Origin of the sequence: Paenibacillus turicensis, from assembly GCF_017873435.1 — a bacterium.
GTDB lineage: Bacteria > Bacillota > Bacilli > Paenibacillales > Paenibacillaceae > Fontibacillus > Fontibacillus turicensis.
The window spans coordinates 57,672-115,342 of record NZ_JAGGKG010000014.1; the positions used below are offsets into that span (position 1 = coordinate 57,672).

55 protein-coding genes (2 of these 55 cut by a window edge) are annotated in these 57,671 nt (G+C 37.7%); 41 read left to right on the top strand and 14 right to left on the bottom strand.

Features of this window, described 5'->3' with window-relative positions; genetic code table 11:
* The 6 genes from J2Z32_RS14460 to J2Z32_RS14485 form a co-directional block, all read left to right on the top strand.
* Positions 1-212, top strand: the final stretch of a protein-coding gene (locus J2Z32_RS14460) for a M23 family metallopeptidase (RefSeq protein WP_210089889.1). Its footprint begins 1,240 nt before the window's first position; the window shows 212 of its 1,452 coding nt (coding positions 1,241-1,452); its start codon lies beyond the left edge, outside the window; its stop codon occupies positions 210-212.
* 136 nt (positions 213-348) lie between these two features.
* Positions 349-1,059 carry a response regulator YycF gene (yycF, locus tag J2Z32_RS14465; protein ID WP_210089890.1) on the top strand — a complete coding sequence of 237 codons (711 nt, stop codon included), beginning with the start codon at positions 349-351 and terminating at the stop codon, positions 1,057-1,059.
* 2 nt (positions 1,060-1,061) lie between these two features.
* Positions 1,062-2,891 (top strand): cell wall metabolism sensor histidine kinase WalK, encoded by a 1,830-nt coding sequence (gene walK, locus J2Z32_RS14470; protein WP_210089891.1) that lies wholly within the window; start codon positions 1,062-1,064, stop codon positions 2,889-2,891.
* Positions 2,888-4,186 carry a YycH family regulatory protein gene (locus tag J2Z32_RS14475; RefSeq protein WP_342453966.1) on the top strand — a complete coding sequence of 433 codons (1,299 nt, stop codon included), beginning with the start codon at positions 2,888-2,890 and terminating at the stop codon, positions 4,184-4,186. The genes walK and J2Z32_RS14475 overlap by 4 nt, the downstream gene beginning before the upstream one ends.
* Before the next feature lie 26 nt (positions 4,187-4,212).
* Positions 4,213-4,962, top strand: a complete 750-nt coding sequence (gene yycI, locus J2Z32_RS14480; RefSeq protein ID WP_210089892.1) for a two-component system regulatory protein YycI — start codon at positions 4,213-4,215, stop codon at positions 4,960-4,962.
* A gap of 8 nt (positions 4,963-4,970) precedes the next feature.
* Positions 4,971-5,777 carry an MBL fold metallo-hydrolase gene (locus J2Z32_RS14485; protein ID WP_210089893.1) on the top strand — a complete coding sequence of 269 codons (807 nt, stop codon included), beginning with the start codon at positions 4,971-4,973 and terminating at the stop codon, positions 5,775-5,777.
* Here the strand turns inward: J2Z32_RS14485 and J2Z32_RS14490 are convergent.
* A complete protein-coding gene (locus tag J2Z32_RS14490) occupies positions 5,746-5,955 on the bottom strand; it encodes a hypothetical protein (protein WP_210089894.1) in 210 nt (69 codons plus the stop codon). The two genes, J2Z32_RS14485 and J2Z32_RS14490, sit on opposite strands and share 32 nt — an antisense overlap.
* A 346-nt stretch (positions 5,956-6,301) precedes the next feature.
* Between J2Z32_RS14490 and J2Z32_RS14495 the strand changes: the two genes are divergently transcribed.
* The 10 genes from J2Z32_RS14495 to J2Z32_RS14540 all read left to right on the top strand — a co-directional run bounded on the left by J2Z32_RS14495 (position 6,302) and on the right by J2Z32_RS14540 (position 20,515).
* Complete coding sequence (locus J2Z32_RS14495) at positions 6,302-7,552, top strand: S1C family serine protease (RefSeq protein ID WP_210089895.1); 1,251 nt, start codon at positions 6,302-6,304, stop codon at positions 7,550-7,552.
* Positions 7,553-7,691: 139 nt separating this feature from the next.
* The gene (locus J2Z32_RS14500) at positions 7,692-7,859 is read left to right on the top strand and encodes a CxxH/CxxC protein (RefSeq protein WP_210089896.1); all 168 of its coding nucleotides are present in this window, start codon (positions 7,692-7,694) and stop codon (positions 7,857-7,859) included.
* 617 nt (positions 7,860-8,476) lie between these two features.
* Positions 8,477-9,418, top strand: a complete 942-nt coding sequence (locus tag J2Z32_RS14505; protein WP_210089897.1) for an SMI1/KNR4 family protein — start codon at positions 8,477-8,479, stop codon at positions 9,416-9,418.
* Between the two features lie 201 nt (positions 9,419-9,619).
* Entirely contained in the window at positions 9,620-10,099 is a 480-nt protein-coding gene (gene rlmH / locus J2Z32_RS14510) for a 23S rRNA (pseudouridine(1915)-N(3))-methyltransferase RlmH (RefSeq protein WP_210089898.1), read from the top strand.
* 180 nt (positions 10,100-10,279) lie between these two features.
* Complete coding sequence (locus tag J2Z32_RS14515) at positions 10,280-12,292, top strand: ATP-binding protein (RefSeq protein ID WP_210089899.1); 2,013 nt, start codon at positions 10,280-10,282, stop codon at positions 12,290-12,292.
* A 1,138-nt stretch (positions 12,293-13,430) separates the two neighbouring features.
* Positions 13,431-14,078, top strand: coding sequence for a hypothetical protein (locus J2Z32_RS14520; RefSeq protein ID WP_210089900.1), 648 nt, complete (start codon positions 13,431-13,433; stop codon positions 14,076-14,078).
* 29 nt (positions 14,079-14,107) lie between these two features.
* A complete protein-coding gene (locus tag J2Z32_RS14525; RefSeq protein WP_210089901.1) occupies positions 14,108-15,025 on the top strand; it encodes a hypothetical protein in 918 nt (305 codons plus the stop codon).
* Between the two features lie 73 nt (positions 15,026-15,098).
* Positions 15,099-17,129: a hypothetical protein gene (locus J2Z32_RS14530; protein WP_210089902.1), complete on the top strand. Its 2,031-nt coding sequence runs from the start codon at positions 15,099-15,101 to the stop codon at positions 17,127-17,129.
* A 150-nt stretch (positions 17,130-17,279) separates the two neighbouring features.
* A complete protein-coding gene (locus tag J2Z32_RS14535; protein ID WP_210089903.1) occupies positions 17,280-19,232 on the top strand; it encodes an McrB family protein in 1,953 nt (650 codons plus the stop codon).
* Positions 19,232-20,515, top strand: coding sequence for a 5-methylcytosine restriction system specificity protein McrC (locus J2Z32_RS14540; RefSeq protein WP_210089904.1), 1,284 nt, complete (start codon positions 19,232-19,234; stop codon positions 20,513-20,515). The genes J2Z32_RS14535 and J2Z32_RS14540 overlap by 1 nt, the downstream gene beginning before the upstream one ends.
* 5 nt (positions 20,516-20,520) lie before the next feature.
* Here the strand turns inward: J2Z32_RS14540 and J2Z32_RS14545 are convergent, their stop codons facing one another.
* Both J2Z32_RS14545 and J2Z32_RS14550 read right to left on the bottom strand, forming a co-directional pair.
* On the bottom strand, positions 20,521-21,474 hold the full coding sequence (locus J2Z32_RS14545) for a DNA cytosine methyltransferase (protein WP_210089905.1): 954 nt from the start codon (positions 21,472-21,474) through the stop codon (positions 20,521-20,523).
* Positions 21,471-22,424: a DNA cytosine methyltransferase gene (locus J2Z32_RS14550; protein ID WP_210089906.1), complete on the bottom strand. Its 954-nt coding sequence runs from the start codon at positions 22,422-22,424 to the stop codon at positions 21,471-21,473. The genes J2Z32_RS14545 and J2Z32_RS14550 overlap by 4 nt, the downstream gene beginning before the upstream one ends.
* 320 nt (positions 22,425-22,744) lie before the next feature.
* Here J2Z32_RS14550 and J2Z32_RS14555 point away from each other — a divergent pair, with 320 nt between their 5' ends.
* Positions 22,745-23,635: a tyrosine-type recombinase/integrase gene (locus tag J2Z32_RS14555; protein WP_245251484.1), complete on the top strand. Its 891-nt coding sequence runs from the start codon at positions 22,745-22,747 to the stop codon at positions 23,633-23,635.
* A gap of 560 nt (positions 23,636-24,195) precedes the next feature.
* On the opposite strand, the gene J2Z32_RS14560 is transcribed toward J2Z32_RS14555, so the two are convergent.
* The 3 genes from J2Z32_RS14560 to J2Z32_RS14570 all read right to left on the bottom strand — a co-directional run bounded on the left by J2Z32_RS14560 (position 24,196) and on the right by J2Z32_RS14570 (position 25,227).
* Positions 24,196-24,495: a hypothetical protein gene (locus J2Z32_RS14560; RefSeq protein WP_245251485.1), complete on the bottom strand. Its 300-nt coding sequence runs from the start codon at positions 24,493-24,495 to the stop codon at positions 24,196-24,198.
* A 107-nt stretch (positions 24,496-24,602) separates the two neighbouring features.
* On the bottom strand, positions 24,603-24,938 hold the full coding sequence (locus tag J2Z32_RS14565; protein WP_210089908.1) for a hypothetical protein: 336 nt from the start codon (positions 24,936-24,938) through the stop codon (positions 24,603-24,605).
* Positions 24,939-24,945: 7 nt separating this feature from the next.
* Positions 24,946-25,227 (bottom strand): hypothetical protein, encoded by a 282-nt coding sequence (locus J2Z32_RS14570; RefSeq protein WP_210089909.1) that lies wholly within the window; start codon positions 25,225-25,227, stop codon positions 24,946-24,948.
* 337 nt (positions 25,228-25,564) lie between these two features.
* On the opposite strand from J2Z32_RS14570, the gene J2Z32_RS14575 reads away from it, so the two are divergent.
* The gene (locus J2Z32_RS14575) at positions 25,565-26,995 is read left to right on the top strand and encodes a TOTE conflict system archaeo-eukaryotic primase domain-containing protein (protein WP_210089910.1); all 1,431 of its coding nucleotides are present in this window, start codon (positions 25,565-25,567) and stop codon (positions 26,993-26,995) included.
* Positions 26,992-27,534 (top strand): crossover junction endodeoxyribonuclease RuvC, encoded by a 543-nt coding sequence (locus J2Z32_RS14580; protein WP_210089911.1) that lies wholly within the window; start codon positions 26,992-26,994, stop codon positions 27,532-27,534. The genes J2Z32_RS14575 and J2Z32_RS14580 overlap by 4 nt, the downstream gene beginning before the upstream one ends.
* Here J2Z32_RS14580 and J2Z32_RS14585 read toward each other — a convergent pair.
* Together J2Z32_RS14585 and J2Z32_RS14590 are read right to left on the bottom strand one after the other, a co-directional pair.
* Positions 27,531-28,268, bottom strand: coding sequence for a LytR/AlgR family response regulator transcription factor (locus J2Z32_RS14585; RefSeq protein ID WP_245251486.1), 738 nt, complete (start codon positions 28,266-28,268; stop codon positions 27,531-27,533). The genes J2Z32_RS14580 and J2Z32_RS14585 overlap by 4 nt on opposite strands.
* A gap of 27 nt (positions 28,269-28,295) precedes the next feature.
* Entirely contained in the window at positions 28,296-28,691 is a 396-nt protein-coding gene (locus J2Z32_RS14590; protein ID WP_210089912.1) for a type II toxin-antitoxin system PemK/MazF family toxin, read from the bottom strand.
* A 247-nt stretch (positions 28,692-28,938) separates the two neighbouring features.
* On the opposite strand from J2Z32_RS14590, the gene J2Z32_RS14595 reads away from it, so the two are divergent.
* Complete coding sequence (locus J2Z32_RS14595; RefSeq protein WP_210089913.1) at positions 28,939-29,229, top strand: hypothetical protein; 291 nt, start codon at positions 28,939-28,941, stop codon at positions 29,227-29,229.
* Between the two features lie 64 nt (positions 29,230-29,293).
* On the opposite strand, the gene J2Z32_RS14600 is transcribed toward J2Z32_RS14595, so the two are convergent.
* The gene (locus J2Z32_RS14600; RefSeq protein WP_210089914.1) at positions 29,294-30,664 is read right to left on the bottom strand and encodes a PIN domain-containing protein; all 1,371 of its coding nucleotides are present in this window, start codon (positions 30,662-30,664) and stop codon (positions 29,294-29,296) included.
* Between the two features lie 517 nt (positions 30,665-31,181).
* Between J2Z32_RS14600 and J2Z32_RS14605 the strand changes: the two genes are divergently transcribed.
* The 11 genes from J2Z32_RS14605 to J2Z32_RS14650 all read left to right on the top strand — a co-directional run bounded on the left by J2Z32_RS14605 (position 31,182) and on the right by J2Z32_RS14650 (position 41,629).
* A complete protein-coding gene (locus J2Z32_RS14605; protein WP_245251492.1) occupies positions 31,182-31,385 on the top strand; it encodes a DUF5348 domain-containing protein in 204 nt (67 codons plus the stop codon).
* 20 nt (positions 31,386-31,405) lie between these two features.
* On the top strand, positions 31,406-32,185 hold the full coding sequence (locus tag J2Z32_RS14610; RefSeq protein WP_210089916.1) for a DNA-methyltransferase: 780 nt from the start codon (positions 31,406-31,408) through the stop codon (positions 32,183-32,185).
* Positions 32,186-32,297: 112 nt separating this feature from the next.
* Positions 32,298-32,750: a hypothetical protein gene (locus J2Z32_RS14615; RefSeq protein WP_210089917.1), complete on the top strand. Its 453-nt coding sequence runs from the start codon at positions 32,298-32,300 to the stop codon at positions 32,748-32,750.
* 162 nt (positions 32,751-32,912) lie between these two features.
* Positions 32,913-33,038, top strand: a complete 126-nt coding sequence (locus J2Z32_RS22580) for a hypothetical protein (RefSeq protein ID WP_280921148.1) — start codon at positions 32,913-32,915, stop codon at positions 33,036-33,038.
* Between the two features lie 78 nt (positions 33,039-33,116).
* Positions 33,117-34,670, top strand: coding sequence for a recombinase family protein (locus J2Z32_RS14620; protein ID WP_210089918.1), 1,554 nt, complete (start codon positions 33,117-33,119; stop codon positions 34,668-34,670).
* A gap of 85 nt (positions 34,671-34,755) precedes the next feature.
* Positions 34,756-34,983, top strand: a complete 228-nt coding sequence (locus J2Z32_RS14625; RefSeq protein ID WP_210089919.1) for a DUF2834 domain-containing protein — start codon at positions 34,756-34,758, stop codon at positions 34,981-34,983.
* 156 nt (positions 34,984-35,139) lie between these two features.
* Positions 35,140-35,994 carry an AraC family transcriptional regulator gene (locus tag J2Z32_RS14630; RefSeq protein WP_210089920.1) on the top strand — a complete coding sequence of 285 codons (855 nt, stop codon included), beginning with the start codon at positions 35,140-35,142 and terminating at the stop codon, positions 35,992-35,994.
* A gap of 605 nt (positions 35,995-36,599) precedes the next feature.
* Positions 36,600-37,427: a helix-turn-helix transcriptional regulator gene (locus J2Z32_RS14635; RefSeq protein WP_210089921.1), complete on the top strand. Its 828-nt coding sequence runs from the start codon at positions 36,600-36,602 to the stop codon at positions 37,425-37,427.
* Between the two features lie 86 nt (positions 37,428-37,513).
* Complete coding sequence (locus J2Z32_RS14640; protein ID WP_210089922.1) at positions 37,514-38,494, top strand: ABC transporter substrate-binding protein; 981 nt, start codon at positions 37,514-37,516, stop codon at positions 38,492-38,494.
* A gap of 67 nt (positions 38,495-38,561) precedes the next feature.
* Entirely contained in the window at positions 38,562-38,897 is a 336-nt protein-coding gene (locus tag J2Z32_RS14645; protein ID WP_210089965.1) for a cupin domain-containing protein, read from the top strand.
* A 482-nt stretch (positions 38,898-39,379) separates the two neighbouring features.
* Complete coding sequence (locus J2Z32_RS14650; RefSeq protein WP_210089923.1) at positions 39,380-41,629, top strand: U32 family peptidase; 2,250 nt, start codon at positions 39,380-39,382, stop codon at positions 41,627-41,629.
* A 208-nt stretch (positions 41,630-41,837) separates the two neighbouring features.
* Here J2Z32_RS14650 and J2Z32_RS14655 read toward each other — a convergent pair whose 3' ends face one another.
* On the bottom strand, positions 41,838-42,800 hold the full coding sequence (locus tag J2Z32_RS14655; RefSeq protein WP_210089924.1) for an aldo/keto reductase: 963 nt from the start codon (positions 42,798-42,800) through the stop codon (positions 41,838-41,840).
* Positions 42,801-43,240: 440 nt separating this feature from the next.
* On the opposite strand from J2Z32_RS14655, the gene pyrH reads away from it, so the two are divergent.
* The gene (gene pyrH / locus J2Z32_RS14660) at positions 43,241-43,978 is read left to right on the top strand and encodes a UMP kinase (protein WP_210089925.1); all 738 of its coding nucleotides are present in this window, start codon (positions 43,241-43,243) and stop codon (positions 43,976-43,978) included.
* A 210-nt stretch (positions 43,979-44,188) separates the two neighbouring features.
* Here pyrH and J2Z32_RS14665 read toward each other — a convergent pair whose 3' ends face one another.
* Positions 44,189-44,812, bottom strand: coding sequence for an FMN-binding negative transcriptional regulator (locus J2Z32_RS14665; protein ID WP_210089926.1), 624 nt, complete (start codon positions 44,810-44,812; stop codon positions 44,189-44,191).
* Between the two features lie 321 nt (positions 44,813-45,133).
* Between J2Z32_RS14665 and J2Z32_RS14670 the strand changes: the two genes are divergently transcribed.
* On the top strand, positions 45,134-45,472 hold the full coding sequence (locus J2Z32_RS14670; RefSeq protein WP_210089927.1) for a hypothetical protein: 339 nt from the start codon (positions 45,134-45,136) through the stop codon (positions 45,470-45,472).
* A 139-nt stretch (positions 45,473-45,611) separates the two neighbouring features.
* The gene (locus tag J2Z32_RS14675; protein WP_210089928.1) at positions 45,612-46,271 is read left to right on the top strand and encodes a hypothetical protein; all 660 of its coding nucleotides are present in this window, start codon (positions 45,612-45,614) and stop codon (positions 46,269-46,271) included.
* Positions 46,272-46,332: 61 nt separating this feature from the next.
* Here J2Z32_RS14675 and J2Z32_RS14680 read toward each other — a convergent pair whose 3' ends face one another.
* From J2Z32_RS14680 to J2Z32_RS14690, 3 genes are all read right to left on the bottom strand, one after another.
* Positions 46,333-48,381: a right-handed parallel beta-helix repeat-containing protein gene (locus tag J2Z32_RS14680; RefSeq protein ID WP_210089929.1), complete on the bottom strand. Its 2,049-nt coding sequence runs from the start codon at positions 48,379-48,381 to the stop codon at positions 46,333-46,335.
* Between the two features lie 174 nt (positions 48,382-48,555).
* Positions 48,556-49,575 (bottom strand): serine hydrolase domain-containing protein, encoded by a 1,020-nt coding sequence (locus tag J2Z32_RS14685; RefSeq protein WP_210089930.1) that lies wholly within the window; start codon positions 49,573-49,575, stop codon positions 48,556-48,558.
* 99 nt (positions 49,576-49,674) lie between these two features.
* Complete coding sequence (locus tag J2Z32_RS14690; protein WP_342453967.1) at positions 49,675-50,430, bottom strand: class I SAM-dependent methyltransferase; 756 nt, start codon at positions 50,428-50,430, stop codon at positions 49,675-49,677.
* Between the two features lie 370 nt (positions 50,431-50,800).
* On the opposite strand from J2Z32_RS14690, the gene J2Z32_RS14695 reads away from it, so the two are divergent.
* The 7 genes from J2Z32_RS14695 to greA form a co-directional block, all read left to right on the top strand.
* Positions 50,801-51,115: a DUF2834 domain-containing protein gene (locus J2Z32_RS14695; RefSeq protein ID WP_210089931.1), complete on the top strand. Its 315-nt coding sequence runs from the start codon at positions 50,801-50,803 to the stop codon at positions 51,113-51,115.
* Between the two features lie 57 nt (positions 51,116-51,172).
* A complete protein-coding gene (locus J2Z32_RS14700) occupies positions 51,173-52,729 on the top strand; it encodes an SAM-dependent methyltransferase (protein ID WP_210089932.1) in 1,557 nt (518 codons plus the stop codon).
* A gap of 50 nt (positions 52,730-52,779) precedes the next feature.
* Complete coding sequence (locus tag J2Z32_RS14705; protein ID WP_210089933.1) at positions 52,780-53,523, top strand: aminoglycoside phosphotransferase family protein; 744 nt, start codon at positions 52,780-52,782, stop codon at positions 53,521-53,523.
* A 197-nt stretch (positions 53,524-53,720) separates the two neighbouring features.
* Entirely contained in the window at positions 53,721-54,806 is a 1,086-nt protein-coding gene (locus J2Z32_RS14710; protein WP_210089934.1) for a 5-methyltetrahydropteroyltriglutamate--homocysteine S-methyltransferase, read from the top strand.
* Positions 54,807-55,071: 265 nt separating this feature from the next.
* Complete coding sequence (locus J2Z32_RS14715) at positions 55,072-56,562, top strand: aldehyde dehydrogenase family protein (protein ID WP_210089935.1); 1,491 nt, start codon at positions 55,072-55,074, stop codon at positions 56,560-56,562.
* 369 nt (positions 56,563-56,931) lie between these two features.
* Complete coding sequence (locus tag J2Z32_RS14720) at positions 56,932-57,471, top strand: phosphotransferase-like protein (protein ID WP_210089936.1); 540 nt, start codon at positions 56,932-56,934, stop codon at positions 57,469-57,471.
* A gap of 90 nt (positions 57,472-57,561) precedes the next feature.
* Positions 57,562-57,671, top strand: the 5' portion of a protein-coding gene (gene greA, locus J2Z32_RS14725) for a transcription elongation factor GreA (protein ID WP_210089937.1). Its footprint extends 367 nt past the window's final position; 110 of the gene's 477 nt are visible here — the first part of the coding sequence; the start codon lies at positions 57,562-57,564; its stop codon lies beyond the right edge, outside the window.

Below are 57,671 nucleotides of genomic sequence, written 5' to 3' on the forward strand. Positions count from 1 at the left end.
CAGGTTACGGCAATGTAATTATTATTAACCATCAGAATGGGTACGAAACACTTTATGGCCATTTAAGTAAAATTGATGTAAAGGAAGGTCAGGTTGTAGAGAAGGGTGGCGCAATTGGCGTCATGGGAAATACCGGTCGCTCTACAGGCACGCATCTTCACTTTGAAATTCATAACAATGGTACCGTAGAAAACCCAATGAAATATTTGTAGACTTAAGAGGACATTTTTGTTGTCAGCGATGACAGCTAAAATGTTCTTTTTTTAGGAGAGAAGGAGTTAGTATGTTAAGATAAGAGATAGAGAATATAGAATAACAAAAGCCTGAAGGCTGGGGTGAAGATTGAATATGCAGGGTAAAATTTTAGTTGTGGACGATGAACGTCCAATTGCAGATATTTTGAAATTTAATCTTGAAAAGGAAGGCTACGAGGTTATTGTTGCCTTTGATGGTATAGAGGCGGTAGAGCTGGCCTTTTCACAGCAGCCTGATTTGATTTTGCTAGATTTAATGTTGCCTGGCAAGGATGGCATGGATGTATGTCGTGAGGTTCGAACCAGATTACAGACACCCATTATTATGCTCACTGCAAAGGATAGTGAAATTGATAAGGTGTTAGGGCTGGAATTCGGAGCAGATGACTATGTTACGAAGCCGTTTAGTACCCGCGAGCTACTTGCACGTGTGAAGGCACAAATGCGCCGTCAGCAAAAGCCGCCACAGGAAGAAGGCGAAAAGCACCAGGGGCTAAGCTTATTTGATTTGTTTATTGATACAGATATGTATACAGCATATAAAAATGGTGAGCCACTTGATTTGACGCATCGTGAATTTGAGCTTGTGCATTATTTGGTGAAAAACTCTGGTAAGGTCATGACGCGTGAGCATTTGCTGCAAGCCGTATGGGGTTTTGAATACTTCGGAGATGTTCGTACCGTGGATGTGACGATTCGCCGTTTACGTGAAAAAATTGAAGATGATCCAAGCAAGCCGGAGTATATTTTAACGCGTCGGGGATTGGGGTATGTGATGCGAAGCGCCAAGGCAGGTGGCATTTGAGAATGAGGTTGCCATCCTTCTTTCGTACAATTCAAGCGAAGTTGATTCTTGTATATGTATTGTTAATTTTGATCGCGATGCAACTGATCGGGGTTTATTTTGTCAGCGCGATGAAAACTTCGTTAACGAGCAATTTTACGAAAGAGCTACAGGAACGTGCAGAGCTATTATCTGTATTGGCAGGCCAAAATTTGAATGCTTCAGGGGAATCTGGTGAGGAATCGCTTGAGAACCTACGGGTGCTTGTAAACAATCTATTTAATATTAATGGTGCAGAAATACAAGTGCTGGACGCCAGCGGGAAAGTATTAACGACCTCCAAGCCCTCCCATTCCGATTATGTAGGTACAAAAAATACACAAACGGTTGTGAGTCGCGCGTTACAAGGGATTCGAGATAATGAAGAGTATATTATCGACGAGGATAATGTGCGTAAAAAGGTCGTTGCGAAACCGGTTGTATCCGGAGGTAAAATTACAGGAGCAATCTATATCGCTGCTTCAATGTCACAGCTATACGATACGATGGACCAAATTAATAATATCTTTATTTCTGGTATTTTGCTAGCATTAGGCTTAACTGCAGTCTTGGGGGTTATTTTGGCACATACAATTACCTCACCGATCAAAGAGCTAACCAGACGTGCAACCGCTGTGGCAGAAGGACAATTCCATCAGAATATGCCTGTATTGGGGAACGATGAAATTGGACAACTTAGCAAAGCTTTTAACTACATGACAAGTCGCCTCCGTAATGCTTTAGCACAAAACGAGGAAGAGAAGGAAAAGCTGGCGTCGATTTTAACGAATATGAGTGATGGTGTCATTGCAACGGATGAGATGCATCATGTCATTTTAATGAATCTTCGTGCTAGAGAAATTTTGCAGGTGAATGAATCTACTGTGGAAGGGTTGGAAATTACGGAATTGCTTCAATTGTCCCAAGAGGACAAGCAAGCGCTCAACCAAGGCATCATGTATTCTACGTTACTGCAGAACGATGGCTTAGGAGAGGATCACTTTGTCATTCGTGTTACCTTTACACCGATCCATCGGCGTGAATTTGGCATCGTGGGCTTAATTGCTGTATTACAGGATGTTACAGAACAAGAGAAGCTAGAAGCATCAAGACGTGAATTTGTAGCAAACGTATCACATGAGCTTCGTACACCACTAACGACGATCAAGAGTTATACTGAGGCACTGGAGGATGGTGCATTAAATGATCCTGAGTTAGGCCCAAGATTTACTTCTGTCATTCAAAATCAGACGGAACGGATGATTCGGATGGTTACGGATTTATTACATCTATCTAGACTAGATTCCAAGGAAGCATTATTGCGCAAAAAACCTACTCTTGTGGCGGATATGATGGAGGAGGTCGTCGATCGGTTTTCCTTCCAGATGCAGGAGAAGGGCATTTATCCAGAAATTATTATTGGTGAAGGTGCGGAAATTGCTCAGCTCGATCGAGATGGTATTGACCAAGTGCTAGACAATCTAATCTCCAATGCGATGAAATATACGGGGGAAAATGGACGCATTGTGCTGGAGGCGTATCATACAGAGGATGGGAGCCTTGCAATTTCTGTTCAAGATAATGGGATCGGTATTCCCAAAAAGGATTTGGATAAAATATTTGAGCGTTTTTACCGCGTGGATAAAGCTCGCTCTCGAAATATGGGGGGCACAGGGCTTGGCCTGTCGATTGCCCGGGAAATCGTCAAAGCACATGGAGGTCAAATTGCATTGCAATCTGAGCTTGAGGTAGGAACAAAGGTGACGGTTCTTTTACCCCAAGAGCCCCAGCAGCAAGAGGGGGGGAATAAATGATGAAGGAAAGTATGAAGTCATGGTTCCTAACCTTTCTTATTTTGTGTAGCTTACTGCAAAGCTATTTCTTAATTTATCGTTTACCTGGAGTGGACTCGATCGTTCGCTCTGAAAATAATTATATTCCAACAGTAAACATCGGAAGTCAGTTGAACGTTGAAAGTATGCTGTATCCAAGTGAGCTAGTTATTCATCTAGGACAAAACAAGCATAGCGTGCTTTACCCTGAATCTACCTTTTACAATTTAATTTATTCGCGCTTACAGGGTAGACAGTTTGATGGTTTTCAACGATATAGCTTAGCCAATACGAAGTGGGATGAGATTCGTCAGCAAAATCAAGGGATAGAATTAGAATTTGAGAATGGCATCCCTGTGACCCTATTAAGTAGAGTGATGCAAGTATACCCTGATACATTGTTTGAGGGGGAAAGCGTGGATCGAGTATTAATTTATAATACCGAAAGTGACGACCGAGTGAAGGCGTTCTTTTTTAGCTCCCAAGGGAATGTGGTGTATGAGGCAACAAAGGTAGATTTCACTGTCCAAGACATTGCGCAAATGATTGATTTTGGCCGGGAGTGGGTTCCCTACAAGATGAAGGATAACTATTATATTCCCCAGAAATCGATTGATATGGTGCAAACAGGATTAAATATCGGCTTGTATTCAACAGATCAGATGCAGCGGAGCTTATTTTTTGACCCTAGTTTAACAAGGTATGTCCGGGAGAAGGATGGCTCTGAGATTTATACAGATAGTAAACGAAGCTTACAAGTAAAGCAGGATCGTAATTGGATCAATTATACGGACCCTGCGGCGCCAGCAGCAAGTCAAAATACACCAAGCCGCAATGTGCTGTCTGCGATCGATTTTGTCAACCAGCATGGGGGTTGGAGTGGGAAATATCGCTTAGCGCAAATTGCTGGTTCTTTAGAGGATAAGCATCGGATTGTGTTTGAGCAGTATCACGGTTCGGGGCAATATGGCGCTTTCCCTGTCCTAGATCTCGCCTCATTCCATTATGGAGTGATTACACTTGAAATGAGACAAGGCACAATTACAGGTTATGAGCGTTCCCTTATTTACTTGGAGGAAGAAGTATGGGAGAAAAAAATCGTAGCTTTACCTGGTGGCGAAAATTTAGAGAAGAAGCTTGCTGTCTTAGCTAATGAAGCTGACATTAAGGCGTTATATCCAGCATATTTGCCTTCGTTAACGAAGCAAGGACTACTGCTGCAGCCTGTATGGGTAGCTAAATTAAGTAATGGTGCAGTGCGCACGATCAATGAGTAGGATTCAATTTAGTGAGGGGGTTAGTTATGGATTGGGGTCGAGCTAAAAATGTGTTAATTTACGCCTTTTTGTTATTAAATCTTGTGTTAGGATACCAGTTATGGAATGATATTCGTGAACAAGCGGACTCTAATCTGGACTATACCTCACTTGAGCCTGGAACCCAAAAGGTCATGGAGAATAAAGGGATCCGTGTTCCCGTAAAGATTCCTTCTGATACCCCTTTGCTAGGTAAAATTGCATATCGATTCGTAAAAGGCGATCAGTCAGGCAAAGTGATTGAATTACCCCAGCCGATTGATAGTAAGCTTATTTTTTCTGCTCGTGATCTTACAAATGCACTTAAAAATGTGTTACCTGAAATTCAAAATTTCAGATATGATGAAGCAGACAGTCGAGAAGGTGTGTTTGTATTACATCCACTTGTGGATGGAGACTTTCCACTATTTAATGTTGAGCTTGTGTTATATTATAGTAATCAGAAAATTATATCTTATCGTATGGAGGAAATTGAGATTAGCAGTTTAGCTGAGGAGAAGGAGCAACGAGTTTTATCCGCCTCTAAGGCTTTAGGCAACCTCATTGAAAATTTCCTTCCAGATGGCTCGGTCATTACACAAATTGAGCTTGGTTATTATGGACAAGTATTTGATTCAGATGCACATCTTCCTGCCACACCTGCTTGGCGGTTTAAGCTAGAAAATGGGAAAGAGTATTATGTTCAAGGGATTACAGGAGATGTAATTAGCCCTAATTCAAAGGATTTAAAGGAGTAATGAAGCACATGGGACTTAAATTTACAGTATTGTCTAGTGGATCTACGGGGAATGCGACCATTGTCAGTGATGGACAGGTTACATTGATGATTGATGCAGGACTTAGTGCTCGTCGCATCGATGAGCTTCTGGGGGAACGAGAAGTTGACGGTCATCAGCTTGCAGGTATCCTTGTCACGCATGAGCATTCAGACCACATTAAAGGTTTAGGGGCAGTGGCACGTAAATTTAATTTGCCTATTTATGCGAATCAAGGCACGTGGGGGGCGATGGAAAAATCGCTAGGTAAAATTCCTGAAGAAAATAAGCACATATTTGCTTCTGGGGATGCAAAGGATTTTGGTTCATTACGTGTACAATCCTTTGAAATTTCTCATGATGCAGCAGAGCCTGTAGGGTATTGCTTTGATGATGGAACGCATAAACTAAGTGTATGCACTGATTTGGGTTATGCTAGTGATAAGGTAAAAGCAGCGATTACAGATTCTGACGTGCTGGTGCTTGAAGCTAACCATGACATTGAGATGTTGCGTATGGGACGATATCCATGGAACATTAAACGCCGTATATTAGGCGACATGGGTCATTTGTCTAATGAAGCTACGGGGGAGCTGATGAGTGAACTTTTAAATGGGCGCTTGAAAAGGACCTATTTAGCTCATTTGAGTCGTGAACATAATATACCTGATTTAGCGAAGCTATCTGTACGCGGCTCGATGGAGGATCGCGGTTGTTTTTATCGAGATAGTGAATTTAAGCTGTGTGATACTTATTTTGATCGACCTACACCTTGGGATATTGTGGGGGCAATATAAATTGATCTAGTTCGCGTTGCTTTTCTCCAATTTCTTCACGAGTCAGTATTCCTTTATCCACTAATAATTGTGTAAGTGTACTTAGTAATAGTAGCTGGTGGTACGTATCTTCCTTTAGATCCGCCAGCTGAGCTAATACATTAACCTCATTCATCGCAGAAGACGAGTGAACATCCATCTAATATCTCTCCTTTTATAAACCATAATTTCCCTTGTAAAAAACAGTTCGAAAATGACCTTTTTATGGTAAAATGAATCTACTATTCTATTCTTTACTTGTCTAGTATAGTCTGATTATGCTTGAAACATTCCTATTTTTTCATATTGACTAGAAATTTATGTGTATCTTTATGTTTTAGATTGATTTCACAGAAAAAAAGTTAATTTTGGTGAGCAACTAATGCTTGGGATGTAACGTTAAAGTAATAAAGACGATATATAGATTAGAGAACAAAATTAGAGAGTGATACTGGTGTGGAGATGGTCACAGGTGAAAAGGACTTGTGATGGAGGGAGAGATAAAAATGGGACTGTTTGATGATGATTTTTATTCTACAAAGGTAACAAAGCAACATAAGGATGATCCCAATAAGGGAAAAAAGTGGTCACGAGGAAATCGAGGAAGAAAAAGTTCTAAGTTTCAGGTATCTTTAATTACGGCTATTCTTAGCGTAATGGCTACTGTTTTGATTTTTAGCGTTTTTCCACGTCTCCAGCCCTCTCCATCGGCTTCAGGATGGTCCCTTTTTGGTGGAAAAAGCACAGACCCATTTGAACGAATTAGTCAGACTGCGGCACAGGTAAGCCCAGCAGTTGTAAGTATATTAAATCATAATGGTCTAACAGATGATGGTGAAAAGGTTGCGCTTGGTTCAGGTGTTATTTTCAAAAAGGAAAATGGCAAGGCGTATATTATGACTAATAATCATGTTATTTCTTCTGCTGACCAATTAGAGGTTGTATTAAGCAATGGTAAGTCTAAACAAGCGAAAGTTGTAGGTCAAGACCAGATCAGCGATATTGCTGTTCTTTCTATTGAGGATAGTGGTGTTAAATCTGTAATTAAGATAGGTGACTCTAAGAAGGTAAAGTTAGGGGAAACGGTAATTGCGATTGGTAATCCGCTTGGGTTAGGTGGTACGTTAACCTCTGGGCTTGTGAGCTATACAGACCGGATGATTCCCGTATCGCTAAATCAGGATGGTATCTATGATTGGGAGCAAGAGATGATCCAGACGAATGCAGCGATTAATGAGGGGAATAGTGGTGGCGCACTTGTTGATTTAAATGGAACGTTAATTGGCATTAATACAATGAAAATCTCAGATACAGGGGTTGAAGGATTAGGTTTTGCGATTCCTGTTAATGAGGCGATGGAAGTTGTTAATGATCTAATGACACACGGTAAAGTGGTACGTCCATACCTTGGTGTGTATACACTTGATCTTGATAATCCTTACTCCGATCTTACCAGCGATCAGCGTAAGGAGCTTAAGTTACCTAACGATGTAAAAGATGGAGCGCTAGTGCTAGAAGCGCATGGACCTGCCAAAAAAGCCGGACTACAGCTTAATGATGTTATTGTTGCTCTTGACGACACTCCAATCCATTCGACACGAGAACTACGTAAATATTTGTTTGATCATAAGCAAGTTGGTGATATTATGGAGGTAAGCTACTATCGTAATGGTGAGAAGCTTAAAACGAAAGTAGACTTAACAGATAAGCCTTCAGATACTGAAATTGAAGAGGGCTTAGAGGATGGGCAGCAGTAAGGAAATGTTGGAGCCGTATAAGTGTGATTAATAGTGATTACACTTTATGCAACTACGAGGACTAAGCTAGCTGCGATATCAACGACCTTTTATTAGATCATGTGAAACTGCTGAAGATGGAAAGGAATGCTGGTAGGTTATGATTATCGTATGTAAGGATCATGTAGAATTAGCACTGGATATGTTCGTGGATGAATATGAGGAAGCACCTGATGTAGTGGACCTAAAGGAAACGAAGTTCGCTAGCTGGGATCCTCCAGTTACTTGTCAGGAATGCGATAAGAAAGCGGAGTTTCTAGTCGTTTAAAAATAGGATGGGGCTTAACAGCTTAATGATTTAAAAAGCAAAGGCTTAGTTAAATTAAGGATGAGAAAACGGATTAATGCTGTGGGGGATGACCTCGCTGTAGTTAGTCCGTTTTTTGTACTTAATTTTGTGTGACATGATAAGGATTAGAGACTTGGGGTACATTTAATTCAGGTATTCGATTTGATACAATAGAAAATAGAAAAAATACAGAATAGAAGAAGTGCAATTGAATAGAAAACTAGTTTGGGAAATAATCAAATATTAAATTAACAGATACAAAGTTAAGTAATTCGGTGAAAAGATAAGTGATTAGATGAAAAAACAACTCGTTTGATAAAAAATTGATTTAAAATTTCGGCCCAATTTAGAAATTAGTGGTTGACGGGAAGCAAAATAGCGAAGGGGTAGAGGGATGGTGGAGAAGTGAACACGTCCGCCTTTACAGACTGATTTTCCACCGATAACTATTTAATTCAAGAAAATCAGGACGTAACAGGGGTCGAAGCCACCCTCTGCACCGTAGCTGCTTTCCCCCTGAAGTTAGCATCCACTAATTTTTGTTTTGATCCAAAATTTCTAAAAGGTCACATCTTTATTTAGGGGGCGCTGAAAATATGGATAAAGCATTAAAAGACCGCATTACGCAGTGGCATCAAGCTGATGAACATGAACAAATTATTGCTGAGCTTGAAGGTATTGAGGAGTCGCAATGGGATTATGAACTGATTGGTATTTTAGGGCGAGCTTACAATAATGTTGATCGTTATGAAGATGCAATCGCTTTGTTTATGTCAATCGCGGCAGAGGGTGAGAATGACCCATTGTGGCACTTTCGTATAGGGTATGCCTACTTTTATTCCTCTCAGTTCGAGAAGGCGATTACTGCCTTTACTAGAGTGCTAGAAAGCGATCCAGAGGATGAGGATGCAAAAGAGCTACTTAAATGGAGTAAAATTGCCGTCGATCGGGATAAGCATAACGAGGACGTTCGCAAATTAGCCATTGAGCGAAGAGCTGCTGAGGACAAACAGCCTCCATTTACAGGAATGGATTTATCTCAGTTCTGGGATGATAGTAAGTACGCGTTAGATGCCTATGTGTTAGCGCCTCCTACAGATGAATTAATTAGAAGTGTAGAGGAAGAACTGGGGTATAAGCTACCAGCCTCGTATGTGGAATTAATGAAGCAGCATAATGGTGGTGTTCCGTTTAATACTTGCTTTCCAACAGAGATGTCAACGTCTTGGGCCGAGGACCATATTGCAATTACAGGGATTATGGGAATTGGACGCGACAAAATGTATTCACTTTGTGGAGAACTAGGCAGTCAATTTATGATTGATCACTGGGGTTATCCTGATATTGGTGTTGTGATTGGTGATTGCCCATCAGCTGGACATGATGTGGTGATGTTAGATTACCGTCATTGTGGAAAAGATGGAGAGCCAGAGGTCATTCATGTGGATCAGGAATCAAATTATCAGATTACTTTTCTAGCGCCTGATTTTGAGTCGTTTATTCGGGGGTTAGTGAGTGAGGATGAGTTTGAGTATTAAGGGGAATTAGGAGTAATACTTTAATAAATTTATTATAACGAAGGACAAGTAAAGATAAAAATAAGCACAGATAAGGACAAGCTTAAGGGCTTGTCCTTCGATGAGTATGGCGATGGGGGATCATTTGCGTACAGGTTCAGGCTTGGTTCAGGCATACTTAAAAAGATTATTTGGTGTTACATATAGAATTGGAGGAGCAATATGTTTATTCAAATTATTGGTGTTGGCAAACTGAAGGAGAAATATCTCGTGCAAGGGATTGCGGAGTATGCCAAGCGGTTAACGCCGTACCTTAAATTTCAAATGATTGAGGTTGCGGATGAGAAGGCGCCTGACACGCTAAGTGAAGCAGAGGTCGAGCAGGTGAAGGAGCGCGAGGGCGAACGCATCCTCGCGCATATTAAGGGCGAAGCGCATGTGATTGCGCTCGCGATTGACGGCAAGCTGTATAGCTCGGAAGAGCTTGCCGAAGAGATCGACAGGCTTGGCACCTATGGGACAAGCCATGTCGTGTTTGTGATCGGCGGCAGCCATGGGCTCGCCGATCAGGTGCTTGCACGCGCCCAAAAGCGGATGAGCTTTGGGCGCATGACCTTGCCGCATCAGCTCATGCGGCTGGTGCTGGTTGAGCAGATTTATCGTGCGATGAAGATAAATCGGGGGGAACCGTATCACAAATAGTGGTAAAGCAGCGGCAAGAAATATCTATTGATATAGAGATGTTTAAGGGTACATTTTCTGTTTTTCCAAATGGATAAGTACTTTCAATGAAGGATTATTGCCGTAATGCCAAGAATTATCAATAATGAGGCAAGCGAGTAAACATATGAAGAGAAACTAATTAGCATAGAGGTGATATGTTTGAAAATTGATTTACAAGGACGTATAAAAAATATTAATCTACCTGCATATACACCGTTAATTCCTCTTTTCGAAGCTATTGTAAATTCCATTCAAGCAGTTGAGGCGACTGGGGAAGATTTAAGTAATAATTTCATTCGTATTCAAGTCCTAAGAGATACTAGGCAAGCAGCTATGGACCTCCAAGAGAATTCCAATATACATCCGATCTCGGGCTTTGTAGTTACCGATACCGGAATAGGATTTAATGAAGATAATTTTAATTCATTTAGAACTTCAGATTCTACTTATAAAAGCATTATTGGTGGGAAAGGGGTCGGGAGATTAACTTGGCTAAAAGCATTCGATACAGTTGAAATCCAAAGTTCATTTTCTGATATTGTTGAACTTAAAGGGCGAGCTTTTTCTTTTACTATTGAAGATGGTGTTACGCAAGTTGAAGATATACACTTAACAAATGAAACAAAACGATCTACGACGGTAAAACTTTTAGATTATAAAACTCCATATTCCAATAAGGCACCTAAATCCCTAAGTATTATAGCAAATAGAATCGTAGAACATTGTCTCTCTTTCTTTATTCTAAATAAGTGTCCCAACATTACGTTGTTTGATGATACAGATTCAATTAATCTTAATGAACATTTTAAAGATCATGTGGATCACAATGTTACCTCAGATACATTTGAAATTAATGGATTTCACTTTAATATTAAGCATATAAAGCTGTTGTTTGCAAAAGATCATAAAGTATATCTCTGTGCTAATAATCGTGTTGTTCGTGACGAAAAAATCACTAACCAAATATCTGGTTTACCAAAAAAAATAATTACTGAAGATGGGGAGGTTGTTCTATATACAGCGTATGTTACAAGTGATTTTTTTGATAGAAATGTAAATGCCGAAAGAACAGATTTTATTGATTACAAAAATGACGATCAAAGTCTGCTCGCTGAAGATATTTCTTGGAGTAGTATTTTTCAAAATATTTATATAAAGGCTTCGGAATATTTATCCGAATACTTAGTGTCAATTCAGCAGGAAAAGATTGAAAAAATTAATGAATATGTAATGAATGAGGCTCCTCATTATCGTCGGTTGTTAAGAAATTATCCGGAAAAAATCGCACAGATTAATCCTGATTCAACGAATAGCAAAAATTCTCTTGACCTTGAGCTATATAAGATACAGCAAGTTGATGAGATGAAGAATTTAATTGAAGTAAAGTCCATATTGAATATGAAGGAAGATGAAATTACAGATTTAGAAATATACAAGAAAAAATATGATGAGGTTCTTCAAAAAGTAAATGATGAAAGTAAAATGGATTTGGCAAAGTATATTGTAAAAAGAAGGACATTATTAAATCTACTTGAAAAAAGTTTAGAGATTCAAGATAACGGGAAGTATTTATTTGAAAAGAACCTGCATGAACTAATTATTCCTTTAAAAACTACGACAGATGAAATTGATTTCGAAAACCATAACCTGTGGATAATTGATGAGAAGCTTGCGTATCACAGGTATTTGGCTTCGGATATTTCGCTAAATAATATGACTGAAATACTAAGTGGTGATGATTCAAGACCAGACATAATTGCGTTCAACGCACCTCATGCCTTCGGGCTTGAAAAACCATACAATTCAATTGTAATTGTTGAGTTTAAAAGACCAAATCGTGATGACTACAATTCTGACAGTGAGGGTAAAAACCCGATTGATCAAGTTTATAATTATATGTCCGTTATTAAAGAAGCAAAAGTGAGAGATAAAGATGGGAGACCATTTAATCTGTCGCCGAACACTCCATTTTATTGTTATATCATTGCTGATATGACACCAAAATTAGAAGAAACGGCAAAGAAAAATAATTATAAGCCTACACCAGATGGAATGGGCTACTTTTACCTTCACGATTACTATAATGCATATATTGAGATAATAACATATGACAAATTGCTTTCAGATGCTTCGAAACGAAATCGCATTCTGTTTGATAAATTGAAAATATAAATTACTTATATTGAACGTTATTTAATAAATAGCAGGTTTCCATGCTGAGATGGATCGAACGAAAATTAAAGACGACATGTCTACAGCCCAAAGAGACATACAAAAATAAAAACGTTTAATGCACAATAACATCATGTATTGAGACGCTCGGTAAGCGCTTCTAAGTCTTGTATTTTACTAAGTATGAAGCCCCTCAAAATAACAAGCCGTTATCTATTTGATCTCTTTATGTCTCATGGAGTGCAAATGAATATGTCAGCACAGCCAAGAATCCTGCTTCTATACAAAGCAGGATTCTTTTTTATAATCGTCAAGTTGGTCTGAGATTGGAAATGATACATCTCACATTCCGCACCCTAGAATAAAAATTCAAAGCCATTTTATTTTTATGCAATTTTAAAGCAATAAAAGTTAAATAATGAAATTTATAACAGGGAATTTTAAGTAATAATGGTATTTTAAGTTATTTTTTTGCATAAAACCATAACTCCTCTGAATATTTAAACGAAGGGTGCGGAATGTGAGATACATCCTTGGACCGACTGATTTTATTTTTTACGAAACGATAAGGAGTCAAAGAAATAGCTTGAAATTGATAATGAGCATGTGGGAGATAGTATAGGCAATCGTGAGTATACACGAGTATAGGTAATATTTGTTCATTAGTTTGCGATAGACGTTGGTTTACTGTTCATATTCTTTGACACGACCATGGCAAGTATTAGGCTTCATATCAATTCTTCTCATGGCTTCTGTGGCTGTAACTTGTCCTCTTTGTGCGCATTAGTGAAATAGGCTGTTATTTCTTGTTTTGGTCTGCCAAACTTCACGCCATTGTTCAGGGTGATTTCTATACTTGTTGACACGGATGATTCGTATCGTCTTTCTTTTATTCTTCTTAACAGTAGCGGTAGGGTGGGTAGTGGGGGGGAGTTTACAACATCTATGTAAATGTCGTGTTCGTAAATGCCGTTAGCTCTTCCACAGCCCGATTATAAGTCAATTGCGAAGCAATATGATTACATTAAATACCAGCATATGGTACAATTAGACCAATGGTTGTAAGGGAAGTCATAAGAGGGTGCATACAATTTTCAATCTGGATAAATATATATTAAACAGAAAGAAGGATGAAACTATGGATATTGAGAAACTGTTTATTAAGGGAATTAAAATAGATGATAGGTTCAGTTATAAATCGCTATATAATGACGATAGAGGGGCAGTCCATAAAGACAGCTATAAGTTTTTGCTTAGCGAAGCTATATCTAAAGGCATTATTACCGTTGAGAAATACTTGATTGCCGAAGATGTTCGAGAAGAGTTATTTCATATCAATGAAAGCTCTAAGGGTTTACAATACACTCTAGTACAGTGTCTAAAAGCATACCATAACGAGTCGGATTATATTATTGCTCCATTAATATATTTATTGAAGAGACTTGACCCCGATTTTACGGTGGTAACTAATGAGAAGTTGGAAATAAGATCCGATGTAATCGATGCTGAAATTAGTCCGAGAATTGACGGTAAAAATGCTACGCCTAGACTGTTTTTCCCAAAAGAAAACATCGCAATTGCTGTTACAAATGATGATATTGAGAATTTGGGAGATATACTAGCTGTTAAAGATGCAAAGGTGTACATATTAGGAACAGATGACCGATCAAATATTATTTATGCATATAAAGTGAATAGGGCTAGTGAATTTTTTGAAGTTGCGGAAGGATATAAGGAAAGAGCAATAATGAAATTGTTAAATAAGGTAAGAGAGAACGAAATATAACAAATATGTATCAACAAAGGAGTGGTTCTGTGAGCAATGATGATGTTACAGCCAAACTGATAATAATAGGAGGTTACTCCTTAACAAGGGATATTATTCATCAAATATCAACTTTAATAGACACTTTGAAGAAAGGAGAATCTACTGAACTAGATTCAGCACATTATAGAAGTGTCCTTACGGCTATCACACTATTATCTTTTAATACTATTGAAGCATATGCTAATTTCCTTGCGATCCTTGCCGAAAAGTCGAATGAAGGATTAAGCGACGCTCCAAAAGTGAAAGAGGAGTTACATTATACAGAAGTTGATGCATTACTGGAAAGAAAAACATATTTTGAACCACGTAAGATGAGCATTGAAACACAAGAAAATAGTTTTCTACCTACCCTTGATAAGTTTTTTGTAGTACCTAATTTATTGGCTAAGTTATACGGTATCGAATTTAAAGTTGATAAAGGCGGGAAAGAGTGGGGAAGTATAAGGAAGCTTAAAAATGAAAGAGATAAGATTACTCATTTAAAATTTGATTTAAATTTACTTCCAAGAGCAGGAGACTTTGAACGACCTGATGATATGAAAAAAATTAATCCCACATATAATATTAACCCAAAAGATGTGTTCGATGGAATTGAAGGAGTCCGTTGGTATATATTATTATGTGGAAAATTGATACAAACAATTTATAGAGAAAAAGTTAGCTGGATTAGTCTAAGCGGTACAGATACAGTCATCTATAAGATGCTAAGCGATTATAATAAGGTATTTAAAATATGTAGCGACAAATCATTCCAAAAGAATGTTCTTGAGATAGAAAAATTTGAAGTGGAATATGAAGATGATCTTGTTAGAAGTCTATCTAACTTAACTGGACGAGCCAATAATTCAAATGTGGAACTCAAAGATCTCTCTAGAACAGGTTTTTTTTCAAATAATGATAAGTAAAAATGAATTCGAAATTTCACACTATTGTATGCACTAGATTTGCGCTATTACTCTTAAAGGGAGGCAACATTTAATGAAAGAAGTAGCAGCTTTGGTTGTTGGAAAGTCTGGAGCAGGGAAATCTGAATTTATTGGTTCTTTTTCTGAAAATAGCAATTTAATCAATTCGAGCGGTGGTGGTCAAACTACAAGAACAAGCGTCGAATATAACTATCATATTGAAAATGTAACACCTTATGTGCAAGTCAATTTTCTAACAGAAGAACAATTTATTGAGAAAAGAATGTCTCAGATTGAAGAATTGAAAATCCCAAGTGGAAAATACGATTTAAGCATAAAAGAACAAGTGCTTGAAATAGAAGGTTTCTTTAACTATAAAGAGTTTGATTTTGAAGATAAAAGGATTTCAAATCAAATTGATGATATATGGGAAGAAATACTACCGCTCGAATCACAGAAAGTTGATTATACATATGATGAGTATCAGTTGATTACAGAAAAAATCAAGAAAAAAATGGGGGTCGATCTAATTGAAAGGGAAGAAACCTCCGAATTAAATGCCGATGATAGTAGTTCTACAAATAATGCGACAAGTTATAGAATAGATCATATCGTAGAGCAGTTACTACAAGCAACTTACAAAATATTAAGGGAATCAATAAGAGATTTCCCTAACAAATTCGAACTAATCAGTATAAGTGATGATAATAAGAGAAGATTAACCTATTGTTTAAAGGTAGATGATGATAATCATTCTGTTACAGGGATGATATCAAAAGTAGTAATAAATGATAATATAAAACTGGTGTATAGAGATTTGTTAAATAATATGGGTATAAAGAAACTGACTTTTATTGATACTTATGGGCTGGATCATGAAAAGCTTGCAACAGCAGAGGTATTACAAAACCGATATAATATATTGTTTAATGAGTTTCCTAATATTGAAACAGTACTTTTTGTCAGAGCGCTAGGGAGCGACTCACCAACTGATCTTGCAACAGCGATACCTTTAATCTACGCTAGTAACCCGGCAGTTGTACCTTATGTAGTGTTTACTAAAATTGATGAGAATAAGATCATTGAAGCTCAGTCCAATAAATCTAGAATAGATTTGGTTGATTTAAACAAAATTAAACCGATTAAGGCAGTTGATTATTTCTTAGCTAGTAGAAATGAACGAACTATTAAAAAGATTTTGAGTGAAGCTAATATTCCTGAAATTCTTATAGAAAGTCGATACGAAGTGCTTTTGAATAATCTAATGCCTTATTGTTCTATTGATAAAGAATGTTATAGGGATAACAATAAGGAGTATGTAGAGCAGCTATTTTCTTCTATTCTAAACAAGGAGCATCTTGGTAAGTCTTTGGTTAATATTGATGCTCTTGAATCTCTTGCACAAAGTCCTGAATTTAAGTCTACATTTATAAGATTATTGAAACAAATGTTTATCAAGGCATCAAAAGATTGGTCATATTATACATTACAGCGCAGAACAATTGGTGCAAATAGGAAGAGATTGGAATCTGGCGAATTAGGTTATGATGGTACTTATTTGGATTCTTGGCAAAGCAGATTTAGTACGGGTTATAATCAAGTTTTCTCTAAAATATCACCAACTGATTTTGAACAATTATTTAAGGTAAATCAAAGCACAAATGAATCAGCTGCTATTCAAGAGATTTTGAATCAATTTTCTAAATACTTTTTGAGGTTTGGAAATTATATCGAACATGGAAGTACAAATGAAAATACAAAATTCAAAAATATTGTAGTAGAGAGTAATCCAGAGTATATGAAATATAACAATTTATATTGTGATATGCGCCCCATTCATGCATGGTTGTCAAAAGTATATAGTTTCGGTAACTACTTCGATAAAGTCGAGACGGAGATATATGACGTTGTATTAAGTAAATTCGTGAAAAACTTCATAAAGGATTGTAGAGATCACAATGTGCGCATTTTAAGAAAAAGTATTAAGTCAGCAAAAGGAGATAATTCCAAAATTGTGGAGGATTACTTCTTAAATTACGATAGTAATATTGTTGATAAAGAAATCTTTCTTTCAAGAATTAAGTCTATGAGTTTAACAAGATGATTAAATAGAAAGAAGAAGCCTTTCTTACGGTTTGCGTAAGAAAGGCTTTTACTTAGAGGCAATTAAAGGAGAATGAGAAAAAATGTCGAATTCTAGAATTTGGAGCATAGTTCAAGACGACTAGTTGATACTAGAAAGTAGGTGGTTAAAATGGCTCAATCTTCAATCACTGCACCAGTGGTACTGCCGTTCTCTGAATATAAGTGGTTATGGGCTACATGGACAGTACGTGAAATATATAAAAATCCAGCAATTTGGCTAAAAGTGCTACGTGTTATGTATAAATATGAAGGTCTCGAGTATGGAGTAAATACATCCTCGGGTCAATTGTTTCACCAAGCACTTAACTCACTTGGTCTCACTGATGATAACAACAGTCCAATTTCTTTTTTACAATCGGATAGGAGTTTTCTAAGGGGGTACCAGACCTATTGGACAAACACTGGTGTTTTAATTCCTCCAGATAAAAACGACAATAAAATTGGTCTAACTCCCCTTGGGAAGGCAATTGCTACGGGGAAAATGTTGTTTAAAGATTACGTAGAACATATGGTGAAGAAATTTCAACTGCCCAATCCGATTACTCAGTACAGACTCTTGCAGCAATGGAACGATAATAATTCGAATGTGAAACCACTAGCATTTATTTTAGAAGTGCTACTTGAACTATATAATAGAGCAGGATTTGGTAATGCTTATGTAACTGAAAGGGAAGCTGCAATATTAATTTATCCTCTATCTGCAACAATGAATCCTGGTGAAGTTTGTGAGGAGCTTCTAGCTTGGAGAGAAAGTGACCCAAGTTTTAATATATCCTTTATGTATATCAACGCTGCTATGGAAAGTAACGAATTTAGGAGTATAAAAGAGTTCCTTCAATTTCTATCAGCAGGCGAGTTTTTAGTAGCTACCGAAATGGCAGTTACGGACTTTAACATTAATGGTGGAGTGCTTGCCTCGACTAATTCGGTGAGAACGTGCTACTTCCTAAACATTATTGGTACAGGAAAGTGGAATCAAGTAGCTACTTCAAAACAAATCTATGACAGTATAACGTTGTTAATTGAGGAAGCAAATAATTCAGGTTATTTTATAGCAGACCTAACTAAGCCTGAAATTGAAATAAAAACAGAGTATCTTGATTATTTAAGTGTTGGAGTTAATTTTAATGCAACTATCAGAACTGTTAATTTCGACGCTCAAATTGATCAATATGTTGAGCTTCTGAAAGATAATAAACAAATTATTCTGAGCGGACCGCCAGGAACAGGGAAAACGCGTTTAGCGTTGCAGATAGCCGAAAAACTTGAAGTGAACAATGAGTTAGCCCAAAAGGAAATGATTCTATTCCATCAGTCCTCATCATATGAGGATTTCATTGAAGGAATTCGTCCTAATGTGGAAAGCACAACTCTCAGTTATACATATAAGCACGGAATGTTTAAACTTCTTTGTAAAAAAGCGGAGATGTCTCCCGACAAATTTTTTGTGCTTATTATAGATGAGATTAACCGTGGTAATATTTCCAACATATTTGGGGAATTAATATTTTTACTGGAGCCGAGCTATCGTCATGCTGAGTATGCTGTCGAGCTTCAATACACTGGTGAAAGTTTATGGGTACCTTCAAATTTATTAATTATAGGTACTATGAATTCAACAGACAAATCCGCAATCGATATTGATTTGGCTTTAAGAAGAAGATTCTCAATAATTAATCTTTACCCCGATGTTGCAGTGATTAATTCTAAACTCAACGAATTAGGGGTAGAAGTATCATCTTCGGACGGTCGTATAATAGATATTGCAAAGACGCTGGAAGGATTAAACTCCATTATTTGCAGTAATGTTGGGTTAGGAGACGATTTTCAGATTGGGCAAGCTTTCTTACTTCCGCAAGAAGGTAAGGAATACAATGGGGATTTCTTATTAAAAGCTTGGAATTATAAGATTTTACCGTTGCTTAATGAGTATATACAACTATCTCCGTCTTTAAAAGGTGATCTCAGCGATATGGGATTCGTTATTAGGAATGGGCGTATACAACTATTCTCAGATGAAGATATGTTTAACTCATTACATCAACTGAGTGGGATTGTCTAATGAGACGAGAAATTCATGTATACTATGGAGAGGGAGTTCATAGGTTTGCGCTAACCCAAAGAGATGAAGTTGTTCTTAGAAGTATGTTACAGGAACAAGATCGTTGGACGAGAACCACTCCTTCTGGCAGAAAATCATTTGAACCGTTGGTTACCGATTTTCAAAGAATTGATAATAACTATTGTAGCTTTAATCCTGGTCCTTATGTAGGTGTTGTTGCATTGAATGATGCCCGGCTTATCTTCAATGCACCAAAATGGTTGCGAGGACTAAATAATAATCATTTGTATTATATGCTCATTCGTTCGAATCCTTTGTTGCCTAAAACAGTTGATTTGCCAGAACTACCCTCTGAACAAACGGTTTCTGCCAAAGGACTACTAGAACCGTTATTCAATCTGTTTGTTTCGGAAACTCTTTCAGCTTTAAAAAAGGGTGTTTATAAGACATATGTAAAAGAAGATATCGTTTCCCCAAACTTAAAAGGGAAATTGGATTTTAGTAGGCAGGTTAGGCTAGATGTAGCATCTAAACCATATTTCGCAACACAGCGTCAGACATTCACTGATAAAAATTCACTTAATGAATTGTTATATTGGGCATGCAAAGTGATAGAAGTGAACAGTCAAAATAGTAAAACGCTTGCTCTAACTGAGCAAATTTTAGGATTACTCCCTAAGTTTAAGATCAACAATATATCTAAGTTACAATTTGTCTATCCGGAACGTAGGGGATTTCATTTGCGTTGGGCAGTAACCTTGGCAAAGCTAGTCGTAAATAAAGAATCTGTATCCTTTGAAGGGCATCAAGAGCAATTGTTCAGTATGGTCATTAACTTATTCGATTTATTTGAAAATTATGTGGCAAGTGAACTTATATTGCGGGATACTAAATTTAGACACCAATTCGAAATTCCTTTCGTCGATCAGTCAGGGAGTGGCACTAATACAGGATGGGATAGAAGAAAGGTGTTTCCAGATATCGTTTATAACGGTACCAACAGGTTTGTTTTAGATGTTAAAATGAAAAAAATTCGGGGTTCAGGACCAGACATTAATGATATTTATCAGATTCATTTTTATGCAATGTTGCTTGGTGTAGCAAGAGCAGTTATTGTACATCCAATTGGTAGCCTAACGGCTGAAATAAAAAAGTTCCCTGTCTCATATAATCCAGGGAACTCAATAGAAATAATATGTTATGGTCTTCCGATAGTCGGAACGGAATCGGAAATGATCAATTCAGTTGAGGAACTGTACAGTTATTTGATGACCTCTGTGTAGAAATATTATACAGAGGTCATTTGTTCGTTCTTAACTTTAATCGGAAACATTCTGGCAATATTGTATGCGAAAAGTGGAGGAACTGCATTCCCAATTTGTCGATATCCGTCTGTTTTAGAGCCTGAGAATACAAAGTCCATTGGGAATGTTTGAATTGTAGCGGCTTCTCTTACAGATAGTCTTCTATGATTATTGGGGTGATGGATTATAACGACCCCACCCTTATCGTCACCTCTTGCAGTGATTGTTGGGGAAGGCTTATCAGGATCAATTACCCTATGACCCATATAACCATTAAAACGTAGTTTATATTTTGTATATTCGTGATTTGGTATATGTGGTGCTTCCTCTGGCTCAGGAATATCTCTTAATGCTTGTCCAATTGTTACCCAAGGTTTTTTGTCAGAAAAGTTTAGTTTTGAAGGATCACAATGTGTCGGCTCAGGGAAAGAGATAGTCTCTTTAATATCATTCCTAACACCTATAAATATAACGCGTTCTCTTATTTGAGGAACACCATAATCCGCCGCGTTTAGTAGTCTGTACTCTACATTATAGCCAGCAGATATAAAATCATTTTTGATAAGCTCAATGACCTTCCCTTTGCCTAAGCTAAGTATTCCTTTTACATTTTCAGCAATAAAGTACAGAGGTTGTTTTTCTCGAATTACTCTTAAAAATTCTAAATAAAGTTTGTTTCGTTCGTCTTGTTCTGATCTGTTAGTATTAGCTACAGAAAATCCTTGACAGGGAAATCCACCTATAACCATATCACAATTAGGGATATCGCTTGTAGATACTTCCCTAATATCTTCAAGGCAGATGTGCTTCCCTATATTTTCTTTATATGTTTCAACTGCTTTGCTGTAAAGGTCGTTTGCCCAAATAATTTCATGACCTGCCTTGGTAAAACCTAAGTCCATACCACCAGCTCCTGAAAAGAGAGAGACTATTTTCATCTTTTTCCCCCCGTTGCTACTAGAGACTTTTTAGAAGTAGAAAATTGGTGGGCTAATTTCTCGGCAAACAAAGGAGGTACAGCATTTCCAATTTGACGATAGCAAGAGGTTTTTGAACCTATAAATATGAAATCTATTGGAAAGGTTTGAATTGTAGCTGCTTCACGTACAGATAGCCTTCTATGATTGTTCGGATGATGAATAACTACAACACCGCCACCGCCATTACCTCTTGCTAAGATAGTGGGTGATGGTTTGTCTGGATCTACCACCCTATGTCCGGTGAAATTTTTATTGGAAAAAACTTTATATGCTGAATACACATGATTTGGTATTGTTGTATTTTCATCAGGTTCAGGGATATGAAGAAGAGCATCTTTCATGGATACCCATTTTAGTAATTCAGAATCTTCTTTCTCATCATGACTAGGTTCTGGGAATTCAATAACTTCATCTATATCTTTTCTTATGCCAATGAAAATAACTCTTTGTCTAATTTGAGGTACACCATAGTCAGCACAATTAATAAGTTTATAGGTGACATTATAACCAGCTTCCTCAAAATCTTCTACTATAAGATTAAGAACAGCTCCCTTTCCCAAGCTTAGTATACCCTTCACATTTTCTGCGACGAAGTATTTTGGCTTTTTATCCCGAATGACTCTGTAAAATTCAAGATATAATTTATTTCTTTCATCCGATTCTGTACGTTTTAAATTTGCCAAAGAAAATCCTTGGCAAGGAAATCCACCTATTACCATGTCACAATCGGGAATAGCTGCCGATTCAATCTGTCTTATATCACCAAGAATAATATGATCGCCGATGTTGGTTTTATAACTTGCAACAGCATCTGCGTCAAAATCATTAGCCCAGATAATTTTATGTCCTGCGTTAATAAACCCTAAATCTAAACCACCACATCCAGAGAACAAAGATACTATATGCATGAGTTCACCATCCTTATTACAAATAAAAAAGAACATATGTTCTTATTTAGTATATTGTAGCTTATCAAAATGATCAAGTGTATAAGACAAATGAAATATATTACTACAAGAATAAAAATTTTGCAAGACAATACAATATTGATTCTATCATGAGAGAAGGAATAACTCCATCCTTCGACATAACTAATTGAAGAGAGTGGGTAGGTGAAATAAGGACACACAATTTTGATTGTGTATCCTTTCATGCTATAACAGGGTACAGAATGTTCATAACAAGAGCCATCTGTCTTAGAAAAAAAGGTTACAGAATGTTAAAGGAGATGAGCCGATTGGACTTTACCCAATATCTCAAACAACAGGAGATGCGACAAAAAACCATTGATGGATATGCTGCTGTAGTTAAAGAATTTATACAATGGCGGGATGTACTTCCTGATCAATCCGAAATAGTTACGCAACTGCTTGTGTTAGAATATAAATCTTATTTGAAGACCATCAGAAAAAATCATCCCAAGACGATTAATCGCAAGCTAGCTGCTTTACGAAAATGGTTTGAGTATTTACAAGCGACAGGGCAATTAAAAGAAGCCATTACCGTCAAGGATGAAGCATTAGCAGATATGGAACGCTGGAAGGAACCCAAGTATCTTGATAAAAATCAGGTTCGTGATTTAAAAAGAGCCATCGAAAAAGAGCCAAGCAATTTTCTGCGAAACCGGGACCGATGTATGATTTACCTTATGTTGTACCTGGGCTTGCGCCAAGAAGAAATGCTTAACTTAGAGCTTACAGATATTATCCGGACACCAGGCAAGCAAAAGATCATTATAAGAGAAGGAAAAGGTGGATTCTATGGGGAGTTGGCACTTGAAAGTGCAGAATTGCGAGGAGCCATTGACCAATGGCTTGTAGAAAGAGCCAAGAGCAGATTCGCCAACAGCCATTTTCTATTTGTCAGTCAGAAATCAGCGCATGCTGGAAAACGTTCTGCTGTTAAAATGATTAATCGGGTGAGCAAAACATCTAGCGTTGAATTTACCTGCCATCAACTACGTCATACCTTTGGAAAACGCATAATTGATACCACTGGAAATATTAAAAAAGCACAGGAGCTTTTGCGCCACAAGCATACCTCATCCACAGAGATTTATACGCTGCATCGAAGAGAAGAATTAAATACGGTGCTACGAGGACTGGATGATGTAATGTAGGAGAAACACAAAGTAAAACGAAGCACAACCTCCAACAGCAGAAGGTGTGCTTCGTTTTACTTTGTTCATTTTGTTCATTTTCGACTAATTTTCAAGGCTTTTTTGAAAAGCTCCAATCGTTGAATGTTCATTGTTGGATTCACGATTTCGGAAATCATATCAATGGCTGATTGACCCCTTACGATAATCTTACTTGGTCTTTTCAACTTTTCACCGCCTATATAAATTGTGACATCAGAAATCAACTTATCATTATCGAATTGATGATGGATTGGTTTTGTTTGATAGGAAAATCTAATGATTCTATTTACTATATGGATTAGATTTATTGCATTGAATCTGTCTAATACATGTATTGTATCTAACACATCTATTATTTCTATTGTATCTGATAGATAGGATAGAAAACTGAATTTATAGCGATAAAGCCAGTCGTGTTAGCTGTTGAAATACTATAAACATCGCTGTTGCACTAATCGTCCCGTTATCACTCATGCGCTGGTCAAATCCAGTAGGAAAGATGTATTAACCTTAAAATAACAGATAAAATCCACTATGAATTAAGGAAAAACATGCTCATTTCGATAAAAAACAATGTCTGCACTAGCAAGCCTATTAATGGCATAACTACTTAATTGATGATCCCCTTTTTGTTCAAGTAACGTGAAATAATCCTGTAAAGCTTCAACTTCCCCAACTGAAAGCTGCTTGCGAATGACATGAACGAATAAGCCAAATGCTAGAACACGGTTAATTATTATTTCTGATTGCAAGATAAACGCAGTGGATTTCTTTTCCGCGATAATTAGTTCCACATAGAGTAGCAAAGAAATAACGGGGACAGGAATAATCCAATACATGATTGAGATGTTTATCAGACAAAGAAGGCTGGCGACAAAGATCAGAAAGGAAGTCGCCAGTAATAAACAAAGTTTTTGACTGGTTAGGTGCAAGTAACCATAGTATTTCAAAGAGCATCGCCTACTTCTTGTTCGTTTAGGAGTAGAAGTGAAATATCAAGTTTCGACAGCATCTCAGATATATAAATAAACTGATCATGGTGGATATGCAGAATATGATAGGACTGCATAACTAAAACATCAATTTTTACTGAACCGTCCATAATAGTTTGTAGATTTGGGCGGGGGGCATCGGATTTCGTAACATCTTTTAACACGATAACATCCTCAAAAGGAACCTGATAGTCGTGGCAGAATTGTTGTAATGTCAGGTACTGCTTGTTTATCGTTCGAGGGGTTTCGCCACGAATATAAAAAGCAACAGACAAATTGGTCATATTCATTGCGTCACTACTCCCTCTTCTCATCTAGTGATTGTAGTTGAGATGGTTTGATTGCCCCAAGTCGTTTTTTAGTTACCTCATCATCGAAAAGGTGAATATGTCTAGCATCCGATTGTTCTCGGTAAAGCTGCTGATATCGATAACGAAATTCTTTTCCAATATGCCGGAAAGCTTCGGGTTGTTCAAGCATGCATTTGAGCAATCGACACTCAACCCATTTATAAACTAAGGATAGGCTGATAAGAAAAACTGCAAAAATCATTGTATGTTGTGGTGTGATAAAGTCCATCATGTAACCTCCTAATAGCGTATCCAAATTAATCCAGATTATCTGTAGCAACCAGTATATCTGGTTTCCCCTCACTTGCCAAGGCTAGTAAATTTATTCCCTATGTTCATACTTTATCTTCTTGTTCTGATGATGTTCTGGTTCTGAAAAGAAAAAAATATAGTCTTGTGTCCCAGTTCCATATATGTCCCACAGACATTTAAAAACATGAAATTTGACTTTGTTTTTTAGGCATATATAATGTCCCTACGATTTGGCTCTACCATTTTTTCAATCATCTAAATTATTGAACATGGAGGGATGCCTTACTACTAATTTCTGAAGGGGACCACGAATAATGAATATATTATTAGAAAAACAAATACAGAAATACAAAGAAGCATTGCTGGCGAAATTAAACCACTTGGTTATTGGAGAACGCAAACGTTATATTGAACAGTATAAGCAAGGGGATAATGTAAGATATTATACAGCCAAGCGAATATTAAAAGATGAAGTTGTAATAGCACATTTGGAGGGGAAAAGAACCGTAGGTTGTTATTACATTGGGAAATTGAGCAAGTTTCTATGTTTTGATATTGATGAGCCAGATCCGTCAATTCCTCTGCAATTGCTAAAGATACTCAAAGATATGGGTTTTAGGTCAAATGAGCTACATATTGAAAATAGCGGATCAAAAGGATGGCATATCTGGTTATTCTTTGAGGAGCCTATTCCAATATCTAGACTAACACGGTTTGGGAAGGTAATCATAGCGGAGCTAGGTTCCATGGGAAGTAGAATTGAATTACGACCAGAACAAAGTGAAAGCAGTCGGGGCATCAAATTGCCATTTGCCATTCATCGTAAAACGATGGTTCGAACTACTTATTTACAGCACAATTTACTTTTTCAAGAAAATGCAATAGAGTATTTTTTGAATATTGAACCAATGGGTAAAGAGCGATTTGAGTTTCTTACGAATGATTTGTTTGCAGAACAGTTACAGGACGACACCCCGACAATAGAGTGTTCTAAAAGTAAAGTGGAAAACAACTATTCTACCAAGCCTAATGTGTTAAAAGGCACGCCATTACATCTTGCAGCCGAGAAACTATTGCACGATGGAATTCCAGAACGAGGAATTGAAGATAAACAAGGAAGGCACTTTTATCAATTTTTGATTGCTCTTTACTTTAAGGAACAAGGATATTCAGAGCAAGAAACAGCTCATAAGGTTACAGAATGGGCGCTTAGAGAAAAGCAGTACCAACGTGCAAAAAGTAGCGAGGATGAAATTCGACAGGATGTAGCGAATGATATCCATCATATCTATTGTAAGGACAAAAAGTTATTTATACCCAGACAGAAAGAAATAAGTGTTAGCTATGCTGATATTCAATTGGTTCAAGAGATCCATGATCCGGTTACGCAACAGATTGCATGGGCAATTCTTGTTTTAGGGCGAATGTTTCAAAAAGAAGGTCAAGTATATTTTTCTATTCGTCAATTGGTAGCAATGACAGGTTTTAGCCGAAATACAGTGCATCGAAGGTTGCAAGTATTAATTGAAGCTAACTTCATACAATTAATTCAGAATGGGCAATATAAATCTTCAAAATCAATGGCTAGCCTTTATGTAATCCCTGCATTATTAAGGGATGCTGAATCTGATACATTTATCATTCCGATTAAGTCAACACAATGGGATGAAATTTTTGATGAAACATTTGATATATTTAATAGTCAGCGTTTGACATTGGAAAGCCATCAAGGTATTGCGGAATGAGGATTTTATTCTGTGACCAATCCTTGCTCCGCTTTGGTTTCTGTTTAGTGGAACTAAAAGAGGATTACTGTGAGGTAATAAATTATGGGCTACTGCAGCTGAATGGGAAAATTCATTATATTGAACGCCTAATTCAAATCGAATCATGGCTTGTGAACTACCTTCGCAAGCATGATATAGAGCAACTTGTTGTCGAAGAAATACAATTTCAACGTAATGTTCAAACGTTCCGGAAGCTTTGTGTATTACAATACGTTATGGAAGCGCTCTGTTACAAAAATAGCATTTTATATGCTAAGCCTTTGCAAGTCCATGTTTGGAGAACTAACGGGGTTAGGAAACTATTGCATTTATCTAATGGCAGCAAAATGACTCTATATGAGCATTTGAATCGACGTCTTAACTATCCTGACTCATTCGATACGAATCAGGCGGATGCCATAGGTATGGCTCAATATTGGTGCGCTCAAAATACTTCCATACCATTTGTACTGGATAATGCTAAGCAAATCATAATAAAGGACAAAGGAATATGTTAATCCCGTTGTCCTTTATTCATAAAGATTTGAAGTTGTTTAGTGAAATAAGCCTTTTTATCTTCTGTTATTACTGCGGTTTGGGTGGAATGCTTAAAGTGGATGATGTTTTCATGTACGCCTTCAACCTGATGTAGGTTGATTAGGCAAGAGCGATGGGTTAATACATAATCGTGAAACATCAAATACTTCTCGTACAGCTTGATTGGGATTTTTGATTCAAATTGACCTTGTTGGGTATGCACATAAACGATGCGATTAATCGATTCAATGAATAAAATGTCGTTGGGTGTTAATAGTCGAATTTCATCAGAAATGACTGGGACGAATATTCCACCACTAGACTTAAATTGAGCTTGTTTAATTCCCCAGCGTTGTTTTTCAATGCCAACTTTAAGCCTTTCAAATGTAAAGGGAGTCTGCAGAATATCAACAATACCTAAGTCAGCAACATAGCTTGCAGATAATGTTTGGTTCGTAATCAGAATCGTCGGAACAATTCTGCCACGCAAACGGAGTAGATGAAAGGCTTCAAGTACATTCATGTCTGCATCGATGGTATGATTTAGTAATACGGCGTTAATATCATGTTGACGAAATATAATGTCCATGTAATCCTCTGTAGTAGATACTATTCCAATAACTTCAACGTTCGGAATACTTTCGAGAAACATATTCAGAGTGCTTGATTGCTCGGTATCCCCTACAATCAGCATTTTTAGAGTGGGTTCGTTCATACGCAGCACCTAACCTACAACAATTGCTTAATAAATAATTTCTTTCAGCTTGTTTTCCAATTGACTCATCATGTATTTAGATAGCTTTCCAAGCGGCTTCAAGAGACGAGCTTGTTTATCAATCGTCATAATTCTGCTGACATCTACACTTAGCTTGAATGCTCCATCTCCGGAGTAACCTGTTAATTCTTTAACAAATAACGGGTGGCTATCTCCATTGCTTGCAGCTATAACCTGTAATGTCGGGGAGTGCAGGTTTCCCATGTTGTTTTGGATCACAACAATTGGACAGGTCCATTCTTCGTCATGAACCAATTGATTTAATTTTGCGAGATACACATCTGCTCGTTTAGCAGGTATGCTTCCGCAGGAACATCTCTTTTTAACATTGGTAACGACTTGCTTACAGCTGGAACAAATCATGCTGAATCCTCTCCTTTGTGATAAGTGATCAGTTTTATCACGAAAAGAGAAAAAAACAAAATTAGAACTTTATTTGATTATTTTAACCTAAGATTGGTTCTATCAGATGGGTTATCGGCATTGACGATATAGTAATTGTTCAAACTGAATGGTTCTGGTCAGTACGAACAAATAGTAGTCAAAACCAATTCTAATGGAACGTTAGGAAGCCGCTTCGGTACAATAATGGAGAAGGAGGGGAAATCGCATGGCTATATTTATTAATCTGTTAATGTATGTGGTTTTCACAGGATTCATTATATTTGCGGTCATTTTGGGGGTAAGAAAAGCTGGGAAGAGTGGAGAACAGCATTCTGTGAGGCAAGATGATGCGACAAAACGACGATTACATAATGAACAACATCAACGGATGATGCAGGATCCTTATTTGAATCAAGGCGTAGATGTCGTAGTGGATCGTCATTATCATGGTTTGGATCAGCATCAGTCGGGGAATGACCACAATAATGGAAATGGTGGGTTTAATAACGGATTTTAAATAGTAAAAAGCATGGTGAATGAGGGGCTTTATCCCTTTCTCCCATGCTTTTTCTATTTTAGGATTAGTTATCGAATGGTCCATAGCTCACGATATTGATTATGTCGTGTTTGACTTGATCTAGGTTGTCGTAGTCAGTAAATAGTTGGATTCCGACAGCCGATGAATCAATGGCAAGAAGCTCGCGCAGATCATCGTCATTTCCACTATTAAGCCAATTCAGCATGAGCAAACCAAAGCGAATATCCTTTTGACCAAAATAAAAGATTCCTTGAATGGTTTCATCCGTTTCCTTAGATAATTGAATGGATGGATAATATTGTGTGGCTAATGGGTGCAAAATTTCTCTTAACTCGGAGGTAGGCTCTGCTCGTTCAGAATGATTCATTGCTTTAAGTGACTGCAAAACAGCATAACCTCTCTCAGTAGGCTCAACAAATTGGCTGACATTGTTATAATTGTAAATGTGACTTATATCCTCGTTAATTTGCTCAATAATTTTATCGTAACTGGATGTGTCTATATTCGCTTTATTAAACAAAGAGGATCGTGCATCGGAAAATCCTTTACTCACTTGACTACTTGCTTGGAAAAAGGAAACAGCATTATACCCAACGAGTCCGATTAGCAATATTAAAGCAAACACTCCAGTAGCTATAAAGCTCGTCCAAGGATTATTGGCACCTTTTGAAGACTGCTCCAATTCCAAGACAGGCATTCCTGCGTTTCTTGCCGTAATTTTGGCACCGCGGTCATTGGTTAGAAAAATAATTGCTTTGCCTTGCTTGTGTAATTGCAGATAAGCAGCAAGAATGCGGTCATCCATTGTATCTGTTAATTTAAGCTCGGTAAGTGTTTTAAAGTCGACAGAAGGCAGTATGGTTAGCGCATGCCCTTGCCTTTGTGCATCCTCAATGGCTTTGAAAGCTCGTCTTGCGTTTGCAGCAGTCTCCGTATTCGAATTATTTTTTAATCCGTCTAGCTCTTTCTGAACCTCTCTGCTTATGAATATATGTTCGTATTTTAATAGCCCAAAGGTTTCGCTTGGATGATGCATAAGGATATTAGTATCCAAGCCAAAAGCAATTCCTTGTCCTGACTTTTCGATAATTGCCTTTTTGTACTGTTGTAAAAATGGGTTTTTGGCTAAATGACGTACATTCGTTGAGGTAAGAGAACGAGAATTAAATAAGATGCGTAATAAAGCTTCCTTGGTTCCGAAAATGTTCTTATAGTACTGGAATAAGAATAGGGTCCTGGCGATTGCAATAAATAACACGAGTGCAACAAGGGAAATAAATAACCTGATAAATGAAGCTGACTTGTCATGCTGTGCCTCAACTATTTGTTGGACGCTCTCACTTGCGAATGCAGTAACATTCCATACAAATAAACCTGTTACAAGCAACAGGCAAATGGCTAAACCTTTTTTCATAAACGCTCTAATCTCCTTCTCGGATGATGATGGTAATAGATTTATTTTAAGTTATTGCGGAAATTCCTGCCTGATAATTGGTCGTGACGAAAAAGTTTTGGTTTCGACATAATAAGAAAAAGTGATTGACAATCCAAATTCACCCATGGTAATATTCTACCTAAGCTCAATTGAGCGACTACTACAACTGAATCTTTTATAAATGATACACCCATAGTTTCCGGTACCGAAAGGTGCGCGGAGCTGGTATCACCATAAGTGGTTTTATACACTTGGTGATCGATCGTTTTTTCTTTACTTGTGTATCTATTGGCTGCTATTAGACGGGAGAAGTCTGCCCTCTAGTAGCAAACAATAGAATACAAGAAAAACGGTAAACCAGCTCTACAACGGAATACTATGGGTGTTTTTGTTTTACCCAGAGAATTCTGAATGCTCTTTGACAATTTCATAACATTACAATCCCTAATTGCACAGGGAGAGTAATGAACAAATTTTGGAGGGGATTATATTGAAAATGCAATATGATTCACAGCTTGATAGGTGGTATGCACTAGATTTTGAACCACTAGATTTGCATTGTGGGGACACCTTTTTGATGGAGATAGGCGAGCATGTTATAAGTTGCCGAATTGAGCTAGATAGTGATTGGTACATTATCAGTAATAATTTGCGTTTTAGGCTACATCCAAGTCAAACATATCATATTAAACTTTTATAAAATCTGAGGAGAAGATTGAAATGAAAAAGCAAATTGAAGGAATACAATTAAATCGAGTTTATCAGCGAGATTGTATTGAGGGGATGAAGCTTCTCCCCTCTGAAAGTATAGATTTAATAGTCGCTGACCCGCCTTATAATACTGGAATCAAAGGCACGAAGATCAATATGAAAGAAACATATGGGTTCAACTACTTCAAGGAAGCATGGGACAAGATTGATAATTTTCACGATTTTAATCAAGCATGGATAGCTGAATGCTATCGTGTATTAAAGCCTGATGGTTCAATCCTGGCATACGGCACCCATCATAACTTGTTCACAGTAGGTCATTTAATTGAGCAGGCAGGGTTCACCATTCGAGCCAAGTATGAGTGGAAAAAGAAAAATCCACCACCAAACTTTTCAGGTAGCGGTCCTCACTTTGCATCAGAATCAATTATTTGGGCGAGCAAAGGAAAACGACGTACCTATAATTTGGACTATGCTAAAAGAATCAATGACAACAAAAACATTAAGAGTGTATTCGAAACGACATTAACTCCAAGAGACGAAAAGAAGCACGGAAAATTTCCTTGTCAGAAGCCATTGGAGATTTCAATCAAGTTGATAAACCTGCACTCTCATCCAGACCAAATTGTCCTCATACCATTCTGTGGCAGCGGAAGCGAATGTGTCGCTGCTCAGATGACGGGAAGGAACTTCATTACCTTTGAAAGAGAATCAGATTACATAGAACTTGCGAATATGCGTTTGGAAAATACGGATGAATTGAAAGACAAGCTAAGCCACTTAATATAGTTCTCGAAGTGTAAATTTGAAAACAATCTGTTTAGCAACAGTTCATATATAGGCTTCGATGATCCGTCAACGGGGAGAAGCCACTAAACTAACATCCCAGGAGGAAATAAAAATGAAAAATACATTATCAAAGGGTCTACATATCATTAATAACGGCACTGAAATTTATAAAGAACTTTTTCCGTATAGTGGAGAAAACAACCACTGTTCAAAACTTAAGGAAAATGAAGTAAGGCAAATTCGATTATATTATAACAGAGGTCTTTGTACACGACAGGAGCTAGCAAACTGCTTTAAGGTGTCAATATCAACAATTAACGATATCATTAACTATCGTACTTGGAAGCACATTGGTTCTTACCACCCAACAAAGGAAGTTATTACCGCTACAAGGTTTGTTATACATAATAAAGAATCCCAAGATCAACAGGTTATTACCTTAGTTCATACAATTATAGCGTCAAATAGTTCAAAATTGTTAGATATTCTCAGTGGAGATGATTCAGCTCTTTTAACCAGATACCCAACAGCAGTCTTTATAGGTGAGTACCTATTAGCAATGTAACTCATTCTTATGTAGCTCTCATGAAGAGGGAGATCTACAAATGAAATCAGATATCGATACATATTTAGACAGAATAATGAATTGACTAAGCAATTATGAATTATAAGACATTGAATATTTGCCACAAGGATGTGGCTTTACATATAGAAGGGGAGATTCAAAATGACTAATAATATGAAGAATGATTTTGTAACACCGACAGCCGAAGAAATTAAAAAGCAACAGTTAATTGAAGTGCTTACAAGTATGATAAAGAGATACTCGAAATCAAGAGAAAAAAGCGAATAGAGTCTAATTGACGCGGCAGGTTATCGATGGTAACCTGCCGTTTAATTAATATAAACCAAATAAGAGAGGTAATAATAAATGAGTAAACAAAAAATAGCAATATATTGTCGAGTTTCAACGGAAGAACAAACCAGTGGTTTTTCATTAGATAGTCAACAGGCAATTTTACAAGAATATGCTTTAAAAAAGGGCTACGATATATACGATTTCTATATTGACGATGGTTACTCCGGTAAGGATTTTAGTCGCCCAGAAGTACAACGTTTGTTTAGGGACATTCGTGAAGAGAAATTCAGTGCAGTTCTTGCATGGAAAGTTGATAGGATTTCACGAAGTAATAGAGACGTTCTTACATTAATTGATCTTGAATTAAAACCAAGAGATATGAAATTATTGATAAGCACATGTGATATTGATAGCTCCACGACTAATGGTTATATGTTTATCAGTTTGCTCGGTACATTCGCTGAGTATGAACGAACTGTAATAATAGAACGTGTCCAACTGGGAATGACGAGACGGGCTACTGAGGGTCATTGGTGTGGTGGAAGAATATTAGGGTACGACTCGAAAGAAGGGAGTCTCTTAGTAAATGAGGAGGAAAAGAAAACCGTAGAGAAAATATTTGAATTAAGGGCTTCAGGTTTGGGTTACAAGTCTATTTCTAGCCGTTTAAATGAGCTTGGTTACCAAACCAAAAATAAAAACCAATTTCAAATTAATTCAGTAAAAACCATTTTAAGCAACAGTACGTATATAGGAAAAATGAATTGGGGGAACCATCGAGATTGGGAAGCCAAGCGACGAAAAGGAAAGTCTAATAATCCAATTCATGTTGAAGGGCAACATGAGGCAATTATAAGTCAGGAACTTTGGAATAAAGCTCAAGAAGTGGGCAAATTGCAAAGAAGCAAAGCATCTACGTCAAGTTCATACAAGGGCGAATTTATACTTTCAGGCATTCTCCGTTGTCCACAGTGTGGTGCAGGGACAGTTATGGCAAAAAGAAAGAAGAGGGGCGAAGAAGGGCATCATCTGTATTATATGTGCCAAGCATACCATTCCAAAGGCTTAACAGCATGCAGAACAAATCTTATTGGGAAAGAAATTATTGAGGAGCAAGTCATAAAAGTCATTAAGGGTATTTTGGAGAAGAAGGATGTTGTCGGACAAATTATTCAAAAGCTTAATCTAGAGCGAAACAATGATACCAATGATTTAGTGACACAGCATTCAATTCAAGTTAGCGAACTCAATAAGTTACAAAAAATTAAAGATGGTATCAATCAATCTCTTCTAAATGGAAAAATGAATCCAGAAGCTTATGATGAAGCAATGAGTGCAGTTATTAAACAAATTGGTTTTACGGAGTCAACGGTTCATAATTTACAATTAGAAATTGACAAGAAGTCAGCTAAGTATCAGTTAAGCGAAGAGATAGTCGTTGAAGCATTAAATAACTTTGATTTGCTGTTCGAAAATGCTCAAAATGATGAGAAGAAACAATTGATTAGAGCATTGATTAAGAATATTGAAGTTGAGCCTGACAGGAAGAATTTAAAAAGCATTATCTTCTGGTTTTCTGAGGATAATGCTTTACCACAAAGTGATACAAGGAGAACCGTATCATAAGTAACAGCATTTTTTAAAAAATCCTGTTTTGAAATTAAAAATCACAAAATAATGGAGACTTGGACCGTGAACAACGCTCCTTGATTTGTCTCTCCTATTTGAAGCCATAACCAGTACGCGTATCGGGGCTTTTGCATGGATGGATGTTTTAGTTACCGCGATCGTGCTTATAGGATTCATTCTGGTAGAAGGCAACAGAAAGAGAATGAAACATTTATGGCTGCCGATTGCTGGTACGCTACTAGTAGGTCCTTCACAGGGTCTTCCCTTGTTTTTTCGACAATTACACTTGGAGAAAAACATTTTAAAATAACATCATAGGTGGCAATGGAAACATGGTTAAACGAATGAGTTAAAAATGTTCGGCACTTTGTCCACAGAGCAACCTCTCAACTGACTTTTTCGTGCACAAATTGCAAGGTACTCATTAACTATTTCCCATAAAATGACCTTGAAGGGAGGGGATACGATGGATTGGTTGGACAGGATGAATGGTGCCATGGAATATATCGAAACCAATTTGGCGGGCACGATTTCATTTGATGAAATAGCACAGAGAGCCTGTTGCTCTACCTATCATTTTCAAAGAATGTTTCCATTTATTACTGGCGTATCGTTATCGGAGTACATTCGACGTCGACGGTTGACCTTGGCGGCATTTGAATTACAGACAACAAGCATAAAGGTTATTGATGTAGCTATGAAATATGGATATGATTCGCCAGAGGCGTTTGCACGGGCGTTTAAGAATCTCCATGGTATTATGCCTACATCTGCTCGCGATACAGGCGTCTCTTTAAAAGCCTATCCTCGAATGTCCTTTCATATTTCAATAAAAGGGGATGTCGAAATGAATTACCGTATTGAGCAAAGAGATTCTTTTGAGATGTTTGGAGTATATGGAATAATAAATGCAGACCAGAAAACAGCGTTCGCTGAAGTACCTGAATTCCGTATAAAATGTGATGATGATGGCAGCGTTGATCATATGAATGACTTACTGGGACGTTTTGGTGATACCATGTTACATGCCGCCCTTTATGATCACACGAAAGAATCTTTCAAATACATGATCTGTTATCATGTACCTAAGGGGCTTGAGATTCCGGAGAGGTTCACAAAACTTGCTGTTCCAGCATTAACCTGGGCAGTTTTCCCGGAGCCGCAAAGTGATATGCAAAAACTATGGCAACGCATCTATTCTGAGTGGTTTCCGACATCTGAATACGAACAGGTTGAAGGGCCTACATTCGAAATGTATTATGGAATGGCACGACACGGGAATGGTTCAGGAGAGATCTGGATACCGGTGAAGAAAAGATAACTCTTTTATAGGAGTGGAATGCAGGCGTTAACGAAGACGACAAATGAAAAATAAGATTATAATATAGGGTCATCCCCACAAAGGATGGCCCTATAACTTGCCGGTACAGACAGCGCGGTGAACCGTATCATAAGTAGCGGTGAAGTGGTAATGGTCACATTAAAACAATCAGCCAAAGCTATATAGTTTTGGCTCAAAACTAAGTAGTAGCTACAGTCGTATAAGGACTGTAGCCTTTTTTAATATTTTTGTGAATAAGCATTAATTTCTCAGAATGCTTCAGAGAGATAATTGCACTTATAACACAATATTTATATCAACAGTGTAATCCGAATTCTTAATTCCTTAGCTACTGCAATATGCCATGCTCTGTGCGGCAGGGGGCACAGTCGTCCCTGTTTCTAGCCTCCCCGTTCAACTCTGCAGGGTTGAAGCAAAATGTAGTTGGATAAGTACATTAGCAAGGCGCGGCTTTTTTATTATCCATATAGATTGACAATGATAATCGTTATCAATAATCTAAAGATAGACGAGAGTCCTCATACCCACCTTTTCGATCCATCTTAGGATTACCGGTAAACTATCATTGAAATGAGGTATACAATGTGAAAATTGACGTTAATCACTTAGCAGAGCATCTTGCACATACTCCTTTTCAAGTAGAAGGAGTATATCGATATGCTAGAAATCCAGGTGTGCCTCATGCTGACTATACAGACTCTTTTCCTGGATTTGTGTTTCCACTTACAGGTAAGGTGCAATTTGAATTTAATGGAACGCCTTATATCTTTTCGCCAGGAAAAGTTGTGCATGGTGGTGCAAATATGAAACTAGCTCAAAAAATGTTTGGTAAAACCGACTGGGAATATATTCTCGTTCTATACCGAATATGTAACTCAGAAATAGCAGAGCCAAGTATTTCTCATCAGCATTTTGAATTATCAACAGGATCATCTCCTCGTCTTACTGAATTAATTATGCGTCTTTGGCATGTGTATAATCAGCGTGGAGGTATTTCGAGGTTTCAGACCGAAATGCTATTTCGTAACTTACTGAATGAAGCCTTAGTATGTGTTGATAATAGACAAAATAGTTGTGAATCGCATACTTTATTTGAACGAGTAACTAATTATATTCATGAATATTATTATCAAAGCCTTACAATTGCATCGCTTGCAGAACAACATAACGTTAATCGAAATCGACTTTCTTATATATTTAGAAGGCATGCAGGCATGGGACCAGCAGAATATTTATTAAAATATCGTATAAATGCGGCGCAAGAAATGCTATTAACAAGTGATGCGCCTGTACAACAAATTGCGCAAACGGTTGGAATGGCTGACCCCTTTTATTTTAGTAGATTGTTCAAGAAACAATGTGGCATTTCTCCTACTAAATATCGAGAGAAGTTCATCAATAGTCCATGCTAATTTCAACATGCATCCATTCTAACTTAAAAATTACTTTACTATAATAATGGTTAACTAAAGAAACCATTGTGTTGGAGGAATTTCGTGTGCAGAAGATTAAAGGACTGCTAGTCTCAATGCTATTATTATCAGGCATATTAGCAGGTTGTAATGAAGCACCTGCTGAAAATAAAGAAGCAACTAAAAAAGGCACGTCTACTTCAGTAGTTAATGTAGATGCAACTGATTGGCCGAGAACGTTTAAGGATGCCTTGGGTAAAGAAATTGTTATCAAGAAAAAACCAGAAAAGATAGCCTCACTATGGTATTTTTATCCTGAAATATTAGTTTCATTAGGTGAGCCACCTGCTGCTTCGACTGAAAAAGAGTATCTATCTTCTTTATTTTATTTAAAAGGAAAGCTGGATTCAACTGAAGAATTAGGCAATAAAGTGTCTCCTAGTATTGAAAAAGTTTTATCTATTAACCCTGATATTATTTTAGCAACAGAGCATCATGAAGCAGTGTATGATTCACTAGATAAAATTGCGCCAGTTATTACGTTAAAATACAAGGACATCTATGAAGATTGGCAATATGGACTCCGAACAGTAGCCGAGATTATAGGTAAAGAAGATGAAGCAGAAAAAGTAATTGATAAAATGATGAAAGAAATCACAACTGGGCGTGAAGTATTAAAGTCGATGGAAGGAGAGACAGTAGCACTTATATTGTCTTGGGATGGAAAAACTTTTAATGTTCTAGGTGAAGGAAATCCGGTCTATAAAATTGCGTTTGATAAAGAAATGGGACTGGGGCTTACACCAGATGACACATATATAGGTGCTAATAATGAATTTATTACGTTTGAAGGAATGTCAACTATTCAAGCAGATCATATTTTCCTTATAGGTGACATTACAAAAGAGGAACAATTAATGAATAGCTTAGAACAAAGTAATGTATGGAATGCTATGAATGCCGTAAAGAAGGGCAATGTCTATTTAATGGATAATTCCGCTATTACTGGTGGGCCATTAGCTACTGAATATGCTATGCAAAATATATTAACTGCCTTGCGTAAGTAGACAATAGTTAGCTTTTGTCTATTCACTGTAAGTAAATTGAAGTTAAAAAATATAAGGAGTGATTACTATCAATTACCAAGCTATTAATCTAAAAGAGAAACTATCTGAACTTAATGATCTTTGGTCTCTGAAAGTCATTGGTGAAATGAATGATTATCAATTTAAACTCATTAAGATTGCCGGGGAGTTTGAATGGCATAGTCATGAAGAGACCGATAAGGTATTTATGGTGATCGAAGGGGAGATGATCATTGATTTTCGTGATGGTCAGGTTAAAGTCTCCAAGGGTGAGATGATTGTTCTCCCGAAGGGGGTCGAGATGAAGCCTTCCGCCGATAAGGAATGCCATATCATGTTGGTCGAGCCTAAAAGCATAGTAAACAATGACGCTACTAAACAATAACGGTACTAAGTCCGTAACTGCAGCCAATGATACTTAGACCTACCCTGTACGTTCACAAGAATGGTTCCTTGTGCCAATTCATGTGATTGATGAAGCGGTAAAACATATTTTGGATGACTCGATTAATAATGTAGTTTATGATCTAAGATTGTCAGACTGGCTAATCTTGCTCAGTATAAATTCCATTTTTTATCCTTTGTCTATACAATGAAGGGCGCCCAATCAGGGTGTCCTTTATTTCTCTCTATAAATGTTACGGTGAACCGTATCATACGTAACAGCATTTTTGGAAAATCCTGCAGAGCTTTGGAAAGGCGCTTTACCAGACATGAGTTCATATTTGGGGGAAAGTAGAGGTCGTTAGAAACAAAAGCACAAGCCATTGGTTTGTGCTATTTGCCGTAGCTTAAATGTAGTTTCTTATTTTATCATTAATGGTGCTGAGTTTAAGAGGTTATTAAAGTAGGAGGTAAGGATCATTTATGACTGAATTGTTAGCGCCGGCAGGAAATATGGACGCTTTAAAAGCTGCAATATCCAATGGTTGTGATGCAGTATACTTAGGCATGCAAAAATTTGGTGCACGTGCATACTCATCTAATTTTGATTTAGAATCGTTACAAGAGGCTGTTACGTATGCGCACCTGAGGGACGTTAAAATCTATGTTACGATGAATACGATCGTGTACGAAAATGAAGTTGAAGAGATGAAAGAGCAGATCCATCAGTTAAATCAAGTCGGAGTGGACGGCATTATCGTCCAAGACCTAACGGCTTTCGATTATATCGTTAAAAACTTTCAAGATATGGAAGCACATTGCTCCACTCAGATGGGAATAGACGATGTAGACGGAACTTTATTATTTAAAGAACTTGGTGCGAAAAGAGTTGTTCTATCCCGTGAGGTTAAGATTGAAACAGTAAAAGAGATCAAAAGAGTAGCTGACATCCCTTTAGAAATTTTCGTTCACGGTGCTTTATGTGTATCTTATTCGGGAAACTGTCTTATGTCAGGACTAACCGGCTACAGGTGCGCAAATCGTGGGAGATGTGTGGGTTCATGCCGTAAGGAATACGAACTAATCGATCAGAGCACAGGTACATCTTTGGGCAAAAGCTATATTCTGTCTACTAAGGACTTGAACACCATCGATTATGTCGATGATTTAAAAGAAATTGATTCTTTAAAAATAGAAGGCAGAATGAAAGTGCCCACGTATGTGGCTAATGTTGTATCCAAATATCGCATGGCCTTAGATCATAAAATCACCGAAGCAGATAAAGAAAATCTGAAAAAAACATTTAATCGAACCTTTACTAAAGGATATTTGTTTCATGAAGATCGGAGGAATATTACAAACATCTCAAGACCTAATAACTTTGGGTATCCCATTGGAACCATCAGCAAGATTGAGAAGGATAGGTATGAAATAACACTTACACGCGCTTTAAATCAAAACGATACCATCCGGATCAATCATGACAATGAAGATGTTAATTTAACAGTTGCCAAACTGTATGATAAAGAGGGCAACTTAATCAACAAAGCAGATGATGTCTGCTATATCAAAGTCCAAGAAAAGATGTCTATGGGAGATGTAGTATATAAAACGAAGGATTATTTCTATAACAAAGAATTAGAAGCATCACTGGAAAAAGAATTTAAGCGGTTCAACCTAGATCTTAGAGTATATGCATGTCCAGATTCAAAGCTTGTCATAGAGGCCGAGGGCTTAGGCTTTACTTATTCCTATGAAAGCGAGGAAACACTAGGCGAAGCCATTAATAATCCAACAACAAAAGACCAGATTATCAAGCAATTCTCCAAATTAAACGATACTATATTCGCGCTTCATCGTGTCGATTATGAGGAATGCAATGCATTTATCCCAGCTAAACTGTTAAACGCCGCAAGAAGAGATATTGTACAGGGTTTATATGACTTAAAGCTTAACAGCCAGAAGAAAAGAACCAAGGCCTTGCAAGCAAAAGAAAAAATAAGCTTTGCCCCTGCCCCTATAAAACCATACCTTACGGCCTCTGTAACGACTAAGGAACAATACGATGCTTGCGTGAGCTGTGGAATTAAGGAAATTTATTTTGAAAATGTGATTAGAAGAAATCAGAATAATTATAAGGAACAAGAAGGGCAGCTGCTGATCGGAGGATATGGTGGAATTCATCACTACAGAGAAACCAATCCGTTTGTAACGGACTATTCTCTAAATGTTACTAATGCTACTAATTGCTATGAATTATATAAATTAGGTGCAAAACGAGTCACTTTATCTTATGAATTGAATAAAAGCCAAATTGAAGATGTAATCAATGCCTATGTTGAAGAAAATGAAGGCTATCCTGCACTGGAAATGATACTTTACGGTAGGACTCCTTTGATGTTTACAAAATATTGTCCGATGAGAAAAATGAATCAATGCAGAGTTTGCAAAACGAAGAGCTATGAGTTAAAAGATGAGCACGGAACGTTCCCGATCCTTTCCCATGAGGATTGCACAGCGACCCTCCTTAACGGGAAGACGCTTAATCTTTTGGATGAGCTACCATACATCAAGGGAATTGAGGCGTTCCGATTAAATTTCACAGTTGAATCAAAAGAGCAGGTTGTGGAAATCATTCATATGGCCTCAGGCAAATTAAACGGTTCAATCAATCATGCTGTCTTTAATCAGGAGAAAGACACAAGAGGACATTTTAATAAAGAGATCGTGTAGGCAGGTTCAAAGAACAGCCCTCACGAGTAAATTCCGTAATCTCCTCAAGCGATAAGCCCAAATTTTTAAGTTTATTTAAACATTGAATGGAGGAAACCTCGCAGGAGGCTGTATTTACAGTATGCCGACCGTAGGAGTGAGGATAGGTCATGCTCCGGTTAGAATGATACGTAAACAGGCTTCTGCGAGCTTATTTGTATATAATATTTTAATAGGTTGCTTCATTTAACCTTTTAATCTGCTCCTGAGTAAGCGTTACATTGAGTGCCTGTAGGTTCTCCTGAAGCTGTTCCGTTGAGCTTACTGCAACTAGCGGCAGGGTAATCGGGGAGTTACTCAGCATCCAAGAAAGGACGATTTGATTAGGTGTTGCGCCCGTTTCTTTGGAGATTTCTTGTAAAACGGCAATTCTTGCCTCAGCATCTTGGCCAGCGTATTGCACAGGAATTGGACGATCCTGACGGTTGTATGCACCGTTCAACAGAGGTGAATAGGCAAGTAAAGCGATGTCCTCATGGGTTTCAACATATTTGAGCATTTCCTCCGAAACGCTGATCTGTACATCGAAGTCGGCGCCTGGTCTAGGGCGTAGATAAGTATATCTCTGCTGAATACATTGATAGGAGGCAAAACCGTGGGATTGACTAATACGTCTTGCTTCTTCAAGTCGCCAAGCGTAATGGTTACTACATCCGATAGCTCCTACTTTGCCGGATTGTACTAATTGATTAAAGGCCTCGAGCGTTTCCTCCAAAGGGACATCCATATCGTCGATATGGGCATAATACAAATCAATATAGTCGGTTTGCAGCCGTTTGAGGCTTTCATCCACCGCTTTATGAATAGCTTTTTTGGATAACCCTTCTTTAGAAGAAAAGCCACCACCAGGAATAGTTGGGTTCGCTCCAACCTTGGTTGCTAGAAAGATGTCATTCCGGTTTCCTTTTTCCTTCATCCATTCTCCCAGCAAGGTCTCGCTTTGTCCGCCTACACCGTCTCCATTCCAAAAGGCATAGTTGTTGGAAGTATCCAGAAAGTTACCTCCTGCCTCCACATATTGATCCAGTATTTGATACGATAAGCTTTTGTCGGTTTTTGTACCGAAGTTTAGACAACCAAGACATAGAGCACTGACCTGAGGTCCTGATTTTCCTAAAGATAGCTGTCTCATGTTATTCATCTCCTATTCCTGTGTAATTTCTTTCTTTACTAAAGAAAAGCAGTTTGAGATTAACTTATAATAGGACTATAGTTAATAATTGCAATTGCAACTTGGACAAGAGTTTATAGAAGTTGTATACAACAGTCAAGATTTTTCTTGGATAATATAGATAAATATAGTTCTATAACTAAATATTACAAATATTAGATTTTGATTATAAAAGATTAGGATAAAGTGAGAGAAATGTAGACTACAGTAATTGCAATATATATTCACGTAATGTAGAATTATTTGATGAGAAAAACATGGAAGGGGTGGAAGTATGAGGTGGAAGGTGAAGACTTACATTCAATCGTCTTTCTTATTTTCAAATTCTCATATTTTCATTCTACAAGGACACTAAAGCATTTATTGCTTTGGTGTTTTTTATTTTTATGGGGGTGTATTTATTGTCAAGGTACAAAAGGGTTCTCGTTAAGTTAAGTGGTGGAGCAGTAGCAGGAAACTCTGAATTTGGTTTTGAGCCAGAAAGGTTAAACCATATTGCGGATGAAATTATGTCAGTAATAAACTTAGGCGTTGAAGTATCGTTAGTTATAGGTGGGGGTAACATTTTCAGAGGTAATATGGCGGAAAGCTGGGGGATAGAAAGGGCAGAAGCTGATAATATTGGGACGCTTGCGACTGTAGTAAATAGTTTAATGCTTCGAGGAGTTCTTAAAGCTAAGACCAAAAAGGAAGTTCGAGTCATGACGGCAATACCGATTACTTCAGTTGCAGAACCATACATCCGTCTAAGAGCAATCCACCATCTAGAAAGAGGCTATATTGTAATTTTTGCAGGGGGGAACGGCCAACCTTACGTTACAACAGACTATCCTTCAGTACAAAGAGCCATCGAGGTTAATTGTGATGCTTTATTAGTTGCAAAGCAAGGTGTTGATGGGGTTCTTAATGCAGACCCTAGATTTGATCAAGAGGCAAGGAAATTTTATTCACTTCATTATAATGATGTTTTAAAACACAACTTAAAGGTAATGGATCAATCCGCTTTTATTTTAGCAAGAGATTACAATCTGCCAATGCATGTGTTTAACTTCGATAAAGCAGGCTCAATGAAAGAGATTTGTGAAGGGAAAAATAACGGCACGATAATTAGTGGTGAATCAGTTTTGGAATTGGAATGAATAGAAATGTGATTATGGGGGCACTGTTATGCTCCCTCTTTTTCGTAAAACTTGTGGCCGCTTGATGTTTTGTGATGCTAATTTATAAGATACGGACTCAGAAAAACCCTCCACTGCAAATTTAAAATGAATGATACAGAGACATCGAAGGAAAGGTCACTTTCCCATTCACACCCATAGAGCCTATAAACCCTTTATGTCTATTAATATCTATCGCAAATCATCTAAAGTATCCTCCATTAAGCCCGCTACTTTCAATGAAAAATAATCATTTGTTTGTCTCAATCCATCAATTAATTTTCTCCTTCTATCAGTCGAGTGGTTTTGGTTTAATTTCCATTTCCCCTCTATTTTTGTAATTTTAATTTTAAACCCAACAATCGCTTTCATTAATTGACTATTAAATTCGCTAAGTAAATCGGTTTCCCACGGGGTTGGCATCTGCGATTCATACTTATTAATTGTTTGATTCATAATGTTTAAAAGCTCTTTTGAAGAGTTGATTAAGTTAAACTCCCCGTAGGTGTGAACGGAGATATAATTCCAAGTTGGTACAGTTTTCTCCTCCTGATACCAGGTTGGTGAAATATAAGCATGGGGGCCGTTGAAAACAACCAATACATTTCCTTCTATTTTACTCCAATGAGGGTTGCTTCGTGCCATGTGGCCCAATAGGTATAAATCCCCGCTTGCATCTTTTTCAATTAAAAATGGTAAATGTGTAGCAAAAGGCTCTCCTTCTGACTGCGAGAATAGTATTCCAAAACTATGCTCTTGAACAAAAGCAATAAGTTGTTCTTCATTTGCTACTAAAAATGGTTTAGGTATATACAATCTAGCTCCTCCTCCTTAAGTATCGATGTATAAATCAGTAAGTAGTATATTTATACACTGTTTAGAATAAATATACAATAGTTTTGAGCATAATTTAATAAATGAAAGTTTTAGGGACAAAACAAAACTAATGGCAGTATGTTGCATTAGCCCTTGACTTAACTTTATAGTTAACTATATATACAAGATTTTTAACACATATCCAAAAATTGAAATTTACGAGTCTAGGCACATTTGGTATTGAGTTTAATAGAGGGCAATTTCGTAGATTAGGATTTATGTGAAAACTTTGACAAGCCATATTTAATAAGGAGCTAATCTATGAAGAAAAAAAACAAACAACTTCTCTTAATCGTGATATCGATTTTTGGTTCAATAATATTACCCATATTAATCCTACAATTATTTTATATTTTGTTTGCTGAGTTTTATACTAAGGGATTCTTAACTGGAATCGGTCATCTTTTTGTATGTGGAATAATGATAATTGTGAATATTGTTGGTAGCCAAATATTAATACAAAGGCAATATAATAGAGTAAAGAAGAATATAAGAAGAAATATTTTTATAATTATTACGGTTAGTATTATTTTACAGGTAGGGCTAAGTATTATGATTGAGAATCCATTTAAAGATCCTCCTTTACCAACCTTCACATAACAGAGCATTCCTCTTCCGTCGCTATGCTAAATCTTACCCCAAGTAGTAGTAAAGTTTAAGCACACGGACAATTTTCTGGAGAAATGTGCTATTATAAGGCTCAATAACTGCTCAAAGTACGGTCTAAGGAGATGAATTCATGAAGAAAAGGATAGCTTGTTTACATGCCCACTATTCAAATATACAGTATATTGAAAATGCTCTTTCCTCTGATGAATTGGAATTGGTTCATTTTGTCGATCCTGGTTTGATGAGTGTAATTTCATCAGATAAAAATTTTGATGAAGTACAAGCTAAAAATAAAGTGATCGAACAAATCGAGTGGATGTCACAAGCAAACGTTGAAGCAATTCTTATTACATGTACGAATTATATTGCTCTTCTTGAGGAAAACCGCCTTCATACTTCCATTCCTATCATAAAAATTGATGAGCCTTTCTTTGGTTCCATCTGTAACATTACAGCACCACAAGTTCTTCTATTCACTAATCCTGCAACTGTTGAGGGGACGATGAGAAGGCTTAATGAATTTGCCACTACCCACGGCAAGCCCATTCCAGATATTGAGATACGTGTTGTAGAAAATGCATTCGAACTTATTATGCAAGGTAAAAAAGAGCAACATGTTGAAGTAGTATCAAAGTATATAAAAGGTATACTTGCATCAGAAGAAAACAAGAAAATTTCTGTTGCTCAATTATCTATGGTGGAAACAGCCGTTAAAGTTGAGCGAGAGTTAAATGTCAAAATCGGAAATCCGTTGGATTCTCTCATACTAAATTTTGAGGACTTGTTATAAAAAAAGATCCAATCGCCTAAAATGACTGGATCTTCAATAACAAAATTAAATTATTAATCAACTATATTTCAAAATTAATGATACCATTTTCAGTTAACTCAAAGGGACCAGGTGTGACATCTGCATCAGGTCTCTTTGTGCCGAAAAAGTCGGAGTCAAAACGGTATGGAGTGCCGTCAGGCTTCTCATAATTCATATCAGCGTGATACGTTTTTCCAAGCAAATCAGTGGTGATCAGCATTGGAGAGCTTCCTTGAAGCAATTCAGGTGCATCGACCTGAATTTGCACCTTGCCTTGCGCAGGATCAATCTCCACTTTTATACCCTTTTGCGTACAAACCTTCGCATTGGGGTCATGACTACTTGGAGTCGCATGGTTGAGGTATAAATTTCCATACATAGCCACTGGAAGAACTGCATTCCCGATAAAGAAATCCTTTGCAGCATCCCCAAGCTCGATAAGCTCTTCTTTAGTATATTCCCACAATTGTTTATCTTTTATATTTGGATGCTTATTATAGCTGCCAAGTCCCACAGCATGCAGATAGCAAATAGAATTATCCGGAACACCATCCATGACAGTTTTCCCGTCGTCATCCACTTCATCTCTTGGTTTTATCGGAAGATGTTCGAAAAAGGTGACTGGAATAGGTTCCTTATTTGGCTCATTATCACTCCCACTATAATTATCATGATCACCCAAAAAGATATTGTTATAGTATCTATCATCCCCTCCCGTGATATTGGAGTAACCTGCCATTGCTGTCTCATGAGGGAAGTGATATGGCGTAATCCGTGTAAGCTCAGAACAAACTATAAATCTACCAGCAAACAAATTATGAGCAAATGCGCCACCTTGTGCCATATTCCTAAAGTTCATAGGAGAGAGGAACAGGTTATGATCGACCATATACGGGCCATGGCAAACCTCAACGAAGAAGTCTTCGGACAGGTTGTCGAAAAATACATTGCGGCTGATGCGCGTGCCTTGTGCCTGCCAGTCAAGCCAAATCGCACGATAACAGCTATAAATTATATTTTCACTAATTTGAGTATCTAGGGAAGCATGCAGTTTAATTCCCGCTACTTCAGCACCATGTCTGAGTTTTTTGTGATGAATATTATAAATACGATTCTGATAAATATGGCTAAAGGCTGCTCCCATATGACCCACAATCCCTGCCTGTTCACAATCATGAATCACATTACCTCTAACGATGTGACTGCCGACGGTATCCTTATGCCAGCCAGAGCGTAAGGCGCGTAAAATGACCTCTTGCTCACGTTGAGTCCCACCTTTACTATGCTTTCCCGCAGACTTGATGTGACCTGTACCGATTTCAGTACCTAGGCTGATCCCCACACATTTGGATTCACTAATGATATTGTTTTCAATAATCCAACCCTTGCTCCAGTGAGGTCCAATTAAACCTTCCTGATAGTCAGTAGGCGGCGCCCACTGAGGAGAGGCTTGAGTAAGTGTGAAGCCACTTACAGTGATATAGTTAAGTCCTGGTTTCTCAGGCCAAAAGCAATAAGGACGGACACTAATTTCTACATTTTCCTTACGAGGATCCCTTCCGCCAAAATTAGCCCAGATTTTTGTTGTCGTGGAGCCAACCTCAGCATACCATTTTAACAATGAATCTTTGGGATATTTAGCTTCAGGCCAAACTTCTGGCTTGTGAACGCTTTCAACACTGTCACTTTCATACAATGATTTTCCATCCAAATAGACATCACCAAGATGAACTGGGAAGCGCCCATCAAACACCCAGTCTCCATGAAGCTCTATTTCAAAGGGATTACGCACAGAAAATATCGAATTAAGTACTTCTGTACTCCACACATTGTTTCCTTCAGCGTTCCAATTCGTAATTCGTTCAGCTCCTGTGATGACTACTTCTCCGTCTCCTGCGGATCGATATATGATTCTATGCTCTGCGGTTCCTCCATTAGCTGGGTTAACCCATTCCCTGTATACTCCGGCATGAACAATAACCGTGTCACCAGCCATGGCCTGAGCGGCAGCGCGTGATATTGTACGAAGGGGGTGGTCAGCAGTTCCTTTTTGTTGATCATTCCCATGTATGGATACATGATATTCCATAAAAACGCTCCTTCTTCCCACCTTAAAAAAGTTGTAACGTAGCAATTTCTTATAAGCTGAAGGCAGGTTAATTTTGAAATTATTGGTGTATGCAGTTATTATACTAGATATTAAAAATAATGGGAGAGATCAAAATATAGATGTTCCATACAAAAGTTAGAACAAAATTATTAATCAAACTGAAAAAGATGATTTGGCAATGGTACACGATAAAACCTTGTCTCCAAATGCTCTAATATCCTCCAAGTAGTTGTAACCTGGTGGATTTGGACCTACTTGATTATACATTCTAACGGCGACTAGCTGATACTTAGGGATAACCAAACAAGCACAGCCAGTGATTCCTAGTATTTGGTAGGAACCAGTTGGGATTGTGTTTCCTATTTGAGAAATAGCTCTAGGCTTGTCATGAATCCACCAAGCGAATCCATTTTTAGGCAATGTATCATCAAGAAGTGCTGGACTTTGAATAGTGGTAGCTTGTTCTATGATCTCTTGTGGAACAATCTGTTGCCCATTATAGAGCCCACGGTTAAGGTGAAGGTAACCCCAAAAAGCCAATTCCCGAGCACTTACAAAAAGATTGGCTTCCCCACCTTGGTCGTCAGCATACTCCTCATTTAGCCATATCAAATTTTTATCTCTATTTTTGCACCAACCTGTCTCAGCGAAATTACATGGTTTAAAAACATATTGTTGCATCACTTCTGAAAGGGGTGCTTCAAATAACTTTCGTATTAATCTGATAAGCATATTAATTCCTACATTGTTATAATTCCAACTCATTCCTGGTACGAGAAGTTTTTCATAATCATTTTTAAGCCCATGTGTATGTGTTAATAAATGTCTTATTGTAACCCCTTTTACTGCATCTAAGTTTAGATCATCTAGGTAATCTGAAATATAATCATCAATGCTTAAAAGCTTCCTTTGGTATAATGCCAAGCTGATAGCAAAACCAAGGTATGATTTTCTTACTGAGGCCACATTAAATCGAGTTGATGGTGTGACTGAGTGTATCTTTGAATTATTCTCATAAGAGCCAAGGTAGTTTTCATGAACAATACTGTCTTCATAAATGATGAATGTAGCAGCTGCGGAAGAGGAGATTTGGTCTTTTATTGTATTTACATGGTCAGTAAGGGGTATATATTTATCGTTGTTGGTATTAACCCCCTGTTGCTGAATAAGCATAATCTGGTCTCACCTCTGCTTATTTAATTAAATGGTTATGGGATTTCTGAGATTAGTTACTTTCAATCAGATGAATTAAGACAGTCTTGGGCCTGATATTCAGGCTTTATGACATTTGATAATCAAAGTAGCTGGTATAATTTTTGCTTTTGCACCAGAATACCACTTACTTGGATTACTTGTATCATTGTCATCCACCTTTGAATTTTCAATTACCTTGTCAATAACAAATCCAGCATTTATAAGCTCGTTAATAAAGGTGCTAACCTTTCTTTTATGCATAACGATCGGTGTGCCCCTCCAAGAATCGTGTTTTTCAAAACCCTCATTTACATAAGAACGACTAAACCTTAGTTGTTCATCCACGTACTCAACAACACTGTGTACAGGATGTTCCCAGCTAAAGACCAAAGTACCACCTAACTTTAGGCTTCTATGAATATTGCTTAACGTCTTTTTTAAATCTACCGTCCACCCGAGTGCATATATTGAAACGGCTATATCAAAGTAGCGATCTGGAAGACCTGGAATATCCTCCATCGGTGATTCAATAAAAGTGACAGGAGTACCTAGGCTTGAAACAACTTCTTTTGCAGTATTTATTTGTGAGCTGGATAAATCTACGCCCCATAACTCTCGTGCGCCTCGTTTAGCGAGATATTCTAAGGTATGCCCGCTACCACAACCTACTTCTAAAATCACTCTATCTTTGATTGGTCCAAGTAGATTTAATTCTTCCTCCGTTGGCGCATATTCACCATAGCTAAGATTTTCAAACGAGCCTTCAAAAAATTGATCAGCGACTTTATCCCAGCCACTTTTGTTAATTTGTATCATTTCTTTTTGTTCTAACACGCGTAATCACCTCATTAATATTTTGCTTTATGATGTTTAGAGATTAATAGTAATGAATAATAATAATTGTACCGATGGATGGGAAAAGAAGGCAAATACCAAAAACAAGCGTTCGTATTTTGATTAAATTAAGAGATCGCAGACGCGGAATGCTTTCATATTGTTTTCAAATATAAGCATGTTCTTTAATCTCAGTATCTCTTCAATATTCGTAATTTTAGGGTAAAATAGTATGCAAAGCGAAAATGATAAAATCATGCAAAGGGTGTTACCATTTCAAGAAATGGGTAGACTCGAATTATATTTCACAGCGAGTTTAACTAGCAGAATGATGATTTTCACAATAATAAATGAAGGGGGACGTTTGTCCTTGAAGTACTTTTATGGAATATTGTCTTTTTTGGGAGTTGTGTTGCCCTATTCGCAATTTATCCCTTGGGTTAAGGACAACGGACTTAATTTTCCTCTATTATTTGAAGCCATAACCAATACGCGTATCGGAGCTTTTGCATGGATGGATGTTTTAGTTACCGCGATTGTGCTGGTTGGATTCATTGTGGTAGAAGGCACTAGAAAGAAAATGAAATTTTTATGGATGCCTATTGTAGGTACATTAGTGGTAGGCCCTTCACTGGGCTTTCCTTTGTTTTTGTTCCTTCGACAATTACACTTAGAGAAAAAATGAAAACAAGGCTCCAAGAGGGCATTTTTCTTATAACTTTTAGAGAGCAGGAAAGTCGTAATGATAAATAACAACAAACAACGCTACCGCTTTAGTGAAGCGCCGATATGGAATATTCAGCGGAAGTATTATGAAGATGAGGGAACAAGGGCTTGGAATAATGATCAAGTGCCTCAATATATAACAAGTAATCCGATGATTGCTGCGTCCTATGCGGAAATGATATTTGGGTTTCTTCAAGATCGGGCGAACAAGGGAGATAGCTCTGAGCCGATTAACATTGTGGAGCTTGGTGCAGGGGCGGGGCGTCTTGCATTCCATGTATTACATGAGTTATGCCAGTTAAGAGATTACGCTGGAATTTCAATCCCTTCATTCCGTTATATTATGACGGATTTAGCGATGAACAATGTTGTAGCGTGGAGAAAGCATCCTGCTCTTCAATCTTTTATTTCCGAAGGAGTACTTGATTTTGCGCAATTTGATGCGGTTCATGATACGTCTCTGAATCTTGTTGTAGCAGGCATAACGATTAGTGAGGGCGATTTAAAGCAACCCTTAATCATCATTGCTAACTACTTTTTTGATAGCATTCCCCAAGAGTTAATTTATGTAGGTGACGGTCAAATTTATGAAGCGGATGTATTTGTTCAATATCCCGAGCACCATGCCTCACTTAAACCATCACAGTTATTAGATCAAATATCACTGAGTTATGAGTATAGGAGAGCGCCTCAGTATGAGCAGGACACTTTTGCATATCGTGATGTTATAGCCGTTTATCAGGAGCAACTAGAAGATTCGCATATTTTGTTTCCTGTTGCTGGACTTACATGCTTGGAACGTTTGGATCGGTTATCTCAGGCAGGATTTGTATTAATAACGGCGGACAAGGGAGATCATCTGCTTGAAAACTGGAAATTTGCAGAGCCACCGGAGTTGATCCTGCATGGAAGTTTTTCTTTAACGGCAAATTATCATGCCATTCTGCATGTTTTTGAACAAAGAGGAGCCATGGCGTTATTTCCTCCACATCATTATAAAGATATAAATGTCGGTTGTATTTTAAATGTAAATATCCCGCAGGATTATTCCAATACAAGATTAGCTTATCGCAGAAGTATTATGCGCTTTGGTCCAGATGAGTTTTTCAGTTTGAAGATGGGGATAGATCGCAACCTAGATAATATGGGGCTACAACAAATTTTAAGCTTTTGGCGTCTGGGTGGCTATGATGCAGAATTTTTCATTCAAAGTACGAAGCGCATTTCTAGTCTGTTGCAGGATGCAAGCGATGGAGAAAAGCAGGATATTTTGAGCGGCATCCAGCTGATGTGGTCATCGTATTATGTCATGGAGCAGCGTTATGATTTGGCATTAGATGTCGGATTACTTCTATTTGAGTCAGAAATGTATCAGGAATCGAAGCAGTTTTTGGAAATTTCAATACAGCAAGAACAAGATGAGATCGTATCAACCGTATTTTATTGTCTGGCTATTTGTTGTTTCGAGTTAGAGCTAGAGGAAGAGGCACTAGTATACTTGCGGAAATTGTTAGCGGTTGAGCCTGATCATGAAGAGGCATTGGCTTTGCTAAGCAATTTTGAGTTGAATTAGGGTGATAATTTATTCACATAGCTACGTGGATGCAAAGGCGGGGGCATATATTGAAATATGGAAAAATAATCGGACTGGGGAGTACAGCTACTGTATATGAATGGGGAGAAGGTACAGTGCTTAAGCTTTTCGTTAAGGGTTATCCTCGGAGTTCAATAGAAAGGGAGTTTAATAACGCTAAGGCAATCAATGATCAAAATTTTGCAAAACCAAAGGTACATGAATTAATTCATTATGAAGAGCAATCAGGGATTATATATGACAAAGTGGAGGGGGAAACCCTGTTGGATTGGGTTTTGAGTACAGGTGACCTCCATACATGTGCAAAATATATGGCAAAGCTACATAAGACAATTGTTAATAACCGCGTTAGCAATATCCCTGATTATAAACAATTTTTAAAATCCAACCTATTAAATGCTACATCTGCTAATTTAACTGAACGAAATAGGGTTTTGGAAACCCTGGATAAATTGAAAGAGGGGGATACCCTTTGTCATGGTGATTTTCATCCAGGTAATATATTGCTGTCAAACGGGCTGACAATGGTTATAGACTTCATGAATGTGTGCCAGGGTGACCCTTTATATGATGTTGCGCGGACTGTTTTTTTGGTAGAGTACACCCCAGTTCCACAAAATGCAGAGGATAGAGAGAAGCTTTTAAGATATAAAAAAACGCTGGCAGACTTATATCTTGTGGAAATGAATGTTACCCGAGAGATGATCCAAGACTACCTGGCTGTAATTGCTGTTGCTAGAGTGAGTGAATGTCCTGAAGAGTATATGCAATAGTTATAAATCCGCGACCATATCAGGTTGTGGATTTTTTGTTTTATATCCTTTGTCTATGTAGTTTTAGTTATTACTAAAAACTATGACTAGCCATGTGTTTTTCATATAACGTGAACTGTACTTGATCATGCTATACTCATTAGACCAAAATCAGTAGATTAAAAATAAAAAGCTTAAAATTAGAAGGGGAAATTGTTATGATACCATTCCGTAATGATCATGTAGGTAGTTTTCTACGTCCTGCAAGCTTAAGTCAGGCGCGTGAACAATATAAATTAGGCAACATCACATATGAAGAATTAAGAGCTGTGGAAGATAAAGAGATTATTCGCATTGTTGAAAAGCAAAAGGAAAATGGCGTACCTGCGATTACTGACGGTGAATTCCGTAGAAGCTGGTGGCATTTTGATTTTCTAGGTGGCTTGGATGGTGTAGAGCTGTATGAGGAAATTGATGGACCTAAATTCCATAACATGCAGACGCGTAAGGGTGGAATTCGGGTAATTGGTAAAGTAGATTTCTCTACGCATCCCTTTGTTGAGCATTTTGAATTTTTGAAAAAGCATGCAGGCGATGCAGTGGCGAAACAGACGATCCCAAGTCCAAATATGTTAGTTTATCGCTTGGAGCCTAACGCCAACATTTATAAGGATCGAGAGCAATTTCTTCAAGATACGATTGTGGCGTATCAAAAAGCAATCCAAGCCTTCTATGATGCGGGATGTCGCTATCTACAATTAGATGATACAGCATGGGCAGACTTATTCTCAGAAGCAGGTCACGATAAGCTACGTGCTAAAGGTTTTGAGCCGGCGGAAGCGCTAAAAACGATGCAGCGGATGATTAATGAAATCTTGGCTAATAAGCCAGCAGATCTAGTGGTAACTATGCATATTTGCCGTGGTAACTACAAGTCTAACTATTTCTCTACAGGTGGTTATGATTACGCTTCTGAGGTTATATTTGGCGGCTTAGACGTAGATGGGTTATTTTTAGAGTTTGATGATGAGCGTTCAGGTGGTTTTGAGCCATTAAAATATGTGAATCGCAAAGACTTGAAAATCGTGCTTGGCTTAATCACTTCTAAATCAGGTCAGCTAGAGGATAAAGAGCAGATTAAAGCTCGAATTGCTGAAGCTGCAACCTATGTTCCACTGGATCAGCTTTGCTTGAGCCCACAATGTGGCTTTTCGTCTACAGAAGAAGGCAACATTTTAACGGAAGAAGAGCAATGGCGTAAGCTTCGGTTTGTTAAGGAAATTGCAGAAGAGGTGTGGAGATAGTAGATATTAATTAATATTAACACTCAAAAATAAAATTAGGGGTTGTAAATTTAAAGGTAGGGCTACGTTGCAGGGAGTGGTTTTAACCGCTGTTAAAGCTTGATTTTTTTGAATGAAATATTTGACAGGCCAAAAATCAATCTTTAAAGGCGGACGCTATCGCTTCTCCACCATCCCCCTGCCCCTCCGCTTATTTTGTTTGCCTAACAATACTTAATTTCAAGATTGAGCAATTTAATATATCTAAATATCGGAGGGATTTTAAATGGCGATTCAAGCAGATAAAGATACAATTGTAGTTGAAGCCCTTATTAACGGTCAAAATGTAAAATCCCTTTCGCAGGTAGCTAAAGAGAATCCGACAAATCCAGCGGAAATTGTAGGTTATTTCCCTGTGACTACAAAAGAACAAGCGGTGGAAGCGATTGAAGCGGCGGCAGAGGCTTTTAAAGCATGGAAGCGGACCTCTATTGATGAACGTATTCATTTGATGCGTAAGGCGATAGAGAAAATAAAAGCAGCAGAAAATGATATTGTCCATCTGCTATCCAGAGAGCATGGTAAGCCTGTCTATGATGCACATGGTGAAATTTTTGTTTCACTAATGTGGATGGAGTTTGCTTGTAATGAAGCCAAAGCCGCGCTACAGGAAGAGATCCAAGAGCATGAGCAGGGTAAAACGATTCTTTCTCATGATCCAATTGGGGTAGTGGCAGCGATTAGTCCATGGAACTATCCAATTGCTTTATCTACGATCAAGATCGCTCCTGCCTTACTTGCTGGCAATACGATTGTGCTCAAGCCAAGTCCGTACGCGCCATTAGCGGCGGCGAAGGTAGCAGAGATTATTGCGAGTGAGTTCCCGCCTGGCGTTATTAATGTCGTACATGGTAATGCGGATGTGGGTGCTGAGCTCACTAGCAATCCACTTGTTACTAAAATTGCCTTCACAGGTGGAACCGAAACGGCTAAGCATATTATAAAAGCTGCTTCGGACACGATAAAGGATATGACGCTTGAGCTTGGTGGCAACGATGCGGCAATTTTCTTGGAAAGCTTTGATGTTAATGATGAGCGAGCAATGCGACGGATTGTCGTTTCTAATTTCTTAACAACAGGTCAAATTTGTATGATCGCCAAACGTGTTTATGTTCATCGTTCTATTTATGATGCATTTGTTGAAAAATATATAGAGGCAGCAAATCGCTGGGTTCGAGTGGGAGATCCATTTGATCACAATACGACAGTAGGTCCACTTAATAACCTGAAGCAAAAAAATTATGTTCAAGGTTTGGTTGAAGATGCACAAAAACGTGGGGCTAAGGTGATCCCTCTGGGCCAAATTCTTGATCAGGAGTTATTTGAACAAGGCTATTACCTACAGCCAACACTTGTGTTAGATTGTGATTATCATGATCCAATCGTGGTGGAGGAGCAATTTGGTCCTACGGTTCCCATTTTGCCCTTTGACGATGTAGAACAAGTGATTAAGCTACACAATGAGAGCATATATGGTTTAACGAGCTCTGTGTGGGGCAAAGAAGAAGAGGCTATTGTAGTTGCACGTCAACTCGAAGCCGGAACAACCATGATTAATACTGCTGCTGTGCAGGGGCTTGATGTCCGGTTCCCATTTGGTGGATTTAAGCAATCTGGGATTGGTCGTGAATACGGCGTGGAGGGCATTCGCACATATACAGAAAGTCATGTTATCAACGTTCCGAAGATGCTGGATCTTCCTTATATACCGGAATAAATCTTATAGAATTAGCCTCATATGATTTGTAGGGCTTTTTGGAAATAGATTGTATTTATTTATGCTTGATGCTAATCTAAATCATAGAGATGCAAACAAAGGAGCATATACCTTATCATGTGGATTACTCTATAGTGATTAATTATATAAAGTATGCCTGTAAATAGTGAAACACACTATTTTATTAGGCATGCTTTTCTTTAATCTTACAGGGTATGCAGAGCAAGGTGTATCATAAACCTATGCTGCGGATGCCTGAGGGTATCCGCTTATTTTTTGCGTGGGAGACCGCATCTCTATTGATTATTGCCTGTTTTCCTTTAATACCTATTGGACGTTAATAGTTATCGATAAAAGAGGAGTGTTAGTATGGAAAAGGGTAAGATCGTATTTTTAAATGGTGTAACGAGCGCTGGCAAAACATCTATTGTAGATGCGATTCAATTGAGATCTGAGCAGTTTTTTTATGTTGTTGCCAATGATCTGTTTGAAAATACAATTGGTGATCACTATCTTCGTGAAAATTATTGGAAATACTTAAGTGAGGCCATCATTATGATGTATCATACAGCGAAACTATTTTCTGATCATGGGAAAAATGTACTTATCGATGGCATCTTAGTAGAAAGACCTGAGTTAGCGCCCCATTATGAAAAGGTTAAGGACATATTTGCTGGTTATCCTCTTTATATGGTTGAGGTGTATTGTCCTTTGGATATTTGTCGCCAAAGAAATATTGAACGCGGAGATCGAAGCGAAGATCAATCTGAGGGGCAACATAAAATCATGGCGAAGGATATACAGTATAACTGCACGGTCAACACTCACTTGAATTCTTCAGAACAATGTGCGGATTTAATCTTAGAGAGTTTGTTTGGTAGCTCTCAGAATTCATCTATATCGATGTAGCTTTGATCGGTAATTATTAAATAAGTCGATTATTGACCCAAAAAAGGGTACACTTTATATAGAAGTAATTTCAGTGAGGTGAGCAAAGGCATGGCAGAAGAAGTAGTACTAACGCAAGAAGGTTTTGACAAGTTACAGGCAGAGCTCGACGACCTCAAATACGTGAAACGCAAGGAGCTGGCTGCGCGCATTAAGCTATC

Coding starts and splice junctions, on each gene's coding strand:
- yycF (WP_210089890.1), top strand. CDS start 349: ATGCAGGGTAAAATTTTAGTTGTGGACGATGAACGTCCAATTGCAGAT.
- walK (WP_210089891.1), top strand. CDS start 1,062: ATGAGGTTGCCATCCTTCTTTCGTACAATTCAAGCGAAGTTGATTCTT.
- J2Z32_RS14475 (WP_342453966.1), top strand. CDS start 2,888: ATGATGAAGGAAAGTATGAAGTCATGGTTCCTAACCTTTCTTATTTTG.
- yycI (WP_210089892.1), top strand. CDS start 4,213: ATGGATTGGGGTCGAGCTAAAAATGTGTTAATTTACGCCTTTTTGTTA.
- J2Z32_RS14485 (WP_210089893.1), top strand. CDS start 4,971: ATGGGACTTAAATTTACAGTATTGTCTAGTGGATCTACGGGGAATGCG.
- J2Z32_RS14490 (WP_210089894.1), bottom strand. CDS start 5,955: ATGGATGTTCACTCGTCTTCTGCGATGAATGAGGTTAATGTATTAGCT.
- J2Z32_RS14495 (WP_210089895.1), top strand. CDS start 6,302: ATGGGACTGTTTGATGATGATTTTTATTCTACAAAGGTAACAAAGCAA.
- J2Z32_RS14500 (WP_210089896.1), top strand. CDS start 7,692: ATGATTATCGTATGTAAGGATCATGTAGAATTAGCACTGGATATGTTC.
- J2Z32_RS14505 (WP_210089897.1), top strand. CDS start 8,477: ATGGATAAAGCATTAAAAGACCGCATTACGCAGTGGCATCAAGCTGAT.
- rlmH (WP_210089898.1), top strand. CDS start 9,620: ATGTTTATTCAAATTATTGGTGTTGGCAAACTGAAGGAGAAATATCTC.
- J2Z32_RS14520 (WP_210089900.1), top strand. CDS start 13,431: ATGGATATTGAGAAACTGTTTATTAAGGGAATTAAAATAGATGATAGG.
- J2Z32_RS14530 (WP_210089902.1), top strand. CDS start 15,099: ATGAAAGAAGTAGCAGCTTTGGTTGTTGGAAAGTCTGGAGCAGGGAAA.
- J2Z32_RS14535 (WP_210089903.1), top strand. CDS start 17,280: ATGGCTCAATCTTCAATCACTGCACCAGTGGTACTGCCGTTCTCTGAA.
- J2Z32_RS14540 (WP_210089904.1), top strand. CDS start 19,232: ATGAGACGAGAAATTCATGTATACTATGGAGAGGGAGTTCATAGGTTT.
- J2Z32_RS14545 (WP_210089905.1), bottom strand. CDS start 21,474: ATGAAAATAGTCTCTCTCTTTTCAGGAGCTGGTGGTATGGACTTAGGT.
- J2Z32_RS14550 (WP_210089906.1), bottom strand. CDS start 22,424: ATGCATATAGTATCTTTGTTCTCTGGATGTGGTGGTTTAGATTTAGGG.
- J2Z32_RS14555 (WP_245251484.1), top strand. CDS start 22,745: ATGAGCCGATTGGACTTTACCCAATATCTCAAACAACAGGAGATGCGA.
- J2Z32_RS14560 (WP_245251485.1), bottom strand. CDS start 24,495: ATGTATTGGATTATTCCTGTCCCCGTTATTTCTTTGCTACTCTATGTG.
- J2Z32_RS14565 (WP_210089908.1), bottom strand. CDS start 24,938: ATGAATATGACCAATTTGTCTGTTGCTTTTTATATTCGTGGCGAAACC.
- J2Z32_RS14570 (WP_210089909.1), bottom strand. CDS start 25,227: ATGGACTTTATCACACCACAACATACAATGATTTTTGCAGTTTTTCTT.
- J2Z32_RS14575 (WP_210089910.1), top strand. CDS start 25,565: ATGAATATATTATTAGAAAAACAAATACAGAAATACAAAGAAGCATTG.
- J2Z32_RS14580 (WP_210089911.1), top strand. CDS start 26,992: ATGAGGATTTTATTCTGTGACCAATCCTTGCTCCGCTTTGGTTTCTGT.
- J2Z32_RS14585 (WP_245251486.1), bottom strand. CDS start 28,268: ATGAACGAACCCACTCTAAAAATGCTGATTGTAGGGGATACCGAGCAA.
- J2Z32_RS14590 (WP_210089912.1), bottom strand. CDS start 28,691: ATGATTTGTTCCAGCTGTAAGCAAGTCGTTACCAATGTTAAAAAGAGA.
- J2Z32_RS14595 (WP_210089913.1), top strand. CDS start 28,939: ATGGCTATATTTATTAATCTGTTAATGTATGTGGTTTTCACAGGATTC.
- J2Z32_RS14600 (WP_210089914.1), bottom strand. CDS start 30,664: ATGAAAAAAGGTTTAGCCATTTGCCTGTTGCTTGTAACAGGTTTATTT.
- J2Z32_RS14605 (WP_245251492.1), top strand. CDS start 31,182: ATGCAATATGATTCACAGCTTGATAGGTGGTATGCACTAGATTTTGAA.
- J2Z32_RS14610 (WP_210089916.1), top strand. CDS start 31,406: ATGAAAAAGCAAATTGAAGGAATACAATTAAATCGAGTTTATCAGCGA.
- J2Z32_RS14615 (WP_210089917.1), top strand. CDS start 32,298: ATGAAAAATACATTATCAAAGGGTCTACATATCATTAATAACGGCACT.
- J2Z32_RS22580 (WP_280921148.1), top strand. CDS start 32,913: ATGACTAATAATATGAAGAATGATTTTGTAACACCGACAGCCGAAGAA.
- J2Z32_RS14620 (WP_210089918.1), top strand. CDS start 33,117: ATGAGTAAACAAAAAATAGCAATATATTGTCGAGTTTCAACGGAAGAA.
- J2Z32_RS14630 (WP_210089920.1), top strand. CDS start 35,140: ATGGATTGGTTGGACAGGATGAATGGTGCCATGGAATATATCGAAACC.
- J2Z32_RS14650 (WP_210089923.1), top strand. CDS start 39,380: ATGACTGAATTGTTAGCGCCGGCAGGAAATATGGACGCTTTAAAAGCT.
- J2Z32_RS14655 (WP_210089924.1), bottom strand. CDS start 42,800: ATGAGACAGCTATCTTTAGGAAAATCAGGACCTCAGGTCAGTGCTCTA.
- J2Z32_RS14670 (WP_210089927.1), top strand. CDS start 45,134: ATGAAGAAAAAAAACAAACAACTTCTCTTAATCGTGATATCGATTTTT.
- J2Z32_RS14675 (WP_210089928.1), top strand. CDS start 45,612: ATGAAGAAAAGGATAGCTTGTTTACATGCCCACTATTCAAATATACAG.
- J2Z32_RS14680 (WP_210089929.1), bottom strand. CDS start 48,381: ATGGAATATCATGTATCCATACATGGGAATGATCAACAAAAAGGAACT.
- J2Z32_RS14685 (WP_210089930.1), bottom strand. CDS start 49,575: ATGCTTATTCAGCAACAGGGGGTTAATACCAACAACGATAAATATATA.
- J2Z32_RS14700 (WP_210089932.1), top strand. CDS start 51,173: ATGATAAATAACAACAAACAACGCTACCGCTTTAGTGAAGCGCCGATA.
- J2Z32_RS14710 (WP_210089934.1), top strand. CDS start 53,721: ATGATACCATTCCGTAATGATCATGTAGGTAGTTTTCTACGTCCTGCA.
- J2Z32_RS14715 (WP_210089935.1), top strand. CDS start 55,072: ATGGCGATTCAAGCAGATAAAGATACAATTGTAGTTGAAGCCCTTATT.
- J2Z32_RS14720 (WP_210089936.1), top strand. CDS start 56,932: ATGGAAAAGGGTAAGATCGTATTTTTAAATGGTGTAACGAGCGCTGGC.